This window comes from Streptomyces sp. NPDC088812, assembly GCF_044750285.1.
Classification (GTDB): Bacteria; Actinomycetota; Actinomycetes; order Streptomycetales; family Streptomycetaceae; genus Streptomyces.
This window is the reverse complement of the sequence record NZ_JBIVJP010000030.1, coordinates 1-57671: the sequence shown is the minus strand read 5'-3', so window position 1 is coordinate 57671 and position 57671 is coordinate 1. Positions and strand designations below refer to the sequence as shown.

At 71.5% G+C, this 57671-nt stretch carries 45 protein-coding genes and 5 pseudogenes (1 of these 50 running past the window's edge); 32 read left to right on the top strand and 18 right to left on the bottom strand.

Annotated elements, in window-relative coordinates; translation table 11 throughout:
* The 5 genes from ACIP67_RS38480 to ACIP67_RS38460 form a co-directional block, all read left to right on the top strand.
* On the top strand, nucleotides 1-868 hold the final stretch of the coding sequence (locus ACIP67_RS38480) for a glycosyltransferase (RefSeq protein ID WP_401698242.1). Its footprint begins 1049 nt before the window's first position; the window shows 868 of its 1917 coding nt (coding positions 1050-1917); its start codon lies off the left edge, out of view; its stop codon occupies nucleotides 866-868.
* A gap of 251 nt (nucleotides 869-1119) precedes the next feature.
* Complete coding sequence (locus ACIP67_RS38475) at nucleotides 1120-3201, top strand: aldo/keto reductase (RefSeq protein WP_401698240.1); 2082 nt, start codon at nucleotides 1120-1122, stop codon at nucleotides 3199-3201.
* A 109-nt stretch (nucleotides 3202-3310) separates the two neighbouring features.
* Nucleotides 3311-4354, top strand: a complete 1044-nt coding sequence (locus tag ACIP67_RS38470; protein ID WP_401698238.1) for an NAD(P)-dependent alcohol dehydrogenase — start codon at nucleotides 3311-3313, stop codon at nucleotides 4352-4354.
* Nucleotides 4355-4543: 189 nt separating this feature from the next.
* Nucleotides 4544-5935, top strand: coding sequence for a GH1 family beta-glucosidase (locus ACIP67_RS38465; protein ID WP_401698236.1), 1392 nt, complete (start codon nucleotides 4544-4546; stop codon nucleotides 5933-5935).
* Between the two features lie 475 nt (nucleotides 5936-6410).
* On the top strand, nucleotides 6411-7616 hold the full coding sequence (locus ACIP67_RS38460) for an MFS transporter (RefSeq protein ID WP_401698320.1): 1206 nt from the start codon (nucleotides 6411-6413) through the stop codon (nucleotides 7614-7616).
* A 173-nt stretch (nucleotides 7617-7789) separates the two neighbouring features.
* Here the strand turns inward: ACIP67_RS38460 and ACIP67_RS38455 are convergent, their stop codons facing one another.
* Both ACIP67_RS38455 and ACIP67_RS38450 read right to left on the bottom strand, forming a co-directional pair.
* Nucleotides 7790-8203, bottom strand: a complete 414-nt coding sequence (locus tag ACIP67_RS38455) for a family 16 glycosylhydrolase (RefSeq protein ID WP_401698234.1) — start codon at nucleotides 8201-8203, stop codon at nucleotides 7790-7792.
* Nucleotides 8204-8877: 674 nt separating this feature from the next.
* Nucleotides 8878-9012, bottom strand: a pseudogene (locus tag ACIP67_RS38450) (MBL fold metallo-hydrolase); the annotation flags it as partial.
* 158 nt (nucleotides 9013-9170) lie between these two features.
* Here ACIP67_RS38450 and ACIP67_RS38445 point away from each other — a divergent pair.
* The 8 genes from ACIP67_RS38445 to ACIP67_RS38410 all read left to right on the top strand — a co-directional run bounded on the left by ACIP67_RS38445 (nucleotide 9171) and on the right by ACIP67_RS38410 (nucleotide 24451).
* The gene (locus tag ACIP67_RS38445; RefSeq protein ID WP_401698232.1) at nucleotides 9171-9839 is read left to right on the top strand and encodes a LuxR C-terminal-related transcriptional regulator; all 669 of its coding nucleotides are present in this window, start codon (nucleotides 9171-9173) and stop codon (nucleotides 9837-9839) included.
* 170 nt (nucleotides 9840-10009) lie between these two features.
* Nucleotides 10010-11092 (top strand): hypothetical protein, encoded by a 1083-nt coding sequence (locus tag ACIP67_RS38440; protein WP_401698230.1) that lies wholly within the window; start codon nucleotides 10010-10012, stop codon nucleotides 11090-11092.
* Between the two features lie 751 nt (nucleotides 11093-11843).
* Entirely contained in the window at nucleotides 11844-13559 is a 1716-nt protein-coding gene (locus tag ACIP67_RS38435; RefSeq protein WP_401698228.1) for a protein kinase, read from the top strand.
* 435 nt (nucleotides 13560-13994) lie between these two features.
* Nucleotides 13995-14273 carry a hypothetical protein gene (locus tag ACIP67_RS38430; protein WP_401698226.1) on the top strand — a complete coding sequence of 93 codons (279 nt, stop codon included), beginning with the start codon at nucleotides 13995-13997 and terminating at the stop codon, nucleotides 14271-14273.
* 281 nt (nucleotides 14274-14554) lie between these two features.
* On the top strand, nucleotides 14555-14884 hold the full coding sequence (locus ACIP67_RS38425; RefSeq protein ID WP_401698224.1) for a CU044_2847 family protein: 330 nt from the start codon (nucleotides 14555-14557) through the stop codon (nucleotides 14882-14884).
* 17 nt (nucleotides 14885-14901) lie between these two features.
* The gene (locus ACIP67_RS38420) at nucleotides 14902-19128 is read left to right on the top strand and encodes a hypothetical protein (protein WP_401698223.1); all 4227 of its coding nucleotides are present in this window, start codon (nucleotides 14902-14904) and stop codon (nucleotides 19126-19128) included.
* Between the two features lie 209 nt (nucleotides 19129-19337).
* The gene (locus tag ACIP67_RS38415; RefSeq protein ID WP_401698222.1) at nucleotides 19338-19769 is read left to right on the top strand and encodes a hypothetical protein; all 432 of its coding nucleotides are present in this window, start codon (nucleotides 19338-19340) and stop codon (nucleotides 19767-19769) included.
* Nucleotides 19766-24451, top strand: a complete 4686-nt coding sequence (locus tag ACIP67_RS38410; RefSeq protein WP_401698220.1) for a hypothetical protein — start codon at nucleotides 19766-19768, stop codon at nucleotides 24449-24451. Before ACIP67_RS38415 ends, ACIP67_RS38410 begins: the two co-directional genes overlap by 4 nt.
* Before the next feature lie 120 nt (nucleotides 24452-24571).
* Here the strand turns inward: ACIP67_RS38410 and ACIP67_RS38405 are convergent, their stop codons facing one another.
* The 4 genes from ACIP67_RS38405 to ACIP67_RS38390 all read right to left on the bottom strand — a co-directional run bounded on the left by ACIP67_RS38405 (nucleotide 24572) and on the right by ACIP67_RS38390 (nucleotide 27544).
* A complete protein-coding gene (locus ACIP67_RS38405) occupies nucleotides 24572-25279 on the bottom strand; it encodes an SGNH/GDSL hydrolase family protein (protein WP_401698318.1) in 708 nt (235 codons plus the stop codon).
* Entirely contained in the window at nucleotides 25276-25539 is a 264-nt protein-coding gene (locus ACIP67_RS38400) for a hypothetical protein (protein WP_401698218.1), read from the bottom strand. The genes ACIP67_RS38405 and ACIP67_RS38400 overlap by 4 nt, the downstream gene beginning before the upstream one ends.
* A gap of 62 nt (nucleotides 25540-25601) precedes the next feature.
* Complete coding sequence (locus ACIP67_RS38395) at nucleotides 25602-26258, bottom strand: transposase (protein ID WP_401698216.1); 657 nt, start codon at nucleotides 26256-26258, stop codon at nucleotides 25602-25604.
* Nucleotides 26259-26530: 272 nt separating this feature from the next.
* Nucleotides 26531-27544: a LacI family DNA-binding transcriptional regulator gene (locus ACIP67_RS38390; protein ID WP_401698215.1), complete on the bottom strand. Its 1014-nt coding sequence runs from the start codon at nucleotides 27542-27544 to the stop codon at nucleotides 26531-26533.
* A gap of 341 nt (nucleotides 27545-27885) precedes the next feature.
* On the opposite strand from ACIP67_RS38390, the gene ACIP67_RS38385 reads away from it, so the two are divergent.
* From ACIP67_RS38385 to ACIP67_RS38370, 4 genes are all read left to right on the top strand, one after another.
* The gene (locus ACIP67_RS38385) at nucleotides 27886-29193 is read left to right on the top strand and encodes an ABC transporter substrate-binding protein (protein ID WP_401698316.1); all 1308 of its coding nucleotides are present in this window, start codon (nucleotides 27886-27888) and stop codon (nucleotides 29191-29193) included.
* Between the two features lie 100 nt (nucleotides 29194-29293).
* Nucleotides 29294-30292, top strand: coding sequence for a carbohydrate ABC transporter permease (locus ACIP67_RS38380; protein WP_401698213.1), 999 nt, complete (start codon nucleotides 29294-29296; stop codon nucleotides 30290-30292).
* A gap of 20 nt (nucleotides 30293-30312) precedes the next feature.
* The gene (locus ACIP67_RS38375; protein WP_401698212.1) at nucleotides 30313-31248 is read left to right on the top strand and encodes a carbohydrate ABC transporter permease; all 936 of its coding nucleotides are present in this window, start codon (nucleotides 30313-30315) and stop codon (nucleotides 31246-31248) included.
* Between the two features lie 33 nt (nucleotides 31249-31281).
* Nucleotides 31282-32727 (top strand): GH1 family beta-glucosidase, encoded by a 1446-nt coding sequence (locus ACIP67_RS38370; protein ID WP_401698211.1) that lies wholly within the window; start codon nucleotides 31282-31284, stop codon nucleotides 32725-32727.
* Here ACIP67_RS38370 and ACIP67_RS38365 read toward each other — a convergent pair.
* The 3 genes and pseudogenes from ACIP67_RS38365 to ACIP67_RS38355 form a co-directional block, all read right to left on the bottom strand.
* Nucleotides 32643-33206, bottom strand: a complete 564-nt coding sequence (locus ACIP67_RS38365; RefSeq protein WP_401698209.1) for a hypothetical protein — start codon at nucleotides 33204-33206, stop codon at nucleotides 32643-32645. The genes ACIP67_RS38370 and ACIP67_RS38365 overlap by 85 nt on opposite strands.
* Nucleotides 33207-33547: 341 nt before the next feature.
* On the bottom strand, nucleotides 33548-33754 hold the full coding sequence (locus ACIP67_RS38360) for a hypothetical protein (protein WP_401698208.1): 207 nt from the start codon (nucleotides 33752-33754) through the stop codon (nucleotides 33548-33550).
* 82 nt (nucleotides 33755-33836) lie between these two features.
* Nucleotides 33837-36574, bottom strand: a pseudogene (locus ACIP67_RS38355) (Tat pathway signal sequence domain protein).
* Nucleotides 36575-37243: 669 nt separating this feature from the next.
* Between ACIP67_RS38355 and ACIP67_RS38350 the strand changes: the two are divergent.
* The 4 genes from ACIP67_RS38350 (at nucleotide 37244) to ACIP67_RS38335 (ending at nucleotide 40880) form a co-directional block, all read left to right on the top strand.
* Nucleotides 37244-37870 (top strand): GDSL-type esterase/lipase family protein, encoded by a 627-nt coding sequence (locus tag ACIP67_RS38350; protein WP_401698206.1) that lies wholly within the window; start codon nucleotides 37244-37246, stop codon nucleotides 37868-37870.
* Nucleotides 37863-38636: an NAD(P)-dependent oxidoreductase gene (locus tag ACIP67_RS38345; protein WP_401698205.1), complete on the top strand. Its 774-nt coding sequence runs from the start codon at nucleotides 37863-37865 to the stop codon at nucleotides 38634-38636. Before ACIP67_RS38350 ends, ACIP67_RS38345 begins: the two co-directional genes overlap by 8 nt.
* Complete coding sequence (locus ACIP67_RS38340) at nucleotides 38618-39682, top strand: DUF2264 domain-containing protein (RefSeq protein ID WP_401698315.1); 1065 nt, start codon at nucleotides 38618-38620, stop codon at nucleotides 39680-39682. The genes ACIP67_RS38345 and ACIP67_RS38340 overlap by 19 nt, the downstream gene beginning before the upstream one ends.
* A 91-nt stretch (nucleotides 39683-39773) precedes the next feature.
* Nucleotides 39774-40880: a LacI family DNA-binding transcriptional regulator gene (locus ACIP67_RS38335; protein WP_401698203.1), complete on the top strand. Its 1107-nt coding sequence runs from the start codon at nucleotides 39774-39776 to the stop codon at nucleotides 40878-40880.
* Here ACIP67_RS38335 and ACIP67_RS38330 read toward each other — a convergent pair.
* Nucleotides 40826-41128, bottom strand: a pseudogene (locus ACIP67_RS38330) (DUF1566 domain-containing protein); the annotation flags it as partial. The gene ACIP67_RS38335 and the pseudogene ACIP67_RS38330 overlap by 55 nt on opposite strands.
* Nucleotides 41129-41166: 38 nt before the next feature.
* Here ACIP67_RS38330 and ACIP67_RS38325 point away from each other — a divergent pair.
* A complete protein-coding gene (locus ACIP67_RS38325; protein WP_401698324.1) occupies nucleotides 41167-41328 on the top strand; it encodes a hypothetical protein in 162 nt (53 codons plus the stop codon).
* 535 nt (nucleotides 41329-41863) lie between these two features.
* Complete coding sequence (locus ACIP67_RS38320; protein ID WP_401698202.1) at nucleotides 41864-42598, top strand: formylglycine-generating enzyme family protein; 735 nt, start codon at nucleotides 41864-41866, stop codon at nucleotides 42596-42598.
* 129 nt (nucleotides 42599-42727) lie between these two features.
* On the opposite strand, the gene ACIP67_RS38315 is transcribed toward ACIP67_RS38320, so the two are convergent.
* A complete protein-coding gene (locus ACIP67_RS38315; RefSeq protein ID WP_401698200.1) occupies nucleotides 42728-43657 on the bottom strand; it encodes a helix-turn-helix transcriptional regulator in 930 nt (309 codons plus the stop codon).
* Nucleotides 43658-43832: 175 nt separating this feature from the next.
* On the opposite strand from ACIP67_RS38315, the gene ACIP67_RS38310 reads away from it, so the two are divergent.
* Nucleotides 43833-44525 carry an SDR family oxidoreductase gene (locus ACIP67_RS38310; RefSeq protein ID WP_401698198.1) on the top strand — a complete coding sequence of 231 codons (693 nt, stop codon included), beginning with the start codon at nucleotides 43833-43835 and terminating at the stop codon, nucleotides 44523-44525.
* Between the two features lie 530 nt (nucleotides 44526-45055).
* The gene (locus ACIP67_RS38305) at nucleotides 45056-45871 is read left to right on the top strand and encodes a DUF6042 family protein (protein WP_401698197.1); all 816 of its coding nucleotides are present in this window, start codon (nucleotides 45056-45058) and stop codon (nucleotides 45869-45871) included.
* A 38-nt stretch (nucleotides 45872-45909) separates the two neighbouring features.
* Here ACIP67_RS38305 and ACIP67_RS38300 read toward each other — a convergent pair whose 3' ends face one another.
* Nucleotides 45910-46128, bottom strand: a complete 219-nt coding sequence (locus ACIP67_RS38300; RefSeq protein ID WP_401698195.1) for a hypothetical protein — start codon at nucleotides 46126-46128, stop codon at nucleotides 45910-45912.
* A gap of 835 nt (nucleotides 46129-46963) precedes the next feature.
* Nucleotides 46964-47116 (bottom strand): annotated as a pseudogene (locus tag ACIP67_RS38295) (transposase); the annotation flags it as partial.
* Nucleotides 47117-47463: 347 nt separating this feature from the next.
* On the opposite strand from ACIP67_RS38295, the gene ACIP67_RS38290 reads away from it, so the two are divergent.
* Nucleotides 47464-48477: a GNAT family N-acetyltransferase gene (locus ACIP67_RS38290; protein ID WP_401698314.1), complete on the top strand. Its 1014-nt coding sequence runs from the start codon at nucleotides 47464-47466 to the stop codon at nucleotides 48475-48477.
* A 214-nt stretch (nucleotides 48478-48691) separates the two neighbouring features.
* On the opposite strand, the gene ACIP67_RS38285 is transcribed toward ACIP67_RS38290, so the two are convergent.
* Nucleotides 48692-50851, bottom strand: coding sequence for a 2Fe-2S iron-sulfur cluster-binding protein (locus ACIP67_RS38285; RefSeq protein ID WP_401698313.1), 2160 nt, complete (start codon nucleotides 50849-50851; stop codon nucleotides 48692-48694).
* 38 nt (nucleotides 50852-50889) lie between these two features.
* Nucleotides 50890-51126 (bottom strand): SIP domain-containing protein, encoded by a 237-nt coding sequence (locus ACIP67_RS38280; RefSeq protein ID WP_401698193.1) that lies wholly within the window; start codon nucleotides 51124-51126, stop codon nucleotides 50890-50892.
* 111 nt (nucleotides 51127-51237) lie between these two features.
* Between ACIP67_RS38280 and ACIP67_RS38275 the strand changes: the two genes are divergently transcribed.
* From ACIP67_RS38275 to ACIP67_RS38265, 3 genes and pseudogenes are all read left to right on the top strand, one after another.
* The gene (locus tag ACIP67_RS38275) at nucleotides 51238-51858 is read left to right on the top strand and encodes a TetR/AcrR family transcriptional regulator (RefSeq protein ID WP_401698192.1); all 621 of its coding nucleotides are present in this window, start codon (nucleotides 51238-51240) and stop codon (nucleotides 51856-51858) included.
* A gap of 264 nt (nucleotides 51859-52122) precedes the next feature.
* Nucleotides 52123-52454: pseudogene (locus ACIP67_RS38270) on the top strand (aldo/keto reductase); the annotation flags it as partial.
* A 554-nt stretch (nucleotides 52455-53008) separates the two neighbouring features.
* Nucleotides 53009-53164 (top strand): hypothetical protein, encoded by a 156-nt coding sequence (locus ACIP67_RS38265; RefSeq protein ID WP_401698191.1) that lies wholly within the window; start codon nucleotides 53009-53011, stop codon nucleotides 53162-53164.
* 9 nt (nucleotides 53165-53173) lie between these two features.
* Here ACIP67_RS38265 and ACIP67_RS38260 read toward each other — a convergent pair whose 3' ends face one another.
* From ACIP67_RS38260 to ACIP67_RS38250, 3 genes are all read right to left on the bottom strand, one after another.
* Entirely contained in the window at nucleotides 53174-53485 is a 312-nt protein-coding gene (locus tag ACIP67_RS38260; RefSeq protein WP_401698190.1) for a sulfurtransferase TusA family protein, read from the bottom strand.
* Complete coding sequence (locus ACIP67_RS38255; protein WP_401698189.1) at nucleotides 53482-54747, bottom strand: MFS transporter; 1266 nt, start codon at nucleotides 54745-54747, stop codon at nucleotides 53482-53484. Before ACIP67_RS38255 ends, ACIP67_RS38260 begins: the two co-directional genes overlap by 4 nt.
* A gap of 87 nt (nucleotides 54748-54834) precedes the next feature.
* Complete coding sequence (locus ACIP67_RS38250) at nucleotides 54835-54990, bottom strand: hypothetical protein (RefSeq protein WP_401698312.1); 156 nt, start codon at nucleotides 54988-54990, stop codon at nucleotides 54835-54837.
* A 408-nt stretch (nucleotides 54991-55398) separates the two neighbouring features.
* On the opposite strand from ACIP67_RS38250, the gene ACIP67_RS38245 reads away from it, so the two are divergent.
* The 3 genes from ACIP67_RS38245 (at nucleotide 55399) to ACIP67_RS38235 (ending at nucleotide 56977) form a co-directional block, all read left to right on the top strand.
* A complete protein-coding gene (locus tag ACIP67_RS38245; RefSeq protein ID WP_401698188.1) occupies nucleotides 55399-55824 on the top strand; it encodes a DinB family protein in 426 nt (141 codons plus the stop codon).
* Nucleotides 55825-55944: 120 nt separating this feature from the next.
* On the top strand, nucleotides 55945-56463 hold the full coding sequence (locus ACIP67_RS38240) for an SDR family NAD(P)-dependent oxidoreductase (protein WP_401698310.1): 519 nt from the start codon (nucleotides 55945-55947) through the stop codon (nucleotides 56461-56463).
* A gap of 238 nt (nucleotides 56464-56701) precedes the next feature.
* Entirely contained in the window at nucleotides 56702-56977 is a 276-nt protein-coding gene (locus ACIP67_RS38235) for an OsmC family protein (RefSeq protein WP_401698186.1), read from the top strand.
* The last annotated feature ends 694 nt before the right edge of the window (nucleotides 56978-57671 follow it).

The window sequence follows — 57671 nt, the reverse complement described above, 5'->3', positions numbered from 1 at the left end:
ACAGAAGGAGGTGTTCCGGGCCGTCGCGCGACTCCTGGACGACGGCACGCGCTGCAACGTGCTCCTGCACTGCCTGACCGCGCTGCCGCTCGACGACCCCGAACTCGCCGACCTGGCGTCCCGGCACCCCGACCTCGTCCGGGTCCGGACCGAGGCGAGGACGACGACGGACCTGATGGACTGGGCCCTCGCGAGCGATCTGTCGGTGTTCCCCTCCAAGTTCGAACTGGACACGTTCCTGATGGCGATGGGCGAGGCCATGTCGGCCGGAGCGATCCCGGTGGCCACGGCCCAGCGGGGGATGGCGCACTTCCGGCACGCGTTCGACCTCGAGACACCGGAAGCCACCGGTCTCGCGGTCCGGCGGTCCTTCCGGGTCGACGATCCGCTGCTGACCGACGAGGTGTACGAGGGCCTTCGCCGGCTGGTGAAGCTGATCGAGAACGATCCCGAGCGGGTCTCCGCCCTGCGCGCGAACGCGGTGGCGGTAGCGCGCCAGTTCACCTGGAGCGCCGTGGCGAAACGATTCCTCCTGTTGTTCGACGCCTGCCTGCGCGGCGAGGCCCCCGCGACCGCGCTGGGGACGTCGTTCCCCGGGCCCTCCGCCGACGCACCCGGTCCGCACGGACGCGGCACGGCCGTACGCACGTCGGACCACGTCTCCGTCCGGTGGGAGGACACCGAAGCCGCGCAGGTCGAGGTCGTGTTCCCCGGTCCGCCCGGTGCTCCGCCGGAGGTCGTGGCGCTGGACCGCCGGCCGGACGGCTCGTTCGCGAGGGACGTCCCGCACCGGGGCACGTCGAGTCTCGCGCTGCTGACGACCCGGTACGACGGTGGGTCGGCCTGGACGGAACTGGCCGTGTCCTAGGCGCTTCTGACGGATCTCCGCGGCGTCGCGCCGCCCGGCACGCTCCCCCACTGCCTGAACGGCGTGGGCGGTACCCCCACTCACCGCACGACGCGAAGGGCCAGGTGGCTCCGCGACATGGCCCTTCACACCGCACGCCGAGGGCACGCACCGAACGCCGCTCCTTCTCCCACGGGGATCCGTCAGAAGCGCCCTGGCTCCCGAAGCAGTCTCCTCCGCACCCTGCCGCGCACGATGAATCGAGGATGGATATGCCTGCGATCACACACGAAGCAGAGCCGGCCAAGCTGCGTCTGGCGGTCATCGGGTCCGGGAACATGGCCCGCCGCTTCCTGAAACAGCTGCCGGACAGCCGGCGGTGCGTCCTGCGCGCCATCGGCGACCGCGACCCCGGTCAGGCCCGCGTCCTCGCGGACGAGGTCGGCCACCTCTGCGAGGGGGACCTGATCTGCGGCACCGAGGACGAGGTGCTGACCTCCGACGAGGTGGACGCGGTCTACATCGCGACGGTCCACACCACCCACGCCCAGCTGGCCATGCGGGCCATCGCCGCGGGCAAGCACGTCCTGTGCGAGAAGCCGCTGACCGTCAACCACGTCGAGGCGATGGCCGTCGTGGACGCCGCGCAGCACGCCGGGGTCCGCCTGGTCGAGGCCATCATGTTCCGGTTCCACCCGCAGATGGCCGCCGTCCGTGAGCTCGTGCGCAGCGGCGCCGTCGGGGAGGTGCGCCACATCGACGCGGGGTTCGCGTTCTACGTCCCCAGCGACCCGAAGGCGGCCACCATCGTCACCCCCGACCTGATCATCCCGGACGCCGGGGGACTCGAAGGGCGGCTGTTCGATCCGCACCTCGCCGGCGGCGGGATCCTCGACGTCGGGTGCTACCCGGTGTCGATGGTGCGCGCCGTCGCGGGTGCCGCGGCCGGCGTCGACTTCCTGGAGCCGGTGAGCCTCACCGCCGACGGCAGCCTCAGCGGCGACGGCGTCGATGAGTGGGCCATCGCGCAGCTGACCTTCGGCAACGGGGTGACGGCCTCCGTCCGGACGGGCGTGCGGATGGTCGACAACAACACCGTGCAGATCGTGGGGTCGAGGGGCACGATCGAACTGCTCGACCCATGGGCGCTCTCTCCGAGTCCCCGGGTCGTCGTCCGCCGGGTCGGACACGAGCCGGAGGAGCGGGCCTTCCCCGCGCCGGGGGCGTACGCCCTGCAGATGGACGCCTTCGCCGAGAGCGTCGACGGCCCGGAGCCGGAGCAGGTCAGCAACGCCGACTCCCTGGGCAACGCCGCCACGCTCGACCGGTGGCGCGCGGCGATCGGGGTCCGCTACCCGTTCGAGCGGGACGACGCGGTGATCCCGACGGTGTCCGCGCTGCCGCTGCGCGTCCCCGCGGCGGCCCCGGGCGGGGACCGCGCCGGCACGGGCCGGATCGAAGGTCTGGACAAGCCCCTCTCGCGGATCGTCATGGGCTGTGACCACCAGCCCGACCTCCTCACGGCGTCCGCGCTGTTCGACCACTACGTCAGCCTCGGCGGCAATGTGTTCGAGACAGCGCACTTCTATCTCGACGGGCAGGCCGAGCGCCAGCTGGGCCGGTGGATCGCCGCCCGCGGCATCCGCGACGACGTCGTGGTGATCGGCAAGGGCGGACACGCGCCGGACTGCACCCCGGAGGCGGTGAGCCGTCAGCTCGTCGAGTCGCTGGAGCGGCAGGGGACGGACCACCTCGACATCTACCTGCTGCACCGCGACAACGAGGACATACCGGCCGGCGAGTTCGTCGACGTCCTCAACCAGCACGCGGACGCCGGCCTCGTGCGGGTCTTCGGCGGCTCGAACTGGTCGGTACGGCGGGTGGCCGAGGCGGACGCCTGGGCCCGGGCCAACGGCAAGCGCGGTTTCTCGATGCTCAGCAACTACTTCGGTCTCGCCGAACCCGACGACCTGCCGTGGCCCGGTTGCCTGGACGTGTGCGACGCGGAGTCGATGCGCTGGCTGACCGAACGGCAGCTGCCCCTGTTCGCCTGGTCGGCCCGCTCCCGCAACTTCTTCGAGCGCGCCGACCCCGCGGATCTCTCCGACGAAGTGCTGGTGCGCTGCTTCTACGGACCCGAGAACTTCGAGCGCAAGCGGCGGGCCGAGAAACTGGCCCGCGACCACGGTGTCTCGCCCTCGGCCATCGCCATGGCCTACGTCCTGCACCAGCCGTTCCCGACCTTCGCCCTGTACGGGCCGAAGAGGCTCGACGAGTCGCGGGCCGCCTTCAGGGCCGTCGAGATCGACCTGTCCCCCGAGCAGGTCGCCTGGCTGCGGGGCGACCAGTCGTGACCGGCGGTCACACGGGGCTGTGCCACGGCCGGCCGGCCGAGGCGGCCGGGGGGCGTCGCCCTCGGACCCGCCGGCCGGGCCCGCCCGGCCCGGTGGGGGAGGCGCGGGGATGAGGACGCCCGCTCTGGCCGTCGACGTCGCGGGCGGCCCCTTCGTCCCGATCACCCTCACCCGGCGCGATCTGCGCCCCGACGACGTGCGCGTCGACATCGCCTTCACCGGGATCTGCCACAGTGACCTGCACCGGGTGCACGGGGACTGGGCGAACGGGATCTTCCCGATGGTGCCCGGACACGAGATCTGCGGTGTCGTCGGCGCGGTGGGCGAGAACGTCTCGACGTACCGGGTGGGTGATCGCGTCGGCGTCGGCGTGATGGTCGACTCCTGCGGGACCTGCGCGTACTGCCTCGACGGCAGCCAGCAGTTCTGCGTCGAGGGGGTCGTCGAAACCTACAACTCGCGGGGCTACGACGGCGCGTTGACCTACGGGGGGTACAGCCGCAGCATCGTCGTCCGGGAGCCGTTCGTCCACGGCATCCCCGACGCGCTCGACCTCGGCGGCGCCGCCCCGCTGCTGTGCGCCGGGGTCACGGTGTACTCGCCGCTGCGGCGCTGGGGCCCGGTCGCCGGCCGGAACGTCGCCGTCGTCGGCATCGGCGGTCTGGGGCACCTGGCGGTGCGGATGGCTGCGGCGATGGGGGCCGAGGTCACCGCGATCAGCCGGGGCCCCGGGAAGCGTTCGGATGCCCGCCGGCTGGGCGCCGTGGACGTCCTCGCGGCCGATGCGAAGTCCGCCCTCGGCAGCTCCCGGAGCCGGTTCGACCTGGTGCTGAACACCGTCTCGGCACCGCTCCCGATGGACGACTACCTCGCCCTGCTCCGGCCCGGAGGGGTCATCGTGAACATCGGAGCCCCGGTGGGACCGATCAGCTGCGAGCCGTTCTCGCTCATCTCGGGCAACAAGGTGATCGCCGGGTCGATGATCGGAGGATCGGCCGAGACCCAGGACATGCTCCGGTTCTGCGCGGAGCACGGCATCCGCGCGGACGTCGAGGTCACGGACGCCAAGGCGATCGAGTCCGCCTACCGTCGAGTGCGCGACGGCGACGTGCGGTACCGCTTCGTCATCGACACCACGACGATCGGCGAGTGAACCGTCGTGCCTGAACGCCGCCGGGGCCGCCGTGGTCGGGGGTGAGGGCGTTCCCGGGCCGGAACCGGCGCACTCCGTCGGTTCCACGGCCGGCGGTTCCCGGCGGGACCCGGTCCGGTCCGCGCAGGCGCCCGGTCCGATCGTGCGCGTGAACGTTTTCCGTGTCTTTCTCAGAGAAAGGTCTGGAAGGTGTCATCGGAAAGTGATGTCCAGAAGTTCCCGGACGATTTCGAGTGGGGCGTGTCGACGGCTGCCTACCAGATCGAGGGTGCCGTGCACGAGGACGGTCGCGGCCGGTCCATCTGGGACGTCTTCTCCCATGCTCCGGGAAACGTCGCCCGGGGGGACAACGGCGACGTCGCGTGTGACCACTACCACCGGTTCCCCGAGGACGTGGCCCTGCTGCGCGACCTCGGTGTGGGGGCCTACCGGTTCTCGGTGGCGTGGCCCAGGATCCAACCGGAGGGCCGAGGACCGGCGGAGCAACGGGGGCTGGACTTCTACGGGCGGCTGGTCGACGAGCTCCTCGACGCGGGAGTGGAACCCTGGCTGACGCTCTACCACTGGGACCTCCCGCAGGCCCTGGAGGAGCGGGGCGGCTGGCGCAACCGGGACACCGCCCGGCGGTTCGCCGACTACGCCGCGCTGGTGCACGAAGCGCTGGGCGACCGTGTCACCCGGTGGACGACCCTCAACGAGCCCTTCTGCAGCGCGTTCCTCGGCATGGCCACGGGCGAACACGCCCCCGGTGTCCGGGAGGGGCACGGAGCGCTGGCGGCCGCACACCACCTGATGGTCGGACACGGTCTCGCCGTGCAGGCGATGAGGGCGCAGCGACGGGGCGAGGAGAGGTTCGGCATCACCCTCAACCTCAGTGACGTCCGGCCGGCCTCGGCGGACCCGGCCGACCGGTCCGCCGCCGAGCGGCTCGACCTCCTCCACAACCGTGTCTTCACCGATCCGATCCTGGGCGGTGTCTGGCCGGCATCGGAACGCGAGGTCTGGTCGGACATCAGCGATTTCGGTTTCCGCCAGGCGGACGACCTCGCCCTGATCCGCCAGCCCCTGGACTTCCTCGGGGTGAATTTCTACTGCCCGGCCTACGCCAAGTTCGCGCCGACGGCGGACCCGGACCCGGGACACCGGTCGGCGGCCGAGATCGACGTCGAGTACGCGGTGCCCCCGGAACTGCCGCGCACCGCCATGGGCTGGCCGGTGGAACCGGAAGGCCTGTCCCGGTTGTTGTGCCGACTCGACGAGGAATACCGTGAACTGCCCCCGATCTACATCACCGAGAACGGCGCGGCATACCGCGACGAGATCGATGCGACGGGCGCGGTGTCCGACCCCGAACGCATCGCATTCATCGCCGCCCATCTGACAGCGGTGCGGACCGCCATGGAGAAGGGGGTCGACGTCCGTGGCTACTTCTGCTGGTCTCTGCTGGACAACTTCGAATGGGCCTACGGTTATGCGAAGAGGTTCGGCCTGGTCTACGTCGATTATGAGGATCTGCGGCGGATTCCGAAGGCAAGCTACTACTGGTACCGGGACATGATGCGTGCCCAGGGCCCGAGCTAGCCGCGGTGACCTTCGCGCGGGGGCTCACCGGCGGAATCCCGCCCGGTTCGACTCGCCTCGTCTCCGGCGCGGTTGTGGCCGTTGTCGCCGGTCAAGGGGGCCAGAGCGAGGGACCGGCGGCCGGGCCCGCCGGCCAGGGCGGCATGTCGTTCGGGCGGCCGGACGGGCTCCTCGTGACGGCGGGGCCGAATGTCCCGGCGCGGTGTCGCAGTCGATCTCGTCCGGGTAGGGTGAGCGCGTCACCAGCGTCCTTGGCGTCCTCCTCCTCCATTCCGCTCCGGCGTCGCCGATATCCGTCCATGGACCGACCCGCCCGTCACGGTGAGGAAGGGCGCATGAATCCCAGGCCGGTTTCCGGCAGAGCCGGAAACCGGGGATCGCCGTGCCCGTAATCCATTTGAAAGGCCACAGCAGACACATGACAGACGGCAACCTCCAAATTGCTTTAGACGGGCACGCGATCGAACAGCGGCGGATGCCCAGTGGCCTCATCGCTCTGGCGCTCGGCGGGTTCGGCATCGGCTTGACCGAGTTCCTGATCGCCGGGCTGCTGCCGCAGGTGGCGACGAGTTTCGCGGTGTCCGAGGCGGCAGCGGGCTGGCTGATATCCGGATACGCGTTGAGTGTCGCGATCGGCGCGATCGTGCTGACCGCGGCCACCACGCGACTGCCCCGGAAGCAGATCCTGGTCGGTCTGGTGGCGTTGTTCGTCATCGGCAACCTGTTGAACGCGGTCGCGACGACCTATCAGGTGATGCTGCTCGGGCGGATCGTCGCGGCGCTGTGCCACGGCTCGTTCTTCGGTATCGGCTCGCTGGTCGCCCGAAGCCTGGTCGCGCCGGAGAAGAAGTCCCGCGCGGTGGCGGTCATGTTCGCCGGCCTGACGGTCGCGAACGTGCTCGGCGTCCCGTTCGGGGCCTTCGTCGGTGAACGCTGGGGCTGGCGGGCGGCTTTCTGGGCGGTCACCGCGATCGGCGTGCTGGCGCTGGCGGGCATCGTCGCCTTCGTCCCCGGCTGGGCGGGCCGGGTACAGCCGTCGGCCGTGCCGGGAGGTCCGGAGCCGACACCGCCCGGTGACCTGCGGGCCCAGTTCCGCGCGTTCCGGTCCTGGCAGGTGTGGCTGACGCTGACGGCCACCGCGCTCAGCTACGGCGGGATGTTCGGCGCCTTCAGCTACATCGCCTACACGTTCACCGAGGTCGGCGGCTTCTCCTCGGCGGATGTCGCCTGGCTGCTGATGGTGTACGGCGTCGGCCTGGTCGTCGGGAACCTGATCGGTGGGCGAGCGGCGGACCGTGACCGGGACCGCGCCCTGGTCCTCGCCCTGGTCGGACTGACCGTCACCCTCGCCGTGTTCGGGCTGCTGGCCGGCAGCCCCGTCGCGTCGGTGATTCTGGTGTTCCTCATGGGGGTGTGCGGGTTCGCCAGCGTGCCCGGCATGATCACGCGCGTCACCGACTTCGCCCACGGGGCGGCACTGGCCGCCAGCGCCAACGTGTCCGCGTCCAACGTCGGCAACGCCCTGGGCGCCTGGCTCGGCGGCCTGGCCATCGCCGCGGGCCTCGGCTACGCCGCGCCGCTCTACGTCGGCGCCGGTATCGCCGCGACGTCTGTCGTCGTCATGGTCGTCGCCGCCCGCCTGGCCGGTTCCTCCGAACCCCGGGCCGACGACGATACGTGAAGCGCCGAACCCGCGCCCACCGGCTCACCCCTTCCCGGCGGCCGCAGGCCGGGGACACCGGTCGGCGCCGGGTTCATCGCCGTACGGCGTCCGCCCCCGCCGCACACGGACCGGCGGACGCCGCGCCGCATCCCAGTGGGGACGGTGGGCGGACGCGGTGGCGCTGCGGACCGTCACGCGCGGCCTGTGCCGTAGAAGCGCACGTAGTCGACCGTCATCGTCGCGGGGGACGGCGTGGAGGCGTCGGGAGGGCCGGGCCAGTCGCCCCCGACCGCGACATTGAGCAGCAGGTGCATGTCCTGTTCGAAGACCCAGTCCCGTGGCGCGGGCAGCTTCGACGGAGTCAGGGTGAAGTACGGCTTTCCGTCGACGGACCAGGTGATGCGGTGTGGCTGCTTGTCGACGGCGTAGGTGTGGAACGCCTGCGACGCGTCGGCCGGAAGGGTGGTGGAGCCGCCGATCCCGTTCTCGTTGAAGTAGGTCGGACTGTGCGCGGTGCCGTACACCGTGCGCGGTTCACCGCCGACCACCTCGCAGATGTCGATCTCGCCCTGCCCGGGCCATTCGACTCCGTTGTCGCCCAGCATCCAGATCGCCGGCAGCAGCCCGGTGCCGGTGGTGTCTTCGCGCGGATCTCCGCGCGTCCGTGAGTGAGCGTGACCTTTCCCTCGGTGGTCAGGCGGGCCGACGTCCAGGTGCAGAACTCCTGCGTGTAGCACGGCAGCTCGGATCCGGCGGGGGCCGGCCGCGCCGAGATCAAGAGGTGACCCGCGCCGTCGAGAGCGGAGTTGGCGGCGTCGTCCGTGTAGTACTGCAGTTCGTCGTTGCCCCACCCCTCGGCGTCCCGGTTCCCGGTTTCGGTGTTCCAGGAGCTGTCCGACGGGCGGGTGGCCGCCGCTCCGTCGAACTCGGCCTGCCAGAACGGCTTCTCCCCGGCCGTCGCAGCGTGCGGGTCCGCCGGAGCGGAGCCACATCCGCACAGCAGTCCGCCCAGCGCCAGCGCGAGTGCCAGGCGGATACGTCGGTTCATCGCGCTGCTCCTGGAAGGTCGTGCGGGAGACGGTGAGCACGGTCCGTTTCCCCGCCTGCGTGGATGACCGGAGCCGGGCGGACCGAGGGGCCGTGCACGCTGCGCGAACGTTACAGAACGACTGCTCGCAGCAACACGGCGGGCCCGCCCGCTGCGCGGCTCCGCCGGGCCGCCCGGGGACACTTCCGGTACGAGTGCCGGCGCACACGGTCCGTGGCTGGAGGGCCCGGTTCAATGCCCCCGGGCCACCCATTCCGCGAGGTGCGGTGCCTCGGCCCCGATGGTCGTGGACGGCCCGTGTCCGGTGAGCACCGCGGTCCGCGGGGGAAGGGTCAGCAGCCTGTCCCGGATGGACCGGACGATGGTGGCAGGTCACCGCCGAGCTGACCGACCGCCACCAGACGGACCTCGAATCGCTGCTCGCCACCCTGCGCAGCAGGGACCTGGACGACGCCCGGGCCAGAGCCCTGGCGACGGACCTGGCGGCCGGCGCCCTGGTACGGGCCAGGACCGGCAGCGACCTGGTGGCCTCTCTCGCTGAGGAACCTGTCTCCCGGGCGTTCGAACGGCTGAAGGACGACCTGCGTCCCCTCAGCCGTTACGGCACTGTCCGAGTCGAGTTCGTCGAGCCACCCGTGGACGGACGTGCCCTGCCGGGAGAGGTCGCTCACGCGGCCCGGGCCATCGTCCGCAGCGCGGTGCTCCTCATGCGCGACCAGGACGGGGTGACGCGGATCCGGGTCCAGTGGAACTGCGACGGAGTCAACTTGCTGATCTCCCTGCGCGACGACGGGCCCGGCCGCCTCGACCGAAGCCTGCCGGCGCTTAGGCACCTCGCCGCCCGTGCCACGGCGCTCGGCGGACGCCTCGGCGTGGAGGCCGTCGAGACCTGGGGCTCCGAGGTCGACGTACGCATTCCGCTCGATCCGCCCGACACCTCGGACACGGCGGCGCGGACCTGGAACCTCGCACCCCGTGAGATCGAGGTACTGCGCCGGCTCGCCGGCGGGCGACGCAACCGGCAGATCGCCGCGGAACTCGGCATCAGCGAGAACACCGTCAAGTTCCACACCAGTCAGCTGTACCGCAAGCTCGGGGTCACCTCGCGGGCCGCGGCCGCCGCGCTCGCCGCCGATGCCGGTCTCGGTGCCGACGCCGGTCTCGGTGCCGCCGAGGGGGGAGCCCCGGGGTGATCCCCGGCCCGGGAGGGCGTGGAGCTCCTCCGGCGTCGTGAGCCCGCTGACCGGACGCCGGGGCGACCCCGCCGCCCAGCCCTTCCTTCGGGCGCTCCGGACGACCGGTCGGGCCGACCAGAGCGCGGGACGCGCCGACGGCGTACGGGACCGGCACACACTTGATCAACTTGTGGATCACCCTGCGTGCCGGGGGAGTGAAGCGGAAGAATCGGGAATCGGGAATCGGGACGACGGGGTTCCGCGCCCTTTGCTACCGCCGGAGGTTGGCCATGGCAAGCTCTCCACGCACGTGGCGGACGACCGCGGCGCGCTTCGCCTTTCTCTTCTCCGCCACCCTCACTCTGAGCGCCGGAATACTCCTCGCTTTCCAGGACCCCTCCCTCAGCCGGGCAGCCGTCCTGTCATCCCTGGGCCTCAATCTGGTGGCTTCAGTCGTCTTCGCGCTGATCTTCTCGTTCTTCAGTACGGAGCGGCAGGAGAGGGCACTCGGAGAGAATCTGGACGACCAATTCAGCGAGCTCTCCCGGGCCTTGCTCGTGCAGATAGCCGAGACCCAGCGGACGTACATGCCCAACCGTCGCTACCCGGCGACCGACAGCTTCGACCCCGACTTCAACCGCGACCTCAACACCAGCATCGCGAGCACCGCGTCGTACGTGTTCCGCGGCCCGAGCGCCCGCTACGTGGCCACTCGGCTGGCGCACGTCCACCACAACCCCGCTTCCGTGCGGATATCCATGGTTGACCCCAGTGACGAGTCGGCGCTGTACCGCAGAGCCGCCGACAGACGGCTGTGGCCCTCGTCCTCGGGGAAGTCGAACGCTCAGCTCCGGGACGAGATGCAGGACGAGATCCTCATGTCGATCGTCGCGTTGTTCGACTACCGGCACGTCTGTCCCGTCGAGATCATCTACACCGCCGACCCCTCCGTCTACCGCATGGAGATGACGGATGACGCCGTATATATCTCCTGGTACCACGCCGACGCTTCCCTTGCCAAGGAAATGCCGGAGTCGCTGCGCTTCCAGAACGGCACCTTCCTTTACGGCCTGCTTCAGCTGGAGACGCGGCGGCTCTTCGAGCTGTCGAAGAAAGGAGTGACGTTCAGTTCAGCCCAGGGGGACGACTACTTGGAAGAACACCTCCGGACGGTGTCCGGACGGAACGTGGTCAGCACGGAGATCTCCGCATGGCGGGCCGAACACACCCGGTACACAGCTCCGTTCGCGGACTACTTGCGCAACCTGTGACCCGAGGCCGCCGGCCTCCGGGGCCCGTTCGCAGGCCGCGTGGAACGGCTCGGCGAGTGCGTTGTCCGCGCAGGAGCCATCCCGCGTCCGCGAGCGCGGCAATGACCCGGGTGGCGAACAGGACCGGGCAGCTCGCGGTGCCGGCGCTCACGGCGCGAGCTGCCGCGAAAGCGAGGACGAACCACGAACGGTCGCGGCCTCCGCGCTCGACGGCTCGCACGGGGCCGCGCTGCTGCACTCCTTCGGCTGTCCGGTAGCGCGCGGGCCATGTCGGGTGCCTGATCGCCGGCGCCCCCCTCGTGGACGCGCTTGCCCGCGACTGGTCCAGGCGCTCCAGTCTCCTCAGTCTCCTCGCCGCACTGCCGTACCCGCTCGATGCCGCCCAGGACGGCGCACGGCAGTGACTCGTGCCCGCGGCGTAGCCGTGGGTCGTAGCCGTGGGGCGCCTTGGACACGGTCTCGGCGGCTTTCACGCTCTGGGCGCCGATCAGGCCGGTGCCTGTCATCCCCCCGGCCGTGACAGCGCCGTGCATGTGCCCCCGTGTGCAAGGCCGTTGGGCCGCTCGATCGTCGAACTGTCGTACGGGTCCTGGAGTATGATCCGGTCACCGGCTGTTCCGTGGTGAGGCGACGCACACGTCACGCACGGCGAAGCGCGGGCGGCACGTACTACCGCGAGCCACCGGTCCGCGGTGGGCGAGCGCACGGCGGTCGTGCGGCCGGACAGATCGTTCCAGGAGGAGTCCCGCGCGTGCACCCGCTCACCGACGCTGATCCGGATCGGATCGGCCGCTACCGTCTCACCGGCCGCCTCGGGGCCGGCGGCATGGGCACCGTCTACCTCGGCAGCACTCCTGGCGGCCGTCCGGTCGCGATCAAGGTCATCGGCGGTCAACTCGCCCACGAGGACAAGGCCCTGGAACGGTTCCGCCGTGAGGTGGACACCCTGCACACCGTGCGAAGTGCCTACACCGCCTCGGTCATCGAATGCGGTCTGGACACGCCGCCGTACTGGTTCGCCACCGAGTACGTGCCCGGCCGGACCCTGCACTCCGCGGTGTCCGCGTCCGGCGCTCTGCCGGCGCCGCTGTGCCGAAGCCTGCTCGCGGCGCTGGCCGAAGGGCTGTCGGACATCCACGTCCGCGGAGTGCTGCACCGGGACGTCAAACCGCAGAACATCATCCTGTCCCCGGTCGGCCCCCAGCTCATCGACTTCGGTATCGCCCGGGAGAGCGGGCAGACCGCACTGACCCAGGCCGGTCTCACCGCGGGCACACCGGGCTTCACCGCTCCCGAGGCCTTCGACGGGGAGGAAGTCGGCTTCGCCGCGGATGTGTTCGCGCTGGGCGCCACACTGGCCTTCGCGGCGACCGGCCGGCCACCGTTCGGTGACGGCGCCTTCCCCGCGGTCGCCTACCGCACCGTCCACGGCGACATCGATGTCGAGGGGGTCGAGCCGCAACTCGCCGCGATCATCATCGCCTGCACCGACCGCGACCCGGCTCGGCGGCCGGCGCCCGGGCGGATCGTGGAGCTGTGCCAGTCGCACACGTCCCTGGCGAACGACCCCACCTACCAGCGGATCGCCACCCTCGCCACGGCCTCGGGCGCCGTGGTACCGGCCCCTGCCCTCGTGCCCACGGAACTGGACGCCTCGGGGGCGGCTCCGGCCGTCCAGCCCCAGGAGATCCCGACCGCTGCGGCCGTGCGGCCCCCGGTCCCGACCGCGGCATGGCCGACCGAGGTCTCCCCGGCCTCCGACCGTTCGGGCGGGTACCCCGGTCCGCGGCAACCGGTCGGCACGGCACCGGACCTGGCGACCCCCGGTGAGGCGGGCCGGCGTCGTTCCCGGCGCGGAACCGTCCTCACCACGACGGCAGTTGCGGGCGTGGGCGCCTTGGCTGCCGCACTGTTGGTGCTTCAGCCCTGGCAGGGCGAGGAGGGATCCGCCGGGGCACGGTCCGGCGCCGAGGCCGGCGCCACGGCCACGGGCGAGCAGAGGGACAAGGGCACGGGCGACAACGCGGACGCGGTGCCGGACGCGACGGCATCGCCTGAGGCGAGCGCCGACCGGGGCGCGACGGCGGGCGCGACGCCGGGCGCAACGGCCGACGAGGGCGACGCGGAGGGCGTCCCCGCGGAGCGAGTGATCAGTGCGCCGATGACTCTGGGACCGGGTGAGGAGATCGCCGCGGCACGGATTCGGCTCGTCCTGCAGCGCGACGGCAACCTCGTCGCCTACGACGAGAGCAATCAGGCGCGTTGGGCGACCCGGACGCTCGGCACCGGCGCGCGCGCCGACTTCCAGACCGACGGCAATCTCGTCGTGTACGACGCGCAGAACCAGGCCGTGTGGGCGAGCCGGACGAACGGGCACGACTCCGCGGTGCTGAAGCTCCAGACCGACGGCAACATCGTCATCCTCGAAGGGGAAACCGTGCTCTGGGCCTCGGGCACGCACCACTGAGGTCGTTGTCGCCCCCTGTCCTCCCCTGAAGGGTTTCACCGGTATCGGCATTCCCGTCCCACCGTGACGGCACGCGGTGAGATGTCTTCGGCCATGGCCTGAAGACTCCCCTTGCGGACCGTTCAACTGCGGTGCAACGCGGGCACGGAGCGGGCGGCACCGGCTTCCGTTCCGAGCCGCCGGCCCTCTCGGCCCGCCTGGAGACGACCGGGCAGCAACTTGCGCTGACCGGCGTCATCACCGGGGTGTTCGCCGTCGCCGGCATCGCGGCCGGCCTCGTCCACGGCCGCCGCAGCTGGCCCGGCACCCCCGGCTCCCGGACTCCCGCCCTGCTGCCCGCGATGACCACGGCACTGACGCTGTGCGCCGTCACCGGCAGGCTCTGGGGCTTGTTTCGCCGCCTTCCTGCTCGGCGGCCTCTTCTACAGCCCTCTCATGATCATCAGGAACCTGGCGCTCCAGCACCGCCTCCCCGAGAACGTGTGGGCCACGGGCTTCTCCCTCCTCCACGCCGCGGGCGGCCTCGGCTACGGCGCCGCCGCCCTCCTGACGGCCGGCCTCATCGACGCCACCACCCCGGCCGTCACCATCGTCGTCCGTACGGCGCTCACCACCCTGATCGGCCTGATCGCGGGCCTGGGCGAACGCACCGGAACGAAGAAGACCGGCCCCACCCCCGCCGGCAAGCCCCACCCGCAGCACACGACCACCTGACGGCACGGCGCCCGTGACTGACGGAGCACGCCGACACACCGTTGCCCTCACAGACCGGGCAGGGAAATGACCCAGGAGTCCTCGTCGGCCGCCGGAACGGCATCACCCCGGACGATCGGTTCCGAATCCGTTCACCGCGCTTTCGAGTCCTTGTGCTCGGTGCAGCTATGTAGCCGGTTCTCCGGCAGTCCTGGTCATCCCCCTCTCCTGCGCGCTACGGCGACTACGTTCGGGGCACGGCATGGGGAACCGTCCCGGGCCGTGCGCTACGAGGGGGACCTATGGGGAGTCTTGCGCGCATCGTGCTGGACGGCGGGGGCTGCGTCCTGGTGGAGGCCGCGGACGCGGCCGACGGACCGCTCAAGGCATCACGCTTCGGTGACAGCATCCGGGATCTGCCGCAGAACCTGCGCACCACACTGATCCCGGTGACGGACCTGGCCCGCACCGCGCTCGACCAGCTGCGCGGGGTGGGGCCGGACCACGTCCAGCTGGAGTTCGGGGTCGACCTCTCCGCGCAGGCGGGCGCCGTCATCGCCAGGAGCCAGACGGCCTTTCACCTGAAGGTCACCGTCTCCTGGGACGCGGCCACCGGCGAGCCCACGACCTGAACGGGACGGACACGGACATGCCTTTCAGGGACGCCGGTGACGAGAACGCCGGTGACGAGAACGCTGGTGACGAAAACCCCGGTGACGAGAGCGCCGGTCGCGCGGACCGGTCCGGTGTCCAGTGCGCGGTGGCCCGGGTCGTCTCCACGGACGGCACGGTGGCGGGTGCCGGATTCATGGTCGGCAGGGACGTCCTGATCACCTGCGCGCACGTCGTGCGCGCTGCGGGCAGCGGCCCGGGACGCGAGGTGACGCTGAGCTTTCCCCGGGTGCCGGGGTCGCCGTCCGTCGAGGGCACCGTACTGGCGGAGCACTGGCGGGAGCCGCACCAGGAGGACGTCGCGGTCGTCCGGCTGCCCGCCGTACCGGCGGGCACCACGGTGGCGGCCCTCGGCTCGGCCGACGGCTGTCACGGCCACGCCGTGCACTCCTTCGGCTTCCCCGACTCGGCGCCGGACGCGGGTCACTACGGTCATGCGGTGGCCGGCCGGCTGCTCGCGGACCCCGGGGACGGGACCGGCGTACTGCTCCAGCTCACCGCGTCCAACGACCTCACGCAAGGATTCAGCGGCGGCCCGCTCGTCGACGACGTGACCGGTCTCGTCGTCGGCATGGTGACGGCCATCACCGCTCCCGACGCGCACCTGCGCAGCCAGGGCATCAGCTACGCCACCCCCGCGCAAGTACTGCGTGAGGCATGGCCCGAACTGATCGAGAACGACGCCTGTCCCTACCGGGGGCTCGAACCCTTCACCGAGGAACACACGGCTCTCTTCCACGGCCGGGACACCGCCGTGAACGAGGTGCTCACCGGCCTGGCCGGCGCGGAACGGGGACTCCTGCTGCTCGGGCCCTCCGGGTCGGGCAAATCGTCCCTGATACGGGCCGGCATCCTCCCCGCCCTCGCCGACGGCTGTCTGCCGGGCAGTGACCGGTGGCTCCCGGTCCTGGTCCCGAGGCCGGGACAGGACCTGATGGCGGAGATCGAGCGCGCCGGGCTGCCCGGCGCGCGCGACGACGGGCTGGCCGCCGCGGTGCACCGCCGGCTGGCGGCCGCCCCCGAACACCGGCGCGTCCTGCTGGTGGTGGACCAGTTCGAGGAACTCTTCACCCGCCCGCCCGACGAGCGGACCGGCGGCGTGGCTCCCGGGTCCGCCGCCACCGCGCTGGAGACACTGTCCGAGGCACTGGGCTCGTTCGCACCGTTGAGCGTGGTCCTGATCGCCCGGGACGACTTCTACCCCCAGCTGGCGGGCAGCGCACCGGAGCTGCTGAAGACCACCGCGCTGCTCAACGTACCCGCCACGCTGAGCCGGAAGGACCTGCACGCGGTGATCACCGCTCCGGCCCGGGCCGCGGGCGTCTCCTTCGAAGAGGGCCTGGTGGACCGGCTCGTCACCGACGTGCTGGCCGCGGACCACCGCCACGCCGGGCGCCTGTCCGCTCCCGTCACGATGCTGGCCCCCTTGCAACTCGTCCTGCGACAGCTGTGGGAACGCCGCGCGCACGGCAGGCTGCTGCACCACGAGTACGAACGGGTCGGCCGCATCGCCGGAGCCCTGACCACCTGGTGCAACGCGGCGATCGACGAGCTCGGCCCGGAACACCGCGACACAGCCCGACGCGTCCTCACCGCCCTGGTCCGGCCCGCCGACCCCGAGCGGCACGTCCCCGCCACCCGCCAGCTGGTGCCCCTGCACGAACTGCGCGAACTCGCCCTCGGCGCGGCGGCCGGCGACCGGGACTCCGCGCACCCGCCACCGCTGGACTTCGACAGCACCGACACCGTCATCGCCTCGTTGATCCGCCACCGGATCGTCACCACGTACGGTCGTGGACCGGCGCCGTCGTCGGACGGGCTGATGGCGGAACTCGTCCACGACACCCTCACCCGCGACTGGGCCCTGCTGCGTCAATGGGTCGCGGAGGACGGGCAGTTCCAGCAGTGGCTGCTCCGGTCCGACGGACAGCGCAGGCGCTGGGACCTGACCGGCCGGCCGGACGACCTCCTGCACGGTACGGACCTGGCCGAGGGACTCGACTGGGCCCGGCGGCGCGCTCTGCCCGGCCTGGCGGCCTCCTTCCTCGCCGCGAGCCACCGGCAGCAGCAGGCGGCCCTGCGGCGCACCCGGAGGTTCATCGCGGTACTGGCGACGACCCTGGTCCTGGCGCTGCTGGCGGCGGGCGGCGCCCTCTGGCAACGCCAGAGGGCCGTCACCGCCGGACAGGAAGCTCTCTCCAGGCAGCTCGCCGCCCGGTCGGAGTCGCTCATCGGCACCGACCCCGACCTCGCCGGGCTGCTGGCGGTGAAGGCGTACCGGACCGGCAGAACGGACGACGCCGTCGCGAGTCTCTACGCCGCGGCCGCCCTCCCCTCGCGCCGCGCTCTCCCGGGCGAAGGGGCGGCGTCGGCGGCGTTCAGCCCCGACGGCCGCACGCTGGCCACGGGTGGCTGGAACGGCACCGTCCGGTTGTGGGACCCCGTCACCCGCCGGCCGCTCGCGAAGCTCTCCGGTCACCGGCAGGCCGTGTGGGCGATGGCGTTCAGCCCGGACGGCAGGACTCTGGTGACCGGAAGCCACGACGGCACGGTGCGCTGGTGGGAGGTGGAGACCGGACACCTGGTCCGGACCGGCAGGCCCGGGGGCCTCGTCCAGGCGGTGGCGTTCAGCCCCGACGGAAGGTTCCTGGCCGACGCGGGCAGCAACGGCACCGTCCGTCTCCGCGACGGGTCCTCCGGCTCGGTGGTGGCGGAGCTGAAGGGACACACCGGACCGGTCACCGCACTGGCCTTCGGCCCGGACGGCAAGCAGTTGGTCTCCGGCAGCCACGACAAGACCGCCCGGGTGTGGAACGCCGCCGACGGGCAGGAAGCCGTCCGTATCACCGGGGACGCCCCCGTCACGGCGGTCTCCTTCGGCCCGGACGGCCGGACGGTGGTCACGGGTGCTGGAACCGGGGCGGTCCAGTTGTGGAACCTGGCGTCCGGAGACGCGCTGGCCACGGTCACCGACCACACCGGTGTGGTGTGGTCCATCTCCTTCCACGCCTCCGACAACACCATGATCACCGCCGGGAACGACGGCACCGTGCGCCTGCGTGACGCGACGACGGGCCGTACCCGCGCCACGGTGACCGTCGGCCAGCCCGTCTCGGACGCCGAACTCAGCCCGGACGGCAACACCCTGGTCACCGCCGTCGGAAGCAGCAACGGGTCCACCCGGCTGTGGGCCACCGGCACGGGACGGCCCCGCTCCACCCTGAGCGACCACGAGGGCCCGGTCGACGCCCTCGCGTACAGCCCGGACGGCCGCCTCCTCGCCACGGCGGACTGGAACCAGACCGTCCGCGTGCGCCGGGCGGACGACGGAACCACTCTGTACTCCTTCACGGAGAACGAGGCGGCGAGCCTGGCCTTCAGCCCTGCCGGCGACATCCTGGCCACGAGCGTCCCGGGAAAGATCACCCTGCGGGACGCGGCCACCGGGCGGACACGCACCACGGTGCCGCTTCCCACGACGCCGATGGGCCCCCTCGTGTTCAGCCCCGACGGCCGTACCATCGCCACGCGGATCGCACCGGACACGGGTGGCGAGGACGACCGGGTGCTGCTGGCCGACGCGACGGGAGGCGGCAGCCGGGTACTGCTGGGCGGCGGCCACGGCACCGTCAACGCCCTGGCGTTCACCCCCGACGGACGGACGGTGGCCGCGAGCGGCGACGACGCCGTCGTACGACTGTGGGACCTCGACATCCCCGACCGGCCGTGGAGCGAGCTGGACGGTCACACCGGGTCCGTGAACAGCCTGGCGTTCGGTCCCGACGGGTCGACGCTCGCCGCGGGCAGCATCGACGGCACGGTGCGCCTGTGGGACGTCGGGACCAGCCGCGTCCGCGCCTACCTGAGTGGTCACACCGGGGTCATCACCCAGCTGTCACTCAGTCCCGACGGCCGCACGCTCGCGACCGGCAGCTTCGACGGCACCGTGCGCCTGTGGGACGTCGCCACGAGCAGGACCCGACGCGTCGTGAACGCGTCGGGCACCGTGTGGTCCGTCGCGCTGAGTCCGGACGGCCGCACGCTCGCCGCCGGCGGCGCCTACGGCGTGGTCCGCCTGTGGAACGTCACACTGCCCTCCCCGAAGGAGGCCATGAACAGCATCTGCCGTTCCGTGGGCCGGGATTTCACCGAGGAGGAGAAACGCCTCTACCACTTCGACGACTCCTCCGACCGGGTCTGCTGAGCGGTGGACGGAAACGTGGCGCCGCCACCGACGGACTCGTTCCTCGTCCTGCCGTCGTCCTGTCGCGGAACGGTCCGGCGCGCCGTTCATCCCCCTCTGCTCCGGTCCGCCCCGGCCACCGTTCACGCCCCGACGATCCGTCTCCTCGGCAGAGTTCGGCCCCGGTGGCTACGATGTGTATGCGGATGGTCACAGGTTCGGGGGGAAGTATGCGCATCACCATAACGGTGCGGGACGACAACGCTCGGCGCGACGGAGCGGCTCCGTGCGAGCTGCTGCGGCAATGGCTGGACGAGCAGCCCGAGTTACGCGGCCGGACCCGTCGGCAGACGGCTGCGACGCCCCCTCCGGGCGAGATGGGAGTGGCCACCGACGCCCTGCTCGCGCTCCTCGAACCCGGTGGCGTGGCGGCGGCGTTCGCCGGAGCCGTGGTGGCCTGGGCCCAGACCCGCAGGGGCAGCCAGACCATCACCGTCCGGCAGGCCGACGGCCGGGAGGTCACCATCGTCTCCACCCACGTCAAGGGCATGGACGCCGATCAAGCCGCGGAGCTGGCACGGCGGTTGACCGCCGACCTGATGTCGCCGCCGTCGGAGGAGCCGACCGGCACTCCCGACCCTGACCCCCAGCCTCCCGAGTGACCGCGAACCGGCCCGCGGACAGGGAGCCGCCGGGGTTCGGCCTCGCTTCGCCGGGCGCGTACGCCGTACTGGTCGGCACCGGGCACCACGTCGAAGGCTCCCAGCTGTCCGGACTGCCCGGAGTCGACACCACGCTCGACGACCTCCAGTCGCTTCTGGCGGACACCTGCCGGATGGCACCGGAGCGCATCCTCCGGCTGCCGGCCGACGCCTCCCCACCGGATGTCGTGACGGTGCTGGAGAACACCGTGGAACACGCCGACGGACCCGTCCTCTTCTACTACGTCGGCCATGGCCTGCTCGGCCCGAAGGACGATCTCCACCTGGCCACACACGGCAGCCGCCACGCGGAGAGCATCTCCCACGCCGTGCCCTACCGAACCGTCCAGGACCTGCTCGGCAGAGCGGTCGGCGGCAGCGCCGTCATCCTCGACTGCTGCTTCTCCGGCCGTGCCGGCGCACCGCGGGGCCGGCGCACCGCGGACCCCTTCGCCTCGGCCCGGCCCGACGGCAGCTTCCTGCTGACCTCCGCCTCCCACTTCGCCGCGTCCTTCGCGCCCCCGGGCGCACGGCACACCCTCTTCAGCGGCCGGCTGCTGGAACTGCTGCGCGACGGCGATCCCGGCGGGCCGCCCGTGCTCACCCTCGACGACCTGCACGACGCCCTCGTACGGGCCTTCGCCGACGGGCCGGTGACCCCCCGCCAGTGGAGCGAGGGCACGCTCGGCCGCCTCGTCGTCGCCGCGAACCGCGCCTATCCCACAGCCGCCGAGCCCCTCCGGACACCGCCCGCCGACGTGCCGTGTCCCTATCCCGGTATGAAGCCCTTCACCGCCGAGGACCACATCCACTTCACCGGCCGCGACGACGTGGTCGCGGACCTGGTGACACGGGTGTGCCGGGCCCGCACCGCCGATCCCGTGGTACTGGTGGGGCCGTCGGGTGTCGGGAAGTCCTCACTCCTGCGGGCCGGCCTCCTGCCCGAGTTGCAGCTGCGGCACGAAGCCGGCTCCACCCCTGCCGCACCCTGGCCCGTCCTGCTGCTCCCCGCGCCCGGTGCGCAGCCGCTTCAGGCGTTGGCACGGCTGTGGTCGGAGGCCGTCGACCGTCCCTTCGACGACGTGCTCGCCGACCTCACCGAGGGGTGCCTCCCCCCGCCTCGGGACGACCGGCCGCCGTGCGGGCTCCTCGTGGTCGACCAGTTCGAGGAGATCTTCACCCGAGCCGCCGATCCCGGGGAACGCCGGCGGTTCATCCGTCTGCTCTGCGGCCCGGCCCAGGCCTCCGGGACGGCCGTACGGCTCCGAAGTCCCCGTGTCGTCATCGGCGTCCGTGCCGATCACTACGGCAGCTGTCTCGCCGAGGAGCCGCTCGCCCAGGCCCTCGCCCGCGGACAGATCTCCCTCACCCCCATGTCCACCGGGTCCCTGCGCACGGCGATCGAAGAGCCCGCCCGCCGTGCCGGCCTCACCCTGGAGACCGGCCTGGTCCAACGGCTCCTGCACGACCTCCGGGAGCGGGACACCACGGGCCGGGGGCGCGCCGCGGTGTCACCGGAGACCGCGCCCGACACGGCCCTTCCCTTTCTGGCCCACGCCCTGCGCGAGACCTGGCTCGCCCGGGACGGCGCCGTCCTCACCCTCGCCGGCTACCAGGCCACCGGCGGCATCTGGCAGTCCGTGGCCACGGCCACGGAACGGCTGTACGCCGACCTGGACGAACCGGAGCGGGCGGCGCTGCGCCCCCTGCTCCTGCGGATGGTGGAGATCACCAGCGGCGGCGAGGTGGTACGGCGTCCGCTGCGCACCACCGACGTGGGCGGCACGGCGCAGGAGCAGCCACCCGGGCGCACGCCAGGACAGCGGGACGGCGACGGGAGTGACGCCGTACGCGAAGCAGGATCCGGGGCGGACGTGCCACCGCGCCGGTCCGCCCCCGACGCCCGGGTCCTGGACCGTCTGGCCCGCGCCCGCCTGGTCACCGTGGACCGCGACAGCGCCCAGATCTCCCACGAGGCCCTGCTGCACACCTGGCCGCGACTGAACACATGGATCCGGGACGCGCAGCACGAACTCCCCGTTCACCAGCAGCTCACCGAGGACGCCGCCCTCTGGCTGCGCCATGGACGCGGCGCCGCCTACCTGTACACGGGGGGCCGGCTGGCCGGCGTCCGGCCGTGGCTGACCTCCGACACTCCTCCGGCCATCCCCCTCGACACCACCGCCCGCGCGTTCCTCGAAGCAAGCGTGTCGGCCGGCCACCGCAGAACGCGACGCACGCGCAGGTACCTCAGCGTCGTGCTGTGCGTACTGCTGGCCGCTTCCGGCACGTTCGCCGCTCTCTGGAACAGCGCGACGGAGCAGCGTGAACGAGCCGAGGACCAGCAGCGCAGGTCGGTCGCCCGCAGTCTCGTCCTGCACGCGGACGCCCTGCGCGACACACAGGCGGACGACGCCCTGCGGTTCGGCGCGGCCGCCCAGCGGCTCTTCCCCACCCCCGAGGGCCGGACCGGGCTGGTCTCCACGCTCGTGGAGCGCCATCGCGTCACGTTCCTCACCGGCCACACGGGCCAGGTGAAATCGATCGCGTACCGGCCGGACGGACGCGTCCTCGCCACGGCGAGCACCGATCGCACGGTCATCCTGTGGAACGCGCCCGGGACGGTCGGAGCCGGGGCCGCGGCAGACCGGACCCACCCCCACCGGATCGCCCGGCTGCCCCGGCAGAAGGCCGCGTTGACAGCCGTGGGATTCAGCCCCGACGGACGCACCCTCGCCGTCGGGAGCCAGGACCGCTCCGTCACCCTGTGGGATGTGGCCGATCCCGGCCGTCCGCGCCGCGTCGCCGAACTCCGTGGACTCACCCGCGGGGTGGAAGCCGTCGTCTTCAGCCCGGACCGCCGTTCGCTGCTCACCGGTGGGGCGGGGACCGACGCGGTGCTGTGGGACGTGACGAAGCCGGAGGCGCCGCGTCGGCTGAGCGTGCTGAAGGGCGGCAGCAGCGGCCCGGTCCACGGGGTGGCGTTCAGCCCGGACGGGCGCACCGCCGTGGTGGACGGCGCGGGCCCGGCGCCGACGATCTGGTCCCTCACCGACCGCTCGGAGCCCGTCGACGTGGGCTTCGTACCGATCTTCGGGACCGCGCAGACCGAGGTGTTCTCGGTGTCGATCGCCGCCGACGGAGACACCCTCGCGGCCGCCACCAGCGACAACGGCGTGGGCCTGTGGAGCATCGAGCAACTCGTCGATACCCAGGACCAGCAGCCCCTGGCCACGCTCTCCGAGCACGCCGGTCCCGTGCGAGGCGTGGCGTTCAGCCGGGACGGCCGACGGCTGGCCACGGTCGGCACTGACGGAACGGCCCAGTTGTGGGACGTCCGCGAGCCGTTCTACCCCCGCCTCCTGACCCGCTTCACCGACCACAGGGACGCGGTCACCTCGGTCGCCTTCGCACCGGACGGCCGTACGATCGCCACGGCCTCCGACGACGGTCGGGCCGCGGTGTGGGAACTCGCGGACAGCATCGGCCTGCGACGGGACGCGTCGACCTCCGCACCGAACATCCGAGTGCCGGCTGCGGCGTTCACTCCCGACCGGGGACTGCTGACCCTCACGCAGGCGTACGACGAGAACGACCTGGACGGCCCGATGCTGCCGGCCGAACTGTGGGACGCGACACGGCCGACGGCTCCCAGGCGGTTGTCGTCCCTCGACGCCGAGGACGTCTCCACGGCCGCGTTCAGCCGTGACGTACGCCTGGTGGCCACCGGCTCCTCGACGGGAACGATCCGGCTGTGGGACATCGCCGACACCGCCCATCCGCGCCTGCTGGACACCGCCACGACCAGGGGCGGCGTCCTCACCCTCGCGTTCAGTGCCGACGGCGGCGCGCTGGCGGTGGCGAGCGACGACTTCGAGGGGCGCTACGAGGAGATGGAGCTCTGGGACGTCGGCCGTCGCGGTGCTCTGCGCCGTCTGGCCCGGCTCCCCCTCAGCCAGGTCAACGCCATGACGTTCAGCCCGGTCGGCCCCACTCTGGCCGTGGCGACGGAGAAGCAGGGCACGTCGTTGTGGGACGTCAGCAGCCCCTCGCGCCCCCGGCGTCTCGTCGCCCTCGGCGCCCGCGAGGTCCCCGGTGTGACCGTGGAGTTCAGCCCTGACGGCCGCCGCCTCGCGCTGGCGGACGCGAGCGAGCAGATCACGTTGTACGACATCGCCGAGCCGACGCGTACGACGGCGCGGCCCCGGCCGCTGGGCTCGGTCGGCGGGAACATCGGCAAGGCCGCCGCGGTCGCCTTCGACTCCACCGGCACGATGCTCGCGGCGTCCACGTGGGGCGAGAGCGACCGAACCCTGCTGTGGGACGTCACCGACGCCGCTCGCCCGATCGCCCTCGCCTCGGTGACGGGCGACGGGGAGACGATGGGGGAACTCGTCCTCTTCACCCCCGACCGGTACAGCCTGATCACCGCGGGTGACGCGACGACCGAACTCGACTCGTCCTGGATGGCGCAGAAGGTGCGTCCGGCGCAGCTCGTCCACTGGGACGTACGGCACGCCGTGGCCGTCGTCGACGACCCGGTCGGGGCGGCCTGCGCCGTGACGGGACAGGGGCTCACCGACGCGGAATGGGACCGGTACGCGGACGGCCTGCCGCAGGAGCGGACCTGCCCCGGGGAATGAGGGCCCTGGTGCGCTGGGTGGGACTGTGGTGTGCCCGGAACGCGGAACCGGCCTCCGGCTGATGCCGAAGGCCGGTTCACTGTGGGGGGATCGTCGGCGGGGTGCCGGGTGCGGGTCGGCTCAGCTGATGGCGTTCAGCATCGCTTCTTCGACGTGGTCGGCGGCGTTGCGGTGACCGAGGGCGTTGGGGTGCACGAAGGACAGCTGGTCAGGAAGGGTGACGAAGCCTTCGACCCACTTGGTGTCGTCGCAGACGCTGTGGTGCTGGGAGGAGGTGTGGAGGTCGACGAAGCCGGCGGCTTCCTGTGTGCCGGTCGAGTTCGCGATGGCCTTGTTGAGGGGTTCCAGGACGTCCTGGCGCAGCCAGACCAGGTCGCCCTGGGTGATCGTGCCGAACTGCGTCAGGTCGCCGAAGCTGCAACTGGAGGTGTCCTTGGGGATGACCGTGGGGTAGCCGACGGCCAGGATCTTCGCGTGCGGGGCGCGCTCGTGGAGCACGCTGAGCATCCGGTCGTATTCCTGGCGCACTTTCTTCAGCCGGGCCGGGATGCCGGCGCCCAGGGCGTCCTTGCACGGGGTGCCCACGCCGCCGCTTTCGCCGCCCAGCTGCGGGCACTTCATGAGGAGGTCGGCGAATCCCAGGGTGTTTCCGCCCACGCCGACGGTGATGACGTCGGTGGTGGGGCCCACCGCCTCGGACTGAGGGGGCACCGCGGGGAAGGGATGGTCCGGGTCCTCGGAGACGGGCGGCAGGTGACGGCCGATCGGGTGCTGGGGTGTGTCGGTGACGTTCTCGATGGTGGCGGCGCCACAGCTGACATTGGTCAGCTCGAAGAGACCGCCGAGGTCGCGGTCGATGACCTGGGGTAGGCCCGGTCGGTGCGCTCGCAGCCGTCGCGCGGGACTTCGAAGGTGTTGCCCGCGGCCCGGATGACCCCGGCGGTGTAGGAGTCACCGAGGGCGACCCACTGGTGCTCCTCGGCCGCGGCGGAGGCTTGGGCCCCGGCGAACTGCGCGGGGACAAGGGCGCCGGCGGCGAGAGCTGCGGCCGAGCCGAGCAGGGCCAGACGAGTGCGGAAGCGTGCCACGAATCCTCCAGGGATCCGGTGTTGGCCTCGCTTCGACCATAAGAGGATCGTCACTCAGTGCATTAGATCCAATGCGGACAGTCAGGGTCGGTGGGTGGGGCGCGTCTTTGTGGGTGACGGGGGTTCGGTGTGCCGACCACTCGCCCCCTGGTGGCGACCGCTCCGGTGCGGTACTTGCCCGGTGCGGGGAAGGTTCTTGATCGACTACAGGGTCGCGGCCGGACGCACGTTCTTCCGGTGGCTGTCCTGTTCTCGATCACCGGCGAGCTCGACCTGACGAGGCAGGATCCCTGCTGCAACCGCCCGCGGCTCTCCCACCCGCCGGCAGCCCCTCGAACTGCCGGCCCTCGTCGTCGTGAACGCTGTCGGCTACCACGACAGGATCGCCACCAGGCTCCGCACCGCGGGCGGTGGAACATGGCACCGACGGCCGTCATCACCGGACGCTTCCACCCGGCGCGGAGCGCACGAGGGCGAGGCCTCTTCGGGTTCGGCCGCTGGGCCCGGCGGTGGCGTTGCCGGCCCCGCTTCTCCGCAATGGTGTGGCTGATGCGGCGCTTGCGGGGGTGGGCGCGGAAGCCGCGGGAGGCGTAGGCCTTGTCCGCGACCACGTGGTCCGGCCGGCAGCGCGGTCGGCCCCGACCGAGGCGGGGCACTCGGATCCGCTCGAGAAGTGGGCCTGCGCAGACGCCGTCGTGACGCCGGCCGGGCGTGAGCATGACGGCCAGCGGGCCGTCCCCGGCCGTCGCGAGCGAGGTGGATTTCGGTTGTCAGTCCGCCTCGGGATCGGCCGAGGGCGTGATCACCCGCTTCGTCCTGCCGGACGGTCCTCTTCTTCGGCCCGTGGCCGCGGCGTGCTGAGGGGCGCGCGCACGATGGCGGAGCCGAACTGGACCAGCCGGCCGATGTCTCCGGCCGCATCCGCCCGGGCCCGCATCTGCCGCAGGGCCCGCGGGAATGTGACGACAGGGCCCAGAGGCCCGGGAGCACGTCAGGACGACTCGCGCACCACCAGCTCCGTCGGCAGTGTCACCTGCTGTCGGTCCGCGCCGTGCTGAGTGATGTCGATCAGTATCCGGGTCATCGTCCGGCCCAGCTCCTCCACGGGCTGACGCACCGTGGTCAGCGGCGGGCTGGTGTGGCGGGCGAGGATGGAGTCCTCGAATCCGACGACGGCGACATCGTCCGGCACCCGCCGCTCCTGGCGACGGAGTTCGGCCAGGGCGCCGACGGCCATGAGGTCGGAGGCGGCGAAGACGGCGTCGAGGTCCGGCGCGCGTTCGAGCAGTGAACGCATGGCCCGACGGCCCCCCTCCTCGGTGAAGTCCCCCGCCTCGACCAGGGATTCGTCGGCCCGCAGTCCGGCCTCGCGGTGGCCCTCGCGCCAGCCTGCGAGCCGGCTCCGGCCGACGTCCATGTCGAGTGCCCCGGTGACGGTGGCGATGCGGCGGCGGCCCCTGTCCAGCAGGTGCCGGACGGCCGCGGCGGCGCCCCCGGCGTTGTCGCAGCTGACGTAACTGAGCCGCTCCCGCTCGTCGCGGCGGCCGGCCAGCACGGTCGGCAGCCCCATCTCCTCCAGCATCCCGGGCAGCCGGTCACGTGCGTGGACCGAGACCAGCAGCACACCGTCGACCCGGCGGGTCGCCACCGTCGCGGCCAGCTGGTCCCGCTCGAACCGGTCGCGGACGAGCGTGAGTTGCAGCTGGGTCCGCGTCTCGGCGAGCGCACCGCTGACGCCGCGGATCAGGGCGGCGAAGAACGGCTCCGAGCCGAGCCGGCTCTCGGACTCCGGTATCACCAGGGCCAACGCGTCGGTGCGGCTGGTCACCAGGCCCCGGGCCACCGAGTTGGGAACGTAGTTCAATTCTTCGATCGCCGCCAGTACCCGCGCGCGGGCATCGGCGCTGACGAGGTCCGAGCCGTTGATGACGCGGGACACCGTGGTCCGCCCCACCCCGGCACGGGCGGCGACCGTTTTGATCGTGGGCTGGTCGTTCCCTGTCATGTGTCCCTCCCGGCGGCAACCGCGGCAGCACCGGCCGCGGACGTGACCAGCGGTAATTGTGGCAGACGCGACCGTGCCAGCCACGGGTCTCACGGAGTCACCCACCGAATCGGGGTGCTCGGGCGGGCAACGAATCGTCTTCAAGTCATTGACATAGCCGTTCGCTGCCACGAGTCTTCCAACCGCCGGTGGGCACGTTCCCACCGCCAGTTGGGCACGTTCCCATCCCTCAGGTGGGCACGTTCCCATCGCCTGCCGTGTCCGCCACAGCCCCATAGCCACCGCATACCCCCGCCACCCCGGTGCGTCGGCGCCCATAGCTTGGAGGAAGACACATGAGCATGCTTCACAGGTCATTACGCAGAAGAGCGGCCGGGGTCGTCGCGGCCGCCGGTGCGCTCGCGCTCGTCGTCGGCTGCGGCGGCAGTGACGAATCGGTGACGGGCGGCGGCAAGAAGGACGGCAAGGTCACCATCACCGTGGGTCTGTACGGGGTGATGGGCTTCAAGGAGACGGGCCTCTTCGAGCAGTACGAGAAGGAGAACCCGAACGTCGACATCAAGGCCGAGGTGGCCGGCGACGAGCAGACGTACTACACCGCCCTGCAGACCAGGCTGGCCGCGGGCAAGGGCCTGAAGGACATCCAGGGCATCGAGATCGGCCGGGCCAAGGAGATCGTCGACACCCAGGCCGACAAGTTCGCGGACTTCTCCGGTGTGACGGGCACGGACCACTTCCTGCCGTGGAAGCTGTCCCAGATCACCACCAAGGACGGCAAGGTGCTGGGCCTGGGCACCGACATCGGCCCGATGGCCGTCTGCTACCGCAAGGACTACTTCGAGAAGGCCGGACTGCCCACCGACCGCGATGAGGTCGCCAAGCTGTGGGAGGGCGACTGGAAGAAGTTCGTCGAGGTCGGCCGCACCTTCAAGAAGGACTTCAAGGGCGGTGACGTGGCGTACACGGACGCGGCCAGCGGCCTGTTCAACGCCATGGTCTACGGATACCCCGAGCAGTACTACAACACCGAGGGCGATCTCATCTACGAGACGAACCCGGTCGTCAAGGAGGCCTGGAATCTCGCCGCCGACGCCGCCGAGGAGGGTCTGACCGCCAAACTCCGTCAGTTCCAGCCCGGTTGGGATCCGGGCCTGGCCAACGGCACGTTCGCCACGGCTGTCTGCCCGGCCTGGATGCTCGGCCACATCAGCGAGAAGGCCGGCGAGGCGAACAAGGGCAACTGGGACGTGGCCAAGGCTCCCAAGGGCGCCAACTGGGGCGGTTCCTTCCTCGGTGTGGTCGAGCAGAGCCCGGTGAAGGAGGAGGCCAAGAAGCTCGTCGCCTGGCTGACCGCACCCGAGCAGCAGACGCACATCTTCCAGGAGCAGGGCAGTGTTCCGTCCTCGCAGGAGGCCCTGGACTCCCCCGAGGTGCAGAAGGTGACCTCGGAGTACTTCGACAACGCCCCGATCGGGCAGATCTTCGGCGAGGCCGCCCAGGAGATCCCGGACAAGCAGGTCCTCGGCCGCAAGGACGGCACGATCAAGGACACCTTCTCCCAGGGCCTGGCCCTGATCGAGCAGGGGGACGCCTCGCGTGACGAGGCATGGCAGACCACCGCGGAGCGCATCGAGAAGGCGGTCGGCTGACCCGTCGCCCTTCCGGCCACCCGGGCCCGCCCGCACGTCACCGGCGGGCCCGGGCCCGACAACCGGCTCGCACCTGAAGCTCTCGAAGGAAGGAAGTCCGGTGGCCACCTCCACCACCAAGGCCCAGGTCGGCGGCGAGGGGCGTCGCGGACCGTCCCGCACGCCGGGCGGCGAAGGCGCAGGCCGGCGGCGCGGCGCGCTGCTGCACCGGCTGGACGTCAAGGGCGCACCGTACGCTTTCGTCGCACCGTTCTTCGTCGTGTTCGCCGCGTTCAGCCTTTATCCCCTTCTCTACACCTCCTGGATCTCCCTGCACCGGGTGGAACTGGCCACCCTCGACGTCATGGAGTGGGTGGCGTTCGACAACTACGTCGAGCTCTGGGGCGACGACCGCTTCTGGAACGCACTGGGGAACACCATCACGATCGGCGTCATCTCCACGGTGCCGCAGCTGCTGATGGCGCTCGGCCTGGCCCACCTGCTCAACTACCGGATGCGCGGCTCGCTCTTCTTCCGCGTCGCCTCGCTCGTCCCCTACGCCACCTCGGTCGGTGCCGCCGCCCTCGTGTTCACCATGATCTTCGAACGCGACTTCGGCATGATCAACTGGGTGCTCGGTCTGGTCGGCGTCGACCCGGTGGACTGGGAGGCCGACAAGTGGCCCGCCCAGCTCGCGATCTCGACCATCGTCATCTGGCGCTGGACCGGATACAACGCGTTGCTCTACCTGGCCGCCATGCAGGCCATCCCCGCCGACCGGTACGAGGCCGCCGCCATCGACGGAGCCTCCCGCTGGAAGCAGTTCACGCACGTCACCGTGCCGGGCATCCGCTCCACCATCGTCTTCACCATCGTGCTCTCCACCATCGGCGCGACGCAGCTGTTCGGTGAGCCGCTGATCTTCGGGCAGGGGCCCAACGGCGTGACGGGCGGCGCCGACAACCAGTACCAGACGCTGGGCCTGCTGCTGTACGAGGAGGGCTGGAAGAACTACCAGATGGGCCGCTCGGCGACCGTCGCCTGGGTGATGTTCCTGCTGCTCGCCCTCGTCTTCGTGGCGCAGCTGCTGATCAAGCGCCTGCGTCCCCGTACGTCCTGACCTGCTGACCAGGAGTCTCCATGACCACAGACAGCCTCCCGGTCCGGACGGACGCCACGGACCGGGCCACCTCGAAGACCGCGTCGAAGACGACCTTCGTCCACGGCGGCATCCGGATGCCGGGCCGGCGCGCCGGCCGCCAGCATCACGCGGGCCCGCTCGCCTACGTCCTGCTCGCCGTCACGGCGATCCTGTCGATCTTCCCGCTGTACTGGACGATGGTGGCGGCCTCCACCGACAACACCCGGGTCAGCCAGACGCCGCCGCCGTTCCTGCCCGGACCCAACCTCTTCAGCAACCTCGCCCGTGCCTGGGACGAGGCGGCGATGGGCAAGGCCATGATCAACTCCACGATCGTGGCCGGTGCCATCGCCCTGTCCACGGTGCTGTTCGCGACACTGGCCGGATTCGCCTTCGCCAAGCTGCGGTTCAAAGGCCGCAACGTCCTGCTCATGCTGGTGATCGGCACCATGATGGTGCCGCCGCAGCTCGGCGTCGTACCGCTGTTCATGATGATGTCCGAGCTGGGCTGGTCGCAGGAGCTGCCCGCCGTCATCTTCCCCACCCTGGTGAGCGCGGTCGGTGTCTTCTTCATGCGGCAGTACCTGTCGGAGGCACTGCCGGACGAACTGGTCGAGGCCGGCCGCGTGGACGGCGCGCACTCGCTGCGGATCTTCTGGAGCATCGTGCTGCCCGTGGCCCGCCCGGCGATGGCGGTCATCTTCATGATCACGTTCGTGCACGCCTGGAACGACTTCTTCTGGCCGTTCGTGGTGCTCGACATGACCAACCCGACGGTTCCCGTCGCCCTCACCCAGCTCAGCGCCGGCTACGTCCGGGACCAGTCCCTGATCATGGCGGGCGCGCTGCTCGGCACGCTGCCGCTGCTGGCGATGTTCGTCGTCTTCGGCCGGCAGATCGTCGGCGGCATCATGGCGGGCGCCGTCAAGGGCTGACCCGCCGCACCACCTCAACTCGGAAGGAACCACGTGGTCACCGCAGCACAGCAGCAGACCGCGTCCGCCCCGGACGCCTCCCGCACCTTCCCCGAAGGCTTCCTGTGGGGCTTCTCGACCGCCGCGTACCAGATCGAGGGAGCCGTCGCGGAGGACGGCCGCACACCGTCCATCTGGGACACCTATGCCCGCACCCCGGGCCGGGTCCGCAACGGCGACAGCGGTGACATCGCCACCGACCACTACCACCGCTGGCGCGAGGACGTCGCCCTCATGGCCGACCTCGGCGTCGGCGCCTACCGCTTCTCCCTCGCCTGGCCGCGCATCCAGCCCACCGGCCGCGGCCCCGCCGCGCAGAAAGGGCTCGACTTCTACCGGCGCCTCGTCGACGAGCTGCTGGAGAAGAACATCCAGCCCGTCGTCACCCTCTACCACTGGGACCTGCCGCAGGAACTGGAGGACGCCGGGGGCTGGCCGGAGCGAGCCACCGCCGAGCGGTTCGCCGAGTACGCGGCCCTGGCCGCCGACGCACTCGGCGACCGGGTGAAGACCTGGACCACCCTCAACGAGCCCTGGTGCAGTGCCTTCCTCGGCTACGGCTCCGGCGTGCACGCCCCCGGCCGCACCGACCCGGTCGCCGCCCTGCGCGCCGCCCACCACCTCAATCTGGCCCACGGCCTGGCCGTCCAGGCACTGCGCGACCGCATCCCCGCCGACGCCCGGTGCCTGGTCAGCCTCAACTTCCACCAGGTGCGCCCGCTCACCGGCAGCGACGCCGACGCCGATGCGGCGCGCCGCATCGACGCGCTGGCCAACCGGGTCTTCACCGGACCGATGCTGCGCGGCGCCTACCCGGAGGACCTACTCAAGGACACCGCCGCACTGACCGACTGGTCGTACGTGCGGGACGGCGACCTGGCGCTGATCCACCAGCCGCTCGACCTCCTCGGCGTCAACTACTACACGCCCACCCTCGTCTCCCGGGCCGACGGCAGCGGCAGTCACTCCTCGGACGGGCACGGCAACAGCGCCCACAGCCCGTGGCCGGCCGCCGACGAGGTCGCCTTCCACCAGCCCCCGGGCGACACCACCCCGATGAAGGGCTGGGCCGTCGACCCGACCGGCCTGTACGACCTGCTGCGGCGGCTGGCCTCCGACTTCCCCGGGCTGCCGCTGGCCATCACCGAGAACGGCACCGCCTGCGACGACTACGCCGACCCTTCCGGCCAGGTCAACGACCCCGCCCGTATCGCCTACCTGCGCGGCCACCTGGCCGCCGTCCACCAGGCCGTCGCGGACGGAGCGGACGTACGCGGGTACTTCCTGTGGTCGCTGCTGGACAACTTCGAGTGGGGGCACGGCTACGGCAAGCGCTTCGGTGCCGTCTACGTGGACTACCCGACCGGCACGCGGATCCCGAAGGCCAGCGCCCGCTGGTACTCCGAGGTGGCACGCACCGGCACCCTGCCCGACGACTGACCGGACCCGGTGCGGCGTCCCGTTGACCGAGTCCGTCGCCGACACCGGCGTGGACATCTCCGCGACGACCGGTGTGCCCCGTTCCGCGGGTCGGCGGCTCGGCGCTGGTTCACGGGACCGGGCACGTCGGTGCCGACCGATGGCGTGTGCGGTTGCGGCACGAGGGGGAGCTCATCAGCCGGGTGCCGGTGCCGTCGGGGTGTCCGAAGCCGCTGCCGGGGCTGCGCTTCTCCGTCGAGGTGGCCGGTCGGGGCGGGAGCACGGAGACGGCCGAACAGGTGGAGGGCGGGCCGGACAGGCGGCCGGCCCGCCCTCCACCTCGGACCCGGCTGTGCTGGTGAGTGATAGCTGCCACCTCCGGTGGAACGGTAGACGTTGAAGCCGATTCCCTGCGGGTCCAGGGCGAGTAGACGCCAGGAGACGAACACCGCGGACTCGCCTGAGCGCACGGCGACCACTCCTCGGCCGAGCCGTTCCATCTGTCGCGGTCCGTCGGCAGCGGCTACGGCGCCGGCCGACCCGTGTGCCGTTGAGTCGGCGCCGGCTTCGTCAGGTCCCGTGAGCCCGGTCAGCAGGGCGCCCACGAGGGCGAAGCCTGCCAGTGCGGTGATGTACGGCCGCCACCGTGTGGCCCTGTGACGATGCTGATGCTGCATGAAGACCTCCGTCCCGTTGGCTCGAAGTTCATCGTTTCGGATGGCTCGCGGTGCCGCCGAACCCCTTGATCCGGCAGCCGTCGGTCATCCCGGAGAAGCCGAACGCCGGGGTCTCGCCCGGAGAGGCCCGGCAACGGAATGGCTTCCCGCGGCCCCGCTCCCGGTCAGGTGATCGCGTCGACCCGCGCGGTCCGCTCGCGCACGCCGTGTCGCGTCCGCGCCGTCGCCCGAAGGCCGCTGCCGCAGGAGTCCCGCACGATCAGAACCGGCTGGAGGTGCAACTGACGGCGATCGACCACCCTGCGTCCGCCGGACGCCTTCAGTTCCGTGACCAGTTGCCCGCGGCGCCGTTCGACGAGTGCGTCGGCCATGGTTCCTCCTCAGCCCCCGCAGGGGACGGGCCGGGCCGGTCCGGTGTTCCGGGCGGCTCCCGCCGCCCGGAGCGGTCGTGGGTCAGGCGATCTCGTCCCCGACGAGCGCGAGGCACTGGATCGCCGCCAGCCCGTACTGCGCGCTGCCGTTGGCGGACAGCGGCGCCTCGTCGACGGGGTTGAGGACGGCAGGCCCCTCGTAGTGCTTCGGCACGAAGGACAGCGTGTCCGGGTAGCCGGCGGCCCCCTTGCGCAGTTCGCTCCACGCCCGCGCGGCGAGTGTGCCGTCGCCGAGTTCCTTCGCCGCGTAGGCGGTGGCGCGTGAGTAGGCCTGCCCCAGGTTGAGGTTGCCCCAGCTGACGCCGGTGGCCTCGATCTGCTCGGCCTTGGTGCCGTTGTAGAGGCGGCAGAACTCGATCCACTTGGTTCTGACCTCGGGCAGGTCGACCAGGTCGATCAACTCGGTCATCACCTCGATCAGCCCGAACACCGAACTGAGGGAGCCCACGGAGACGCTCTTCTCGCTCGGGCCGGTGAACGTGCCGTCGGCGAGGTCGTAGGTGATCTCCCCGCTCTGGACCCAGCCGTTGGGCAGCGCCGCGATGGTGCTCGCCCCGTTGATCAGCTTGGTGCGGGCGATGGGGTCGCCGTTGCGCTCCCACTCCGCCAGCCACGCCATCGCCAGTGCGCCCCAGTCGGTGGTGGTGCCCACGCCGAGCGCCGACGGATCGGGCTCGATGGGGGTGTCACACAGCTTGCGGCCGGGGTCCAGGACCAGGAAGGTCCGGTCGGAGTCGACCAGGTCGTGCAGTACGTCGCCGATCCGCTCGTCCGCGGTGAGGAAGTAGTGGAAGCGCCGGTAGCCGGCATTGCTGATGCGGACCTGTTTGGCGCTGTCGCCCCAGTGCACGACACCGTGGCGGGTCCCCAGCCCGGCGTACTTGCCCAGGTGGTAGACGTCGACCTCGCTGGTGTGCCGGCTCATCGCCTCGACGAAGCGGAACGCGGCGGCGTCGCCCGTGCGCAGATAGTGGTACCAGAGCCACATGTCACTGGACAGCTCCGAGTTGTCCCACGCGTAGCCGCCGACGTCGTAGCACCAGGTGTGCCGGGTGCCGTCGTAGCTGTGCATGATGTCGCCGTAGTCCCAGAAGCCGTACCAGGAGCGCTGATCGACCTGCTCGCGGTGGTAGGTGTGCATCTGGTCGAGGCGGTCCTCCAGCGCCTTCTTCAGCGCGTCGGAGCGGTCCACCGGGGACCAGGCGCCGAACACCCCGGCGGAGTGGTTGTGTTCGGGACTGCTGACGATCAGCGGCAGGGTGGCGTTCGCCGCGGCCAGCTCGCTGAACCGCTCCGAGGTGGGCGTGGCGTCCAGCGCGCGGAAGGTCAGTTCGTGGTGCGGGCGACACCGTAGGGGCTGCCGAAGCCGGGCTCGTAGTCCTCGTAGGTGATCTCCAGCGCGTCCAGCTGCTCGGCGTAGGTGTCCTGGCCCATGCCGTCGTGGTAGAAGCGCAGGTCCATGGCGCCGGCCCGGGGCGACCACATCCACACCGTGGCGGTGGCGGTGTCCCCGGCGGCGCCGGTCACCTCCAGCTCGGTGGGGTGCAGCTGCCAGAAGTTGCGCATGCCGAAGGCGAGACCGCCGGTCGGCGAGCCGACGTAGGCGAGGCCGCCGGCCCGCTTCCCGCCGTCCACCCGGATCCAGGAGTGGCCGGACGTGGTGCGCTTGCGGATCTCGTAGCCGTGCGCGTTGAGCTGGGACAGGCGGTAGTCGCCCCAGGCGGGGATCCACTGGAGTCTGCTGGTGACCCGGGTGTCCCAGGTCGAGGCGTCCGGGGTGGTCTTGCCCTCGTACTGCGCGGTGCGCACGGCGGCGCCCGGATCGCGGCGCAGTCCGGTGATGCCCTGGACCGCCTCGGCGAGCACTCCCTTGCCGTCGCCGGCGAAGCGGATGTGACGGTCGTACAGCTCCCCGCGCATCGGCACGGCGAACCGGACCCCGAGCCCGTTGATGAAGTCCTTCTGCTCGTTGCCGTCGTAGAAGAAGGTGTGCACGAGCCGGACGGCGTCGGAGCCGGCGTACAGGTAGAAGCGGACGGTGAACGGAAGCCAGGACCGCGGTCCCTTGCGGTGCTTGCCCTCGACCTTGATCACCGCGCGGACCGGACCGTTCTGCTCGACGGTCGTCTTCGTGACGGTGCCGGTGTAGGCCTCGGACTCGACGGCGGCGGACTCGTCGGACGGCTTGTCCTGGCGGGAGGCGATCAGCCGGCCGGTGCCGGCGATCCGGACGCCGCCGCGGGTGATCGACTTGACCAGGTCGTTGCCGGACCGGCCGAAGGTGACCTGTACGACTCCGGTGTCCACCACGATCGCGCCGCTGGTCGTCTTCACGTGGAGGGCCGTGTCGGGCGCCTGAGGGGTGCCCGCTTGCAGTCGGTAGGTCTCACCGCGGGGAGCGGATTCGGCCACGGCGTGCGCCGTCCACTTCACCGAGCCGTCGGGCCACCAGCCGGTGGGCCAGGTCTGCACCGGGACCTCGGCGCCGGAGCCGGTGGTGAGGGAGAACTGCTGGTCCGGGGCGAAAGCGCCGCGTGGCCAGGGCACGCCCCAGGTCGCGCCCGCCGCCAGCTCGGCCGGGGTGCCGCCTTCGAGCCACTTCAGGGTCACGGGGTCGTGACCGGTGAGATCCGCTGCCCGAGTCGCCTCGTCGGCCGGGACGGGCGCCGCCTGCGCCGCTGTCGCGGAGGAGGAGAGCAGGACGGCGGCTCCGCCGGCGGCGGCCGAGGCGAGCATGGTGCGTCGACTGATGTGCGGCACGGTGGTCAACTCCTTGACGGGGGAGGGGAGCGCCTGGGGGAGGTGGCGTCCGGCCGGGCGGGGCCGGGTTCGGGAAGGAGAACAGGACCCGGCGGCCGGGCCGGCACGGACGGGCACGGACCGGGCTGCGGGGCGCCGTGGGCATACGGAAAGAGCGCGTGGTGCGGCACGGGATCGCGGCTTCCCGCGGCGACGGCCGAAGCGTCGCCGAGGAGCCGGAGGGCGAGGTGGGGGAGCATCTGCGGCTCGCTCCCCGTCCGGTGCCCGACCGGCTGGGGACATGCTTACACCAGCGCGCCTGAACGAACCAGACGTTGCACAAGGCTTCGTTCGGCCACAAGGGGGATCGGACGGTCCGGACCCGGGGAACAGGCGGCCTGTCAGCGGAAAGAGCACACATCAGGGAGGCTTCGGCCGATGAGGACGCCTTGCACGACGAACTGAATGAAGCAATATGAACAAAAATGCAGCGTCAGTGAGCTGATTTGCGAGAAGGGTTGTTCAATTCGTTCAGAGCGTGCACAATCAGTGCGCTCACCGGGGGACCGGACCGGACGAGCTCCGGGCCGCCCACGAGCAGCGCGGCGCGCCCACCGGCGTCCGCGGTGCTCGTACCCCCGGCTCCGGCCCGCCGCCCGGCGCCGGCCTGCCGTCTCGACAGGAAAGAACATGGCTTTCGACATCCCGAGTTCAGCCCGACTGGTGTTCCAGGGCGACAGCATCACCGCCGCCGGACGTGACACCGACGACGACCGGAGTCTCGGCCACGGCTATGTCGCCGCCGTGGCCGAAACGCTCATTGCCACGGGATCGGCCCCCGACGTGCTCAACCGGGGAATCAGCGGCCACCGCGCCGCCGACCTCAGGGCCCGCTGGGACCGCGACGCCGTCCAACTGAAACCTGACGTCCTGTCGGTGCTGGTGGGCATCAACGACACCTGGCGGCGCTACGACTCCCAGGACCCGACGTCCACCGCGGACTACGAGCGCGACTACCGCGCCCTGCTGCTTCCCTTCCGGGACGGCGGCACCCGGCTGGTCCTGATCGAACCGTTCCTCGTCCCCGTGCGGCCGGAGCAGTGGGAGTGGCGTGCGGACCTCGACCCGCGCATCCAGGTGGTCCGCCGCCTGGCCGCCGAGTTCGACGCGCAGCTGCTGGCGGCGGACGGCCTGCTCAACCAGGCGGCACGCGAGGCCGGAGACCCCACGGCGATCGCCGACGACGGCGTGCACCTCACCGCGCTCGGGCACGCTCGGCTCGCCGCCGAGTGGACGCGGCTGGTCCGCGTTGGCTAGCCCGGCCGGCATCCGCGACGACGGAAGCGCCGCCCGCGACGGCAGGACCGCGTCCGGCGCACCGGACCGGCCGACGCCCGCAGCGGTCGCCCGGCGCCCGGCCGTCGCGGTGGTCATCACACCCGCCCTGCGCGAGGAACTCCTCGGACCGGCAGGCTGGGCGGAACTGAACGAGCTGGCCGATGTGGTGGCCGACTGCCGTGACGGCTCCGAACTCGCCGCCCACCCCCGGCGAGGGGAGGCCGAGGTGCTGGTCTGCTCCTGGGGATCCCCCCGGCTCACCGAGGAACTGCTCGGCCGGCTCCCGCGGCTGAGCACCGTGCTGCCCGCCGCCGGTTCGGTCCGCGGCCTGGCCGGCGACACGGTGTGGGAACGCGGCATCACCGTCGTCTCGGCAGCCGACGCCAACAACGAGCCGGTCGCCGACTACGTCCTCGCCCAGACCGTGCTGGCCCTGAAGGACGTACACCGCCGCTCCCGACGGATCGTCACCGAACGTGCCCTGCCCCCTCTGGAGGACGTCCCGGGGATCCGCGGCCGGACCGTGGGACTGGTGTCGTTCGGCTCCGTGGCCCAGAAGGCCGCCCGCCGGCTGCACCGGATCGGCACCGAAGTCCTCGCCTGGGACCCGTACCAGGGCGACGAGGTCTTCCGGGCGGAAGGCGTCACCAGGGTGGCGCGGCTCCCGGAGCTCATCGCCCGGTCGGCGGTGCTCAGCGTGCACACACCCCCGGCCGCACCCGGCGGCTGGCCTCGGGGGCGCTGAAACACTTCACCGACCGGGGCGTGCCCGGCCCCGACGGCCTGCTCAGCCTGGGCTGGTACCGCCCGTACCTGCCCGTCACCCAGGCCTATTCGGGGCCTGCCTCACCGTACTGGGCGTCGAAGGCGTTCCTCGGCCTGCTGCTGCCGCCCGGCCATCCGGTGTGGACCGCGACCGAGGAACCTGGCCCGGTCGACACGACGGACCGGGTGCTGGCGCTGCCCGGCCCGGGGTGGCTCCTGCACAGTACGGCGGCCGACGGCATCGTCCGGCTGGTCAACCACGGCAGCGACCGCCAGCCGCCCCCTCCCGCCGCCTACCCGGAGAGCCCGCACTACTCCCGGCTCGCCTACTCCACCGCGACCGCGCCCCAGACCCCGGCCGACGACTGCACCGTCACACCGGACCAGTACATCGCCGTGCTCGACGGATCCGCCGCGTCCAGACGGCGCCGTATCCACCGCCTGCACACCGAGGGCCGTACGGCGGCCTCCTGGTACGCCGACGACGGTTCGGCCCCCGGGGCCCGCGGATCCATCTCCACCGTCAGCGCGGTCCACGGCCCGTGGGAGATCCGGCTGCACCATGTGCGTGCCCAGGCCGGCAACGGTGTCCGCGAGACGGGGTGGGCCCTCGCCCATGACGACGGGGCCTGCACGGCGGAGGTGGGCGAGGGCTGGGTGGCGGTCCGCCGCAACGACGGACTGACCTCCGCGCTGGCCTGCCTGCGCATCCCGGACGGCCATGTCGCACCCCGCGAGGGCACCGTGGTCCAGGCCGTGGGGAACAACGCGTTCGGAAAGCACTCCGCGCTCCCGGTGCTCCACCATCCTCACCACCTCGGCACCCCCTTGTTCCTGGCCACGCTGGTCGTCCTCACCGCCGATCCCCGCCTTCGCGACGACCGCGAGGCGCTCCTCGGGGGTGCTCGTGTCGCCGCCGCCGCGGACGGCATGACCGACGTGTGGTTCCCCGACGGCCACCACGAGCGGGTCGACGTGCGTGCCGCGTCGGGAAGGGGTGGGACGGAGACGTCCGCGTCGAGGTGACATCCGGCCCGGGGCTGAACGCACGGTTTGGAGCAACACCGCGCACTTTCCCCTACGATTGTCAAGAACTGTTCATCCGAGGGGGGCGCGTATGACCGACATGCTCGTCGCGCAGCGACGCGAGTTGCTGCTCAGTGAGCTCAAAGCTTCCGGCGGTCTCAAGGTCGTGGACCTCGCCTCCCGCCTGGGCGTGTCCCGTGCGACGGTCCGGCGGGACCTGCTCGACCTGGAGGGCGAGGGCAGGCTGAGCCGCGTCCGGGGCGGCGCCGTCCTGGCCGCCGGTCAGGACGACGCCGCCCCGGACGCGCCCCGGCCTCGGGGCCGTGCCGTGGCGCCTGCGGGAGCGGACCGGCCCGCGATAGGGCTCGTCGTCCCCTCCGCGACGTACTACTACCCGCGCGTGGTGGCCGGGGTGCAGGCCGTGGCCGCCGATCGCGGTGCGCGGGTGGTCATCAGCCTCAGCGACTACGCCACTGGACAGGACGCCGAGAGGGTGGCGGAACTCGCCGCGTCCGGTGTGGCGGGGCTGCTCGTGGCCTCACCGGGCGGCCATGACCTGTCCGAGGAGAACCTCGAACAGCTGGGGAGCGCCGGCCTGCCCTACGTCCTGCTGGAGCGGCAGCCTCACGACCCGTTCGCCGCCTGCGAGTTCGTCGCCTCCGACCACCGGCAGGGTGCGTTCGCCGCGGTGCGGCACCTGGCCGGCCTCGGCCACCGCGCGGTGGGACTGTTCACCAACGGCAGCCCCACCGCCGAACTGCTGCGCCAGGGACACCAGGCGGCGGTGGAGCGCCTCGGTCTGGATGCCACCGGTCCGCTGGTCGACAGCGGGCGGCCGACGCTCGGATCGGGTGAGGCCGCGCGGCACTACGACCGGTTCCTCGACGCCTGCCTCGCCGACGGCGTGCGCGCCGCTCTGGTGCACTCGGACCATGACGCCATCGAGCTGATGCGTCATATGCGTCTGCGCGGTCTGTACCCCCCGCGTGACCTGGCCCTGATCGCCTACGACGACGAGATCGCCTCCCTCGCCGACGTACCGCTCACCGCCGTGGCCCCGCCCAAGCGGGCGATCGGCGAGCAGGCGGCCCGGCTGCTGCTGGACCGCATCGACTCGCCCGAGTCGGGCGAGGTGCCGGTCCGTCAGATGTTCCTGCAGCCCCGCCTGATCATCAGGTCGTCCTGCGGTACCCGCTGAGCCGGCTCCCCCGGGACGCCGGCTCCAGCGGGTACCTGTCCCTGCCGGGTCAGCTCACACAGCGGCGCCGCGGTGCCCGGGAAGGCCGACACGTCGATGGCCGGGCCGGTGCGGGTGGTGTCGATCAGTGACAGCAGCTCGATCCGGGTCGGCATCCGCCACCCTCCGCCGGCCAGGTCCAGGCTCGCGCAGTACGCCTGCGCTCCGGCGAACGATTCGCTGTCGGGGGCGGTCTGACGCTGCCAGACGAGGCGGCGTCGCCTTCCGCGGCAACGCCGCCTTCTGCGTGCGCACCGGTGCCGTCGAAGAGTCCCGAGCCTTCTTCGCCTGCAACAGCCCCTTCTCCTGTCTCCGCCGCCTGGCCGACGGCCGTCTCGGCCTCGACCCCCAGGGCGACACCGACGCCTCCTACCAGCGCGACAAGTCCTTCCTGGTCGTCGATCCCTGAGAGCCACCACACGCCTTCCGAGTCCCCGACACCCAGACGTGAACCATCTGAGCCTTTAAGAAGCAGTCTGTTCGTAAGTGTTGACCTCATGTGACAAGTGCATCAAAGTGCAGTAGCGCGCCACGCGTCGACCGAGCCGCACCCCCGTGTCCGCGCCGGCGCGCTCGGGCCCACCCCGGCCCCTTTCGCTCTGCGCCATTCCTGCACCGCCTCAGCACGGAAGGGACACTGACCATGCGTTCACCCAGCCTCGCCCGAAAGAGCGGAGGCGGCATCGCGCTGCTGACCGCTCTCACCGCCTCCACACCGCGGTGTACGACGTGACCACCGACCCGACGGGCTGAACGGCCGACGCCGTGCGGGTCCGGTCCGAGCTGGCTGAGGCACCGCCGACGGTGTCCGGCCGTCGACCAGGGGAGTGGAGTGGCGTGCGGGCCGACGGCCGAGGCGGCCCGGGTCCGCCGACTGCGGCAGGCCACCGCAGACTCGGCCCGGCCACATCATCTAGATTGTCCGCTCGAGCGGAGGAGGAGGCATGCGGGTGGAGCAGGTGAACTGGGTCGACGTCCCGGCCGGGTTGCTGCGCCGGGGTACGCCGGTCGACGAAGTGGCCGCGGTGGCCCGCCGCTACGCGGACACCGGTGTGCCGGTGGAGTGGTACATGAAGGAGGCCCCGCGCGCGGAGATCCATGTCCCGGCGTTCCGGATCGCCCGTACCCCGGTCACGGTCGGCCAGTGGGCACACTTCGCGGCGGCCACCGGCCGACCGGTCCCACAGGCGCCGGCGGACCACCCGGTCGTCGGAGTCGTCTGGGAGGCGGCGACGGCCTACTGCCGGTGGCTCGGGGAACGGCTCGGCCTCGGTGTACGGCTGCCCACGGAGGACGAGTGGGAACGCGCCGCACGGGGAGACGACGGCCGGGAGTTCCCCTGGGGTGAGGAGTACCGCACCGGCCTGGCGAATCTGGTGGACCTCGGTATCGGCACCACGGTGCCGGTCGGCTCGTTCCCCGAGGGCGCCAGCCCGTTCGGGGTGCTGGACATGGCCGGTAACGCCGACGAGTGGACCTCCACCCTCTACGCCCCCTACCCCGGCGCGCCCGCCGAGGTGCCGAGCACCGAGGACTGGGCCTTCGACCGGCACATCACCCGAGGCGGCGCCTTCCGCCACGACCGAGACCTGGCCCGGTGCGCCCGCCGGCACGGCGCCTACGAGCCGGATCTCGAAGCGATCGGCGTGGGCTTCCGCCTGGCGGCACCGGCCGCGTAGAACCGGACACCACGGCCGACATCGCACGACGGGCGGAGTCTCCCCCCAGACGTGCATTTCGGCTGTATCAACCTGTGTATCTTCTGGCGTACGCCGACACGACACCGACCGCCCCGTCAGCCTCCGAGGTCAGCGGGGCGGGCGGATCGGTTCCGTGGGTGAGGCCTGCGGTGCTGTCCAACTGGCGAGGAGTTTGAGGCGGTCCTCCGAGGGGGTGCCCGGCTCGGCCGTGTAGATGATCAGGTCGTGGACGGCCCGTTGAGGCAGGGGCAGGTTCAGGTGGCGGAAGGTCATCTCCAGACGGCCGACTTCGGGATGGTCCAGCCGCTTGACGCCTTCGTGACGGATGCGGACGTCGTGACTGGCCCACATGGTGCGGAAGTCGGGGCTGAGCGTGGACAGTTCGCCGATGAGCTCACGCAGGGCCCGGTCGTGAGGTTCGCGTCCGGCTTCGGCGCGGAGTACTGCGACCGTGGCCTTCGCGCCTTCCTCCCAGTCGACGAAGAAGTCGGGGGAGCCGGGGTCGAGGAAGAAGTAACGCGGGAAATTGGCGACGCCCCGGTCGCCGGTGGTGTCGCTGTCGAACATCGGTGAGTACAGGGCCCTGCACAGCGCGTTGCTCGCGACGATGTCCAAACGTCCGTTGCGTACGAAGGCGGGGGCCATGGTCATGGAGTCCACCATCCATTGGACGGGAGACGGGATCTTGACGTCCTTGCGGCGGTGCGACCTGCGGCGGGCGGGGCGAGCCGCTCTGGCCAGATCGAGCAGGTAGGTGCGCTCGTCCTCATTGAGGAGCAATGCCCGCGCGACCGCTTCCAGCACGTCCTCGGAGACGCCGCTGATGTGGCCCTTCTCCAGCCGCGTGTACCACTCGGTGCTCACGCCGGCGAGGGCCGCGACCTCCTCGCGCCGTAGTCCCGGAACCCGGCGTCGTCGGCTGGTGGGCAGTCCGACCCGCTCCGGGGCGAGCTTGGCGCGTCGGCTGATGAGGAAGTCGCGGATGTCCGAGCGGTTGTCCGTGTGACTCCGGGTGTGGTTTCCGGGCGGAGGTTCCATCCGCCCACGGTACCCATGGTCCGGCCGACAGAGAGAGGTTGTGTTTACACCCCCCATAAACGCGACCTTGCCCGCCTCTGACGGCGCCGGTTTCGTGGGGTCGGCGGACTTGACCGGCACTCCTTCATCGCGGGCCGCCGTCCGTCGCCCCCATCCACGCTTCAGGAGCATGATCATGACCAGCAAGACCGTACTGATCACCGGCGCGACCAGCGGTATCGGCGCCCACACCGCGCGGTTGCTCATCGACCGCGGCCACCGCGTGGCCGTCACCGGCCGCAACGAGAGCAAACTGAAGGCGTTCCTCGACGAGGCCGGCCACCCCGACCGGCTGCTGGGCCTGGTCGCGGACGCGGCGGACTGGCAGGCCACCGAGTCGGCCGTGACCCGAACCGTGGAGCATTTCGGTGCCCTTGACGCGGCGGTGGCCAACGCCGGATTCATGTCCGGTGACTCCATCGGGGCCGGCGACCCGACGCTGTGGTCGCCCATGGTCCTCACCAACGTCCTCGGTCCCGCCCTGCTGGCCCATGCCACCCTGCCCCACCTCGAAGCCACTGGCGGACGGCTGGTGCTCCTCGGCAGCGTCGCCGGGCTGAAGAACTCTCCCGCCAATCTCTACTCGGCCACCAAGTGGGCTACCACCGGACTCGCCGAGAACCTGCGCCTGCACGCCACGACCCGCGGCATCGGTGTCACTCTTGTCAACCCCGGCATGATCGACACACCCTTCTGGCAAGGCACCGGCGTTCCCCCCTTCGCCCTGCCTCCCCAGCCCATCGCCGAGGCCATCTGCTTCGCCCTCGACCAGCCGACGGGCGTCGACCTCAACACCCTGACCATCCGGCCCATGGGCCAGCCCGTCTGACCACGCTCGGTCGTCACACCACGCCGGGGTCAAGGCCCGAGCGTGGTCTCCAGGTGCCTCACGCGGGTGGCGAGCCGGTTACCGCGGTCCGTGTGGCGGCTCGCCCGCACACCGCACGGGTTGCCGGGGGATCACCGCGCAGAAGGCCCGAAGCGGCCCCATGCGTCCCGCCCCCGACACCGGGGACGGACAGGTGCCGACGATGACCGACGCCGAAGCCGCCGACTGGCTCACCAGCACGGCGGCCGAAGAGAACTGACCCGCCTCGCAGACACCACGGGCCCCGGGGGATCAGCCATGACATCCCCGGGGCCCGGCCTAGGGAGTCACCCGATCCAACGACCCTGCGACCTCAACGTCACACGTCCCAGCGCTGGTTGGACTGGAGCAAGGGCAATACCGCCGGGAATCTGCTGTACACCCGAACCATGAAGACCCAAGAGGCGCCCCGGCCCGGAGCAGGAATACTCCCCGCGCCACAGTGCGTACGCTGCGAGTGTTTGGCCGCCTTTCGAGGAAGAGATGACCGGATGAGTGACACCCCGTCCGTGCCCGGGCCGCGCCGGGACATGGCGATGCACAACGACTGGTGGGCGTCTGGCTGGGAGCATGTCCTGCCCCGCCAGGGCTTCCCGCTGACGATGCTGATCGGGACCGCGAGCCAGCCTGGTTTCACGGGCTCCTTGGACGACCTCCTGCAGGAGATCTTCGAGGGGCACTGGGACATGATCGGCGGCGACCTCGACAGTGCGCTCACGTTCTGGTGGCCTGATGAGGAGTGGGACTACGAGGAGGCCCCGGAGGGGCGCGAGGCATCCGAGGCGCAACGCTGGGAGAAGTTCGGCGCCATGCTCACGGCCGCCGGCTTCCCGGTGCCCACGACCGTGCGGGACCTGTCCGAGCTCTACCTGACGTGGGGCCTGGCGCACCGCGAGGAGACACCGGCCGGCACCCGGTGGTCGATGCCCGCCGCGCTGCCGCTGCCTGGTGACCTGCTGCCTCTGGACGCCGACCTCACCGAGCGGCTCGACAGGATCCGGTGGACGACGCGCACCGGCCCGCTCGTCGACGGGCTCATCAAGTACCTGGCCGACGATTTGGGCGAGCCGCAGGAGGTGCTCACCTCCCTGGACCGCCTGGCGGCTGCCACCGGCCGCGATGCCGACGATGTCCGCATCGCCCTCACGGAACTCGTCGAGGCCGGTGACGCCCAGGTGCGTCGAGGACAGGAGCAGGCCGACGCGGAACGGCTGGAGGCCCATCAGCGCTTCCGCCTGGTCATGAACTGGCATCACTTCCACGAGACCCGACTGCGGCTGAGCGTAGGGCCGACGGCGGGCGACTGAGACGGGCCCTCCGCACTGCGCAGCCCAGTGAGAGCAGGTCATGTCAGTGGCCGCCGTCGCACACCCCTCTCCAGCCGTCGCTCTCTGGCGCGCACGGCGGTCCACAGCCCCGTGAAGCCTCCCCCGCCCAGCACGGCGAGCGAGGCCCGGTCCGCGCCGGGCAGCGACGGCCTCGGCAGAGGCCGGTCATCGGTGTCGAGCCGCAGCGGCACGGGACATGCTGCGTTCAGGACCGCGTCGAGGTGGTGAACCTTCATGGATGTGGCCTCCTCGGCCGACGGCGACCCCTGCTGTGCCGGTCAGCCGCCGATGTGCTCGCTCGGGATCGCTGCCAGGCGGTGGATGATGTCGGCGAACGCGCGCGCGACGGGCGCGAGGTCCGGCTTGTGACGCCCGATCGCCGGCCGGCATGCCGAGCAGGCTTTCCGCAGGGCGGTCGATGTCTCCCGAGCCACCGGATACACCGATCGTCGACAGCGGGGGTACCGTGAGGGATGCTGGCGGCGCGTCATCGACGCCGATCACGGCGACTTGATCCGGCACCTGGCCGAGGCGTGCCGCGGCGGCCAACGCGGGGGGATCGCGGTGTCGTCGTTGTACACGGCGACCGCGTCACTCCTTCACGTACCGCCTCGGCGAGCTGCGCGGCGAAGCCGTCGAGGTCTTCGTTCCAGGGGAGCAGGAGTGGAGCGGCACTTGATGTTTCGTCAGCCAGGCGCGGGCCGCGGCGTCCCGTGCGTTGATGCAGAGCCGGGCGGGCGGGTCTCCAAGGTGTCGACCCGGCCCTACCGTCCGCCACCGACGGAGCGGTTTCCGCCTCGGGCGCCGCGCGGGGGCCGGACAGCGTGGCTACTGCGGTGGCGAGGTCGAGGTGGTGGGAGTTGGGCATCGGGGCTACGCCCACGCACTGGACGAGCTGAATGTGCCCGAGCTGGAAGGGGGCCTGACCGAAGACGCCACCTGGACCAGAGGGCTGTGCTGTTCGTCGTCAGCTCAATCGGTACCGGGCGCCGCCGGTAGGCACCCGATGATCCGTACCGGGCACACTGCTCAGCCCCGCCCTGGAAGGCGTTGTCCAGTGTCAGGGTCTCATGTCCCCTCAGCGGACCACAGCCGGTGCCGTTCGCTGACCGTCTTCCACGGTCCGAAGCGTTCCGGCAGGTCACGCCACTGCACCCCGGTCCGCACCCGATACAGGATGCCGTCGATCACCTGGCGGTGGTCCCGCCACCGGCCGCACCGGCCGCACGGGCCGCACCGGCCGCACCGGCCGCACGGGCCGCACCGGCCGCACCGGCCGCACGGGCCGCACGGGCCGCACCGGCCGCACGGGCCGCACCGGCCGCACCGGCCGCACGGGCCGCACCGGCCGCACGGGCCGCACCGGCCGCACCGGCCGCACCGGCGGCACCGGCGGCACCGGCGGCCGGCCGTGCCTCATGGGCAGGAACGGCCGCAGCCGGTCCCACGCCTCGTCCGTCAAGTCCCCGGGAACGGTCATGCTGTGGAGAACGGGTTCTGCCGTGTGGTCGGCACGGCCTACGCTTCCGTGATCGATGACACCGCACATCCAACGTAACGGGGGTCTTGGTGTGGGCGTGAGCAGCGGCAGCGGCCTTGCATCGCGGGAATGGTTGCCTGGCTACGTCTTCCGGTCGTATCGCGGCCACGACGACCATGGTGCGATGGCCGCTGTGCGGCTGGGCTGCGCACAACGGGACCGGATCGACGCCCGCTCGGTTGTGGAAGGTCTCCCGACGGCAGTCGAGATCGCCGAATCCTGCGCCAGGCTGGACGACCCATCCGAGAACCAGGTCCTGGTGGAGCACAACGGTGGCGTCGTCGGCTACTCGACGATCAGATGGTGGCAGGAGCGGGACGGGACGTGGTTGTACCTGCACCGCGGCTACCTGCTGCCCGAGCACCGCGGCCAGGGCATCGGCTCAGCCATGCTCAACTGGGCAGAAAGCCGTATCAACCGGCTCGTGCAACAGCATGGAACCACACGGACGGCCGTGCTCGGCGCGAACGCCATGGCCTCTGAACAGGATGCAACGGCGCTGCTGCTCGAAACGGGATACCGGCGTGTCTTCAGCCTGGTAGAGCTGGAGCTGGCCGATCTCCGACGACTCCCCGACGACAAGCCGTTGCCGGCCGGCATCCGAGTCGGTGCTGTCGATCCGAGCAGCTACCGCGCGGCCTGGAAGACGGTCGTCGATTCGTACGCGGATGCCGCCTTCACCGAGAGGTGGACGTTCGAGAGCTTCCTCGCCACGGCCGACCCGACCTGCTGGCGGGCTGCTTGGGACGGGGAAAACATGGCCGGGGTCGCCCTGTGCTCCATCCGTCAGCAGGACCCCGCTGTGGGCGAAGTCGAAGAATTGAGCGTCCGGGCGGAGTCGAGGCGTCTTGGCCTTGGGCGGGCCCTGCTGCTGGACGGGTTGCGATGTCTTCGCGAGCACGGTGCAGAGACCGCCCGGTTGTACACCGGGACCGAGAATCCGCACCGGTCCTACGACCTCTACGAGAGCGTGGGGTTCCGGCGCCAGAACGAGTACGTCCGCTACCGCAAACCGATCCCCGATCCGACAGAGGTGCATCCGTAGCACCTTGGGGCAGTGCGGCTTCCCGAACATCGAGGCCGCCGTGACCGACCGGACAGGTCCTGGCGTCGGGATGACTCGATGCCCTCGCGGGCGGGGCGGGGCGGGGCGGGGCGGGGCGGTGCCGGATGCCGCGAGAAGCAAGCCCCGGCGTCCCGGCGACCGGCGGTGAAGGGAGACCTCGCCCTTCACCGCCGCGTACGCCGGCAGGCGCCCGTCACGAAGGCGCGATGTCGAGGACGACCGGAGACAGCGGGCAACCCACACACGCCAGCACCTGGCCGTCCGCCTTCTGCTGTGGTGTGAGGCAGTTCGGCTCGTCCATGGCGACCTCTCCGCCACGCAGCCGCACCCGGCAGTCACCACAGCTGCCGACGGTGCAGGAGTACGGCATCGGCAGCCCCGCCGCGAGGCCCGCGTCGAGGAGCGTCTGCCCCGGCTCGACGACGGCCGCACCCACCCGCCGCCCGGCCTCCTCGACGATCATCTCCTGCGGCACGGTGGTCGTGGCGCCCGTGTCCGCGCGGCCGGTGAACCGCTCGTGATGAACCCTCTCCTCCGCAACCCCGAGCCCGGACAGGGCGCTTCGGACGGCGTCCATCAAAGGGTCGGGGCCGCACACGCAGTAGTCCGCGTCGGGGGACGGGACCAGACCGGTGACCCAGCGCCGTACACCGTCCGCGTCCAGCCGTCCGTCCCTGCCGGTGAGGACGTGGGTGACCGAGAGGCGGTCGGGGTGGTCCTCCGCAAGCCGGGTCAACTCCTCGGCGAAGATGATCTCCTCCTCGCTGCGGCTGCTGTAGAGCAGGGCGATCCGGGCACCGGCCCGCCGGGTGGTGAGATGTGCACGGATCATGCTCATCAGCGGGGTCACCCCGCTGCCCGCCGCCACGAGCACCAGATCACCGGCCGACCCGTGGCCTTCGTGGAAGGAACCGGACGGACCGCGCACCGCGAGACGGTCCCCCACCCGGAGGGCGCGGTGCACATGCGTGGAGAAGCGGCCCCCCTCGATGTGCTTGACGGTCACCTCCAGCCGGGACGAACCGGGCGCCGACGAGGCCGAGTACGCCCGCCGTACCGTGTCACCGTCGATGCCGGCGACGAGCGTGAAGAACTGCCCGGCACCGAACTCGAACACCCCCGGGCTCCCGTCGGCGTCCTCCAGGACCAGGGTGAGCACACTCGGCGTCTCCCGTCGTATCCCGGCGACCCGCACCTCCCGCAGCGGCGGCTGTGTCGCTCCCCCGCCGACGGCCTGCCCCGCCGCGCCCGCGTTCCGGCCACCCGCGCCGGGCCCGATGTCGTCATAGCCCTCCTTGCGCAGCCCGGTCCGGTAGGAGCGGTCGATGACCAGGCGCAGCAGCCGGGTCATCCCGGGGACGGAGGTGATCAGCCTGAGCAGGAACGCCGGGGGAGTGCCGGTGGCGTCGGAGCGGGCGGAGTTGGCGGCGAGATGCTTTCCCGCGAGCGCCATCAGGTCCGGCGTCGCCGCGGGGTCCGGCCGTGCGGCGGGGCTCCACAGGCGCGAGTGGACCACGGCGTCGTTGCCGGTCACCTCGGCGTGCTCGACGTCGATGAGCAGTGCCAGGTGCGGGGCCGTCCCCCGCAGTGCCAAGGCCTCCAGCAGCGCGGGATGGTCGGTGATCCGGCCGCGGCCGCGGACGTGCAGCACACCGCTGCGCCCCGGGACGAGCGCGGCGAGGGAGAGCCGGTCGTCCCGCAGCAGGTTGTGGAGGGTGTCCGCCCGTTTGTTGCCCTTGCGGTCGGGGACGACGAGTGTGTGACCGTCCAGGACCCGCGCCACCGTCCGACTGTCTCCGCGGGGGCTCGTGTCGCTCCCGCCGGAGCAATCCCATGTCGACAGGGCGAGGAACGGTGCCGCGGCCAGGAACTCGGCGACGCCCGGCCCGCTCAGGGGCCCGTCGGTGGGACGTCCGGCAGGCGGCTCGGCGGGGGAGGGGTGCTGCCACAGCCGGGAACGCAGGACGGCCTGCGCGCAGTGCACATACGCCTCCTGCACCTCGACGACCGTCTCCGCGCCCTCTCTCCCGGCGACCGAGCCGTTGACGCGCAGGGTCTCTCCGACGCCCGGGAGGAGGAAGAAGAACGAGACCGGTCCCCGCGGGACACCGGAACCGGTCAGGCGGAACGAGATCCGCTGCGGTGACAGGACCCGCGCGAACCCGGGTGTGCCGCCGATGAACGTCGTCCTGCTCGTGCCGTCGGCGTCCCGGTAGCCGAAGGCCGCGAGAGGACAGAGGGCGAGTACGTTCCGGCAGCCCTCGTCGAGGGCACTGATCTGCTTGAGCCTGATCACCGGAGCGGGACGGCCGACGGCCGCCCCGACCTCCTCCGCCGTCGTCAACCGACGCATGCCGGCGGGCTGTTCTGCGAGCTTCACGAGAATTCCTCTCAGCGGGGGGTGGATCGGCCCGGACGCCAGTAGCCGAAGAAGGAGATGTCCCGCCTGGGCACACCGCGGTCGTTGACCAGGTGACGCCGTACACCTGCGGCCGGCTGGGACTCACCCGCGGCGAACGTGTGGAGGGGGCCCGACGGCAGCGTCGCGCCGCGTATCGCCTCGAGCGTCAGGGATCTGCCCAGCGCGATCATCGTGCGCGATCCGGGCAGCCGGACCCTCGGGATCACGGGGCACCCCAGGAATCGGGCGAGGCCTTGTTTCCGCAGGTCATGCCAGTATTCTGAGCAATCACTCAACTCTTTGGCTACTCGCTTTTCGCGCCATGAGGAGGACCCCGTATGCCGTCGGGCGACCGCCGCCTTCAGCCACGTCGCAGGCCCCGCCAGGTGCGTGCCGAACTCACCCGTGAGCGCATCCTGACTGCTGCTGCTCACGTTTTCGCCGAGTACGGCTATGCCGCCGGCACCACCAACCGCATCGCGGAACACGCCCGCATGTCCATCGGCTCGCTCTACCAGTACTTCCCGAACAAGGACGCCGTCCTCGCCGAGCTGCTGATACGGCACATCGACCGCGGCACGTGGACGCGAGCCGATCAACTCGACCTGTCCCCGGGGACGTTGGAGGAGGTGGCGCGGACCCTGGTCCGGGACGCGATCGACAATCACCGCGACGATCCGCAACTGCTGCGGATCATGATCGAGGAAGCCCCGGTCTCCCGGGAACTGCTCGATGCGATCGACCGGCACGGAAGGGACCGCGTCGGACAGGTCCGTGAGGTCCTCGCCCAGCATCCCGACGTGCGCGTGGAGGACCTCGACACCGCAGCCGAACTCATCCTGACGGCAGTGGAGTTGAGCACGCACAAACTCATGGCGGATCCCCGGGGCATCAGCGTCGAGAGGCTCGAGAACGAACTCGTCGCCATGCTCACCCGGTACCTGGGCGGTGCTCCGTAGCGGGGTGTTGGCCGCACCGGTGACCGTTGTCCCGGCTGCCGAGTGGCACGCCGGAGCGGTCCGCCGACCTGCTCCGCACCTGCATGGCGCTGCGGTGACCTGCAACGACGATGCCGGCGGCGAGGGCCGTGACACCGCGTCCGGGACTGAGGGGCGATCAGGGCACCGGACAGTCGCGGGCGCGCCCCCGTGCCCTGAAGCGCACTTCACGTCGAAGACTCTCGTTCGTGCCCCGCACCAGGGGCGCGGACGGGAGGACCCATCATGGAGTACGACGCCATCGGAACCGCACCCGCCACCCGGCGCGAGGTCAGCGTGCTCGCGCTCGGCTCGATGCCGTTCGGGTCGGCGACGGACGAGAAGACGTCGTTCGCGATACTCGACCGCTACGTCGAGGCGGGCGGCGATTCCGTCGAACACCCCCGACAACTACGCCTTCTTGGTGGACGGCGGCCGGGGTGGCCACAGCGAGAAACCGCTCGGTCGGTGGCGGCGCAGCCGCGGCATCGGCGACGAGGTCGTCATCGCCCCCTGAGCCCGGCGTGCGCCCCGCCGGCCCCGGCGCCGGCTCCACCGACAACCTCGAGGGCCTCTCGACGAGTGCTGCTCCTCGGGCACCGTGGACGCCGCGGTGGGCCGTGTGCCGGGGTGGGTGTCGAGCCGGCGTCGCCCCTCATCGCGTGCAGCGTGCCAATCGGCCCACCGGCTGCCGGTCGCCGAGGCCAGTAGTTGGAAGACCTCGCCGACCCGGCCGACGTGGACGGCCAGCGCGCACGCGCGTTCGGACCATTCCGGGGACGGGTCGGCGATGGCACCCCGTTCGTGCAGAGCCCGCACCAGGGTGACGGTGGCGGCGAGTAGGCCCTGGTCGGACAATTCCTCGGTGAGCAGCCCGACGAGTGCCTGCGCGGTGAGGGGCAGGGTGGCGGTGCGCACCAGCGGGCGCAGTTCGGCGGCGTCGGCCGGGGCGAGGTGGTCCAGGAAGCGCTGCCGCTGCTCGGTGTCCAGACGAGCCAGTGCGTTGAGCAGCATCCACGAGCCGGTGGCGGTGCGCGACGGGCTCGGCCCGCCTTGGGTGAGTGTGGACGGCGCGGGTGGTTCCGCGCCCAGCGTCACCGCGGCCAGGACGGCCATCTCCGGTCGATCTGACGTGGATCGAAACCACCGTCGCCGCGCAACCCTCGACGAGGCAGCCGAGACAGCCGACCCCCTCTGGCTGATAAGGCTCGTCGGGATCGCGGAGAAGACCGCCCTGCACTACGTGGGGACCGCCCATCCCGAGCGCACGGCCAAGCTGCCGAGGTGAGGCGAGCCGTCAGCCTTCCGGGTCATCCGCATGCCAGGGGGCGCCAGTTCGGGTGGGGCGGGCACCGGCAGCGATGCGCAGGGCGTACACAGGCGCGTCCGCGGTTTCGGGGACGAGGCCGAGGTAGTGGTGTCCGGTCATGTGGCACCAGGCGGGCAGGTCCAGCGGTGCGGCCGGGTCGGTGGCGACGACGTGGACGACAATGCCCGGCTCCGCGCCGTCGATCTCCGTGCGGAGGCGCAGCAGAAGGGTGACGCAGAGCAGGCCGGTGCCGTCGACGGTGATGTCCGGCACGGGAATCTCGGGGTTCGGGGGGTTCATCGGCGGTAGGCGGTGGCCGCGACGGCGGGCAGGAGGGCGAGGGAGAGGATGCCGCCGGTGACAGCGAGGGCGGGGTAGCTGGTGGCGGCGACCATGATGCCGGAGGCCATGCCGCCGGTGGCGCCGGCGATGGCGATGGAGACGTCGACCAGGCCCTGGGTCCTGGCACGGGTGGCCAGCGGCACGGTATCGGTGATGATCGCGGTGCCGGACACGAGTCCGAAGTTCCAGCCCAGTCCCAGCAGGGCCAGGGCGAGGGCGAGGAGCGCGATGGAGTCGCCGGGCGCGGCGGCCGCGAGGATGCCGCCGGCCAGCAGGGTGATGCCCGAAACGGCGGCGATCTTCATGCGGCCGTAGCGGTCGACGAGCCATCCGGTGAGCGGTGAGGGCAGGTACATGGCGCCGATGTGGACGGCGATGACAAGGCCGGAGGCGGCAGTGCCGTGGCCGTGGTCGTGCATGTGGACCGGCGTCATCGTCATGATCGCGACCATGACGAGCTGGGTCAGGACCATGACCAGAGCGCCGAGGACCACGCCGCCGCGGCCCTCGCCGGCACCGACGGCATCGGCGGCGGCCGGGTCGGTCGCGGCGTCGGCTTCCTTGGCCCGGGCGAGGGCGCGGGCCAGGAGCAGCGGGTCGGGCCGCAGCCACAGGGCGAGGACGAGTGCGGCCAGCGCGTAGGCGATGCCGGAGAGGATGAAGGGACCGGCGAGGTCGGGGATGCCGAGGTGTTCGGCGAAGCTGCCGGCGGGGGCGGCGAGGTTGGGACCGGCGACGCCGCCGAGGGTGGTGGCGACCAGGACGGTGGAGACCGCGCGGGCTCGGTGGCCGGGTGCGGCGAGGTCGGCTCCGGCGTAGCGGGCCTGGAGGTTGGTGGCGGTGCCGGCGCCGTAGACGAACAGGGCGATGAACAGCAGGACGGGGTTGTCCAGGACGGCGGCGATGATGACGCCGGCGGAGCCGAGGGCGCCGGTGAGGTAGCCGGCCGCGAGGCCGGGGCGGCGGCCGCGGGCCTGGGAGATACGGCCGACGGCGACGGCGGTGAGAGCGGATCCGGCGGTGAACAGGGCGCTGGGGAGCCCGGCGAGGCTGGTGGTGCCGAGCATGTCCTGGGCGAGGAGGGCGCCGACGGTGACGCCTGCGGCGAGCCCTGCTCCGCTGAGGACCTGGGAGGCGACCAGGACGCGCAGGATGCGGAGTTGGGCCTGGACGGGGTCGGGTATGTGGGCCGTCGTGCCGACGGGTGCGGTGCTGGTCATGTTCCCTTCCGGAGCGGGGCTGCAGGGGCCGGGCAACGGCCCGGGGCCCGGTTCGGTGAGTGGTGGGCCGGTGCGGGTAGTGGGGTGTCAGCTGGCGCCGGCGGCCCGGGCGAGGTCGGTGATCCGGTCGTCGACACCCTCGAGAGCCGTCAGGACGGATCGTGCTGCTCGTTCTCCGGCGGCGAGGGCGCCTTCGACGTGCCCGGCGTACTCGGTCGCCGTCTCGGTCGACGCCCAGTGCAGTCGGCCCCCCAGCGCCGGGCGCTGGCGCTCGCCGCAGACCTGCTCCGCCTCGCCGACAGTCTCGCGGCAGCTCGCCGCTAGCCATACACATTGCTTATGGCCTGATTCAACGGGACCTTCTACCGGGCCTCTAGGGGAATGCCTAACGTGGCAGGCACGCTGCGGAACTCACCGCACCGCACACCGGTCCTGCCGATCAAGTTAGGCATAACCATGGCATATGTTGAGATCATGTTGCAGGTGGCCCCGTCCCACCGCGTCGTGGCCGCAGATGTGTACGAAAAGTACGCGAAGGTACCTGGCGAGCGATCCCTTCACCCGCGATGTGGTCGGGGGCCTGTCCCCGTTGCTGGAGGCGGCATCCGAGGTGCCCCTCTTCGGCACCGTCTGAACCCGGCAGGCGGCGTCATGCACGAACTCACCGCACTGCTGCGCGAGTACGACCGAGCCCGCGCCTACACCGACGAGCTGTGGCAGGACCTCACTCCGGACGAGGTGACCTGGCGGCCCCACGAGCACTCCAGTGCCATCGGCTGGCACCTCGGCCACCAGGCCCACGTCGCCCACTTCATGATCCGCAACCTCACCGCGGCCGAGCCCAGCCCCGACCCGGAACTGGACGGGCTCATGGACTCGGCGAACCCGGAGAAGTCCCGCGGCACGCTGCCCACCGTCGAACGCCTCACCGCCTTCCGCGACACCGTCGGCGAACGTGTCCACGCCCGCATCGGCGACATCGCCGCAGGCAAGGTCGGCGCCCCCACCCAGTTGACCAGCGTCGCCCACCACCTGCTGGTCGCCCTCATCACGCCGCTCGCAGACAGGCGCCGATGAAGCGGCGGCAGCCCTGGCCGCCCACGGCGAGGCCGTCGGCCTGGCCGCCGACCTGACCGACCCCGCGGCTGTCGACCGCCTGCGCACGTCCTCACCGACGAGCACACCGACGCCACCCTCCTGGTCAACACCGCCGGCGTCTTCGCCCCCAAGCCCTTCCTGGAACACACCTCCGAGGACTACGACCGCTACCAGGCCCTGAACCGCGCCTTCTTCTTCTTCTTCACCCAGACCGTCACCGCCAACATGATCGCCCGCGGCGCGAAGGGCTCCATCGTCAACATCGGCTCCATATGGGCCCACCAGGCCATCGCCGCCACCCCGTCCTCGGCGTACTCGATGGCCAAGGCCGCCCTGCACTCGCTCAGTCAGCACCTGGCGATGGAACTCGCCTCGCACGGCATCCGCGTCAACGCCGTCGCCCCCGCCGTCGTACGCACCCCGATCTACGAGGAGTTCATCCCGAAGGCGGATCTCGACTCCGCCCTCGACGGCTTCGACCCCTTCCACCCGCTCGGCCGGACCGGCACGCCCGACGACGTCGCCGCCACCGTCGCCTTCCTTCTGTCGGACAGGACGGGCTGGGTCACCGGCGCGGTCTGGGACGTCGACGGCGGCGTCATGGCCGGACGCAACTGACCGACCCACTCGGCACACAGCTCCCGGACGGCGGCGCCTGGGGGCTTCCCCTTCTCTGCGCACCCACCGGCATCGGTCCGCAGACTTCTTTCCGACCGCTGTCCGGGCCAACCCTCAGCTCGACCAGGCAACGTTCTCCGCCAACGGTTCCTGGCAGGGCGGCTGCCGGCTCACCACCCAGACCGGCGCGCTGACCCAAGGCGGCGATCGGGACGACACACGCGTCGCTCGGTACGTGATGAGCAGCGACGAACCCACCGCGCTCCTGGGCACTGACTCCGCCGTCCCGCCCGCGGAGTACCCGCGACAGACGCTCGCCGGCTGCTACACCGTCACGCTTGCCGCCCTCGCCGCCGAGCGCGGCATCGAGCTCAAGGCCTACCACCTGAGCTGGAGGGCGATATCGACCTCCGAGGCTTTCTCAGCGTCGACGCTACGATCCGCCCCGGCCTTCAGTAGGTGCGGCGTCCGCCTCCATGTCGACGCCCCCGGCCCCCGGCGAGCAGCTCGATGAAAGATGGACAGGCGCGAGTTCCCTGCTCCCGACGGACGGGATCTCGCGAACCGGCGGTCGCGCCGAACGGGGTGACCGGAGACCACCGACGCGGCGCTGCGGGCGGTCGACAGGGACGGCGGGGGTGGCCCGGCCGGGCGCGGGCCGCCAGTGGACATGCCGCCAGCCGGTAAACAGCCGGGCGCAGCCCGGCTCACCAGCGCGGTACGGATGCCGGACCGCGGTGGTGCCGGACCGCGGTGGATGCCGGACCGCGGTGAGGAGCGGGCGGCCCGGGCGGCACGGGCACGGAGGGACTCGCAGGGCGAGGAGGATGCGACCCATGCTCCAGGTTCCTCAGCGGCAGTAGCGCGGCAGAGGCCCGGCCGAACAGACGGAGGGTCGGACGGACCGGCCAGAGCACCGGTTCCGGGATGTGCCGGTGCGTCGGCCGGCGATGCCGCGCGAACGGAGCGCGGGCCCCGTCCTGCCGTACGGGGAACAGCAGTTCGTGCCACACGTCGGCAACCGGGAGGGCGCGACCCGCCGGATCGCCCTGTTCCGGCCGGTGGGGTGACAGCGGTGTCGGGCCCCCGGGGTGGGGGCGGGGCGGCACCAGTCTGGCGGGGGGGTTAACCACCGGCCGGGCCGGGGGGGGCGGTGTGTCGAACGGTGTTTGTGTCCGTGTGCCAGCCCCCCTCACCCAATGTTGCCG

What these genes read in the sequence shown, in the direction of transcription:
- ACIP67_RS38475 (WP_401698240.1), top strand. Translation starts at nt 1,120, where the DNA reads ATGCCTGCGATCACACACGAAGCAGAGCCGGCCAAGCTGCGTCTGGCG.
- ACIP67_RS38470 (WP_401698238.1), top strand. Translation starts at nt 3,311, where the DNA reads ATGAGGACGCCCGCTCTGGCCGTCGACGTCGCGGGCGGCCCCTTCGTC.
- ACIP67_RS38460 (WP_401698320.1), top strand. Translation starts at nt 6,411, where the DNA reads ATGCCCAGTGGCCTCATCGCTCTGGCGCTCGGCGGGTTCGGCATCGGC.
- ACIP67_RS38455 (WP_401698234.1), bottom strand. Translation starts at nt 8,203, where the DNA reads ATGCTGGGCGACAACGGAGTCGAATGGCCCGGGCAGGGCGAGATCGAC.
- ACIP67_RS38430 (WP_401698226.1), top strand. Translation starts at nt 13,995, where the DNA reads ATGATCATCAGGAACCTGGCGCTCCAGCACCGCCTCCCCGAGAACGTG.
- ACIP67_RS38425 (WP_401698224.1), top strand. Translation starts at nt 14,555, where the DNA reads ATGGGGAGTCTTGCGCGCATCGTGCTGGACGGCGGGGGCTGCGTCCTG.
- ACIP67_RS38420 (WP_401698223.1), top strand. Translation starts at nt 14,902, where the DNA reads ATGCCTTTCAGGGACGCCGGTGACGAGAACGCCGGTGACGAGAACGCT.
- ACIP67_RS38415 (WP_401698222.1), top strand. Translation starts at nt 19,338, where the DNA reads ATGCGCATCACCATAACGGTGCGGGACGACAACGCTCGGCGCGACGGA.
- ACIP67_RS38395 (WP_401698216.1), bottom strand. Translation starts at nt 26,258, where the DNA reads ATGCTCACGCCCGGCCGGCGTCACGACGGCGTCTGCGCAGGCCCACTT.
- ACIP67_RS38390 (WP_401698215.1), bottom strand. Translation starts at nt 27,544, where the DNA reads ATGACAGGGAACGACCAGCCCACGATCAAAACGGTCGCCGCCCGTGCC.
- ACIP67_RS38385 (WP_401698316.1), top strand. Translation starts at nt 27,886, where the DNA reads ATGCTTCACAGGTCATTACGCAGAAGAGCGGCCGGGGTCGTCGCGGCC.
- ACIP67_RS38375 (WP_401698212.1), top strand. Translation starts at nt 30,313, where the DNA reads ATGACCACAGACAGCCTCCCGGTCCGGACGGACGCCACGGACCGGGCC.
- ACIP67_RS38365 (WP_401698209.1), bottom strand. Translation starts at nt 33,206, where the DNA reads ATGGAACGGCTCGGCCGAGGAGTGGTCGCCGTGCGCTCAGGCGAGTCC.
- ACIP67_RS38360 (WP_401698208.1), bottom strand. Translation starts at nt 33,754, where the DNA reads ATGGCCGACGCACTCGTCGAACGGCGCCGCGGGCAACTGGTCACGGAA.
- ACIP67_RS38350 (WP_401698206.1), top strand. Translation starts at nt 37,244, where the DNA reads ATGGCTTTCGACATCCCGAGTTCAGCCCGACTGGTGTTCCAGGGCGAC.
- ACIP67_RS38335 (WP_401698203.1), top strand. Translation starts at nt 39,774, where the DNA reads ATGACCGACATGCTCGTCGCGCAGCGACGCGAGTTGCTGCTCAGTGAG.
- ACIP67_RS38320 (WP_401698202.1), top strand. Translation starts at nt 41,864, where the DNA reads ATGCGGGTGGAGCAGGTGAACTGGGTCGACGTCCCGGCCGGGTTGCTG.
- ACIP67_RS38315 (WP_401698200.1), bottom strand. Translation starts at nt 43,657, where the DNA reads ATGGAACCTCCGCCCGGAAACCACACCCGGAGTCACACGGACAACCGC.
- ACIP67_RS38310 (WP_401698198.1), top strand. Translation starts at nt 43,833, where the DNA reads ATGACCAGCAAGACCGTACTGATCACCGGCGCGACCAGCGGTATCGGC.
- ACIP67_RS38305 (WP_401698197.1), top strand. Translation starts at nt 45,056, where the DNA reads ATGAGTGACACCCCGTCCGTGCCCGGGCCGCGCCGGGACATGGCGATG.
- ACIP67_RS38300 (WP_401698195.1), bottom strand. Translation starts at nt 46,128, where the DNA reads ATGAAGGTTCACCACCTCGACGCGGTCCTGAACGCAGCATGTCCCGTG.
- ACIP67_RS38285 (WP_401698313.1), bottom strand. Translation starts at nt 50,851, where the DNA reads ATGCGTCGGTTGACGACGGCGGAGGAGGTCGGGGCGGCCGTCGGCCGT.
- ACIP67_RS38275 (WP_401698192.1), top strand. Translation starts at nt 51,238, where the DNA reads ATGCCGTCGGGCGACCGCCGCCTTCAGCCACGTCGCAGGCCCCGCCAG.
- ACIP67_RS38260 (WP_401698190.1), bottom strand. Translation starts at nt 53,485, where the DNA reads ATGAACCCCCCGAACCCCGAGATTCCCGTGCCGGACATCACCGTCGAC.
- ACIP67_RS38255 (WP_401698189.1), bottom strand. Translation starts at nt 54,747, where the DNA reads ATGACCAGCACCGCACCCGTCGGCACGACGGCCCACATACCCGACCCC.
- ACIP67_RS38245 (WP_401698188.1), top strand. Translation starts at nt 55,399, where the DNA reads ATGCACGAACTCACCGCACTGCTGCGCGAGTACGACCGAGCCCGCGCC.
- ACIP67_RS38235 (WP_401698186.1), top strand. Translation starts at nt 56,702, where the DNA reads ATGAGCAGCGACGAACCCACCGCGCTCCTGGGCACTGACTCCGCCGTC.